This window comes from Pseudomonas putida NBRC 14164 (assembly GCF_000412675.1).
Classification (GTDB): Bacteria; Pseudomonadota; Gammaproteobacteria; order Pseudomonadales; family Pseudomonadaceae; genus Aquipseudomonas; species Aquipseudomonas putida.
In genome coordinates this window covers 4109822-4165957 of sequence record NC_021505.1, presented here as the reverse complement: position 1 = coordinate 4165957, position 56136 = coordinate 4109822, and the positions used below count along the sequence as shown (strand labels likewise).

Here is a 56136-nt window from a genome sequence, read left to right as displayed (position 1 = left end):
CTGATGGTATCGGTGGTCAGCTGGATCAGCTCGAAGGCTTGTTGCAGGGCCACGAACAGCTCGCGACCGGCCGGTGTCAGGCGGATCACATTGCCGGTACGCAGCAGCAGGGGGCAGCCCATGTCGCTCTCCAGTTGCGCAACCTGCTTGGACACTGCGGGGCGTGTGACATGCAGTTCTTGTGCGGCGCACGAAATGCTGTTGAGCCGGGCAACGGCCTCGAAGGCTCGTAGCGCGGTCAGGGACTGGTGCTTTCTCAAGGAGGTGGCTCCGTAACCTGAGGTGACGCAGGCAGAAATCTTGTCACTTGTCTGCATGGAAGCCCGACCCTAGCCTGACTGTCAATCTCAACACGCAAATCCGAGGCTCCATCATGCTCCTTCCGATCCGTTTTTCTTCCACTGGTCCCGCAGGCTGGCAACAATTGCCGAACCAAGCCCTTGAGCATGCCGAGCTCATCGAAGGCCGGCCGATGGGCCTTGACCATGCCTACTTCAGCCGTGGCGAACCGCCGGTGAAATCGGGTATCTGGCGCTGCGAGCCGTATACCGAGCGCTACGAAAGCTACCCGGCCGACGAGTTCATGGTGGTGCTGGAGGGCGAGGTCACGCTGGAGGCGGAAGGCTTCTGCGAAACCTATACCCAAGGTGACTCCTTCCTGGTGCCCAAGGGCTTTCGTGGCACCTGGCGCCAACCAGTGCCGATGCTCAAGTTCTACGTGATCGTCGGCTAGCCAGCCCAGGCCACGCCGCCACGCCTTCAACCCAACCCAGACCCCGAGCCTTGGGCCGGCATTGCCGCGCGAGGTGGGCGGGTCTGTCTCCAGCTATACGACGGTGGGGATCAGTACCATGTCGAATCCTGAGCAAACAGCGTTTTCCAGCCCGCACGACGAAGGGCGCTATGACTACATCATCGTGGGCGCCGGCGCCGCCGGCTGCGTGTTGGCCAATCGCCTTGGCGAAGACCCTGGTGTGCAGATACTGGTGATCGAAGCCGGTGGCAGTGACAACTCGGTCATCGTGTCGATGCCCGCCGCGCTATCGATCCCAATGAACACCAAGCGCTTCAACTGGGGCATGAAGACCGAGCCGGAGCCTGGCCTGGATGGCCGACAGGTGAACCTGCCCCGTGGCAAGGGGCTTGGCGGCTCCTCGTCGATCAACGGGATGTGCTGGGTGCGCGGCAACCCGATGGATTACGAACTGTGGGAAGCGCTGGGGGCCGAGGGCTGGCGCTGGTCGAACGTGCTTCCTTACTTCCAGCGCCTGGAAAACGTCGAGGGCGGTGGGCTGCTACGCGGGACCCAGGGGCCGATGCGCATCAGCCGGGGGCTTCAGACCAACCCGCTCTACCAGGCCTTCGTCGAAGCCGGCAACGAGGCGGGGTACGCCGTCAGCGACAACATGAACAGTCGCCAGCACGAGGGCTTCGGCCCGATGGAGATGAACGTCGGCGACGGACGTCGCATGAGCGCTGCGCGTGCCTATCTGCGGCCAGCCATCGCCCGCGGCAATGTGCGTGTGATCAAGGGCGGCCTGGTCGACCGGGTGATGTTCGTAGGCCAGCGCGCCAGTGGCGTGGTGTTCTCGGTGGCCGGCAAGCCCGCCAGGGCCATGGCCACGCGGGAGGTGATTCTGTCGGCGGGCGCCATCATGTCCCCGGTGATTCTCAAGCGGTCAGGCATCGGCCCGGCGCAAGAGCTGGCGCAGCATGGCATCGCGGTGATTCACGACGCGCCTGAAGTGGGTGAGAACCTGATGGACCACATGGAACTCTACCTGCAAATGGAGTGCACCCAACCGGTCAGCCTGTTCCCTACCCAGAGCCTGCTGGGCAAGGCCAGGATCGGGATCGAGTGGCTCGCCACCCGGCGCGGGCTCGGGGCGACCAACCACTTCGAGAGCGGCGGACATATTCGTAGCCGGGCGGGTATCGTTTATCCGGACATCCAGTTTCACTTCCTTCCGTTGGCCATCTCCTATGATGGGCAGACGCTTGCCAAAGGGCATGGTTTCCAGGTGCATGTGGGCACCAAGCGCTCCAAGAGCCGGGGTTGGGTCAGGCTGCGTGACGCCCTCCCGCAGAGCATGCCGCGGGTACGCTTCAATTACATGACCCATGCCGATGATTGGGCGGAGTTCAGGGCGTGCGTGCGCCTGACACGGGAGATCTTCGCCCAGCCGGCCTTCGCGCCCTATCGGGGCCGGGAACTGGCGCCAGGCGCGGCGGTGCAGGACGATGCCGCCATCGATGCGTTTCTCAAGCAGAAGCTCGAAAGCGCCTACCACCCTTGCGGTACCTGCCGCATGGGCAGCGACGCCGCCGCGGTGACCTTCCCGGATGGCCGGGTACGCGGGGTCGACGGGCTGCGTGTGGTGGACGCCTCGCTGATGCCGGCAGCCACCGCTGGCGACTTGCAGGCACCCACCCTGGTGCTGGCCGAGCGATTGTCCGACCTGATCCGAGGTCGTCACCTGCCCGAGGCGCAAGGGGCCGCGTTGTTGGCCGATCCGCAATGGGCCACCCGGCAGCGCGGGCCTGATATCTCCCGCGACTATGCCCGTGAACGCGACCGGTTGGCCGCCGCGCTGCTGGCCAATGCCAAGGGGCAACCGCTGCCGATGGGCGCCGGTTGACTCAAGGCACCTGGCCCATAACCGGCATCGATCTGTAAGGGAGACCAACGAGCGCTCGATAAATGCAGCATCAATGATGCACCCCTGATCAATCTCACCCAGGAAAACAAGAAAATGAGAATGACATCCAATGGGCAAAGTGCCTCGGTGAAACCCGCGATCGCGCGGGGCCGGTCCGACGGTGCGGAACGGCGCTCCGTAGATTTCGTGCCGGTGTCTGAGCGTCACGGCAGCGTGCGACATCTCGGTGCGGTGTGGATCGTTGCCAACATCAACCTGACCGCAATGGCGACCGGCGTCACGACACTGGCGCTGGGTGGGCCACTGTTCTGGACGTTGGTCGCGACCGTGTGCGGCTCGCTGTTCGGCACGCTTTTCATGGCGCTGCATTCCTCGCAGGGGCCGCACTTGGGCCTTCCGCAGCTGGTTCAGTCCCGAGCGCAGTTCGGCTTCTTCGGCGCCGCGATCACGGTATGGGTCTTCGCCCTCGTCAACTACTTCAACTACAACGTCGCCGACGCGATCCTGGCGGGGTCAAGCCTGCATTTTCTACTGGGGATTCCAACCGCCTGGGGGTTCCCGATCGCAGTACTGTTTGCCGGCACACTGGCGTTGTATGGCTACCGCTGGATCCACCGGGTCAACCGTTTCCTGGTCGTTCCGCTGGGTCTGACGATCGTGGTGCTGACCTTCGCCGCTGTGGCACGCAGCACGATTCCTGCGGGTGTGTTCGAGCCTGGCCCTGTCGAATGGCATGCCTTCGCCACCACCTTCGTCATCGTGGCGGGCTTCCAGCTTGGCTGGGCGCCCTACGTGTCCGACTACTCCCGCTACCTGGCCCCCAGCGTTTCCACGCGCTCGTCGTTCCTGTGGACCTACCTGCCGTCGGCGATCTCGGCGCTCTGGGTGATCGGCCTGGGCTCCTTGCTCGCGGCGGCCACGCCCGGCGCCACAGTCATCATGGCGATCGCGCACGGTGGCGATAGCCTGTTCCCAGGGGGCGGGCACCTTGCGGTCGCGCTGCTGTTCCTCGGCCTGCTGGTGGTGATGGCGCTCAATGCCTATGGCGGCAGCCTGACCCTGATCTCGATCGTCGACTGCTTCCGCCGGGTGCGGCCGTCGCTGGCCATGCGAGCCGTCACGATCGTTGCGATGACGCTGTCGGTCTGGGTTGTCGCGGCAATGGTCGGAGAGGACCGGTTCAACGTGTTCTATGGAAACGTCCTGGTATTCCTTGCCTACCTGTTCACACCCTGGACGGCCATCAACCTGGTGGACTTCTACCTCGTGCGCAAGGGGTGCTACTCGATCCGCGAACTGTTCAACCCCGCGGGGATTTATGGGCGATGGGGATGGCAAGGCAATGTCGCCTACCTCGGCGCGCTGGTGGTGATGGTCCCGTTCTTCGTCACGGCGCCCTATACCGGGTGGATCGCACGGCAAATGGGGGATATCGACCTCTCGATGTTTATAGGTCTGGTGGCTGCCAGCGCATTTTATCTTCTTACTTCTCGAACCCTTGATCTGGGCAACGAACGTCGCCTGGTGGAAAAGGAACAACAGGTCAGCGAGCGATGAACATGAAAACAACCGGCTGGATTTGGGACGAACGCTTTACCACTCACGATACCCGGGCCTGGAGCCTGCCTTGGCAGGAGCCGATCGACCATCCCGAGAAGGGCGATACCAAGCGCCGCTTCGCAAGTCTGGTCACGCGCAGCGGCCTTGAGCAGCAGCTTGTTTCGCTGCCCTTCAGCCCGGCGTCGCAGGCCGACCTGCTGCGGGTGCACACGCCGGCGTATGTCGATCGGATCCTGAATCCGACCGGCCCGGCCTGGAGCGATGCGGGCGATGGTGAGACGCCTGTGGGGCCTGGTTCGGCGGACGTCGCCAGGCTCGCGGCAGGTGCTGTGATCGCGGCGTGCGAAGCGGTCGTGACGGGTACCGTGAGCAATGCCTACGCACTCATTCGCCCGCCAGGGCACCATGCGGTTGCCGACCAGGGTATGGGTTATTGCATCTTCCACAACACCGCGGTCGGCATCCGCCATCTCCAGCACACTGGCGCGGTGGCACGTGTCGCGATCATCGATTGGGATGTTCATCATGGCAACGGGACCGAGACCCTCTTCTACGACGACCCGTCGGTGTTGACGATCTCCCTTCACCAGGACGGTCTCTACCCCATCGGGCGGGGGAAGGTTGACGACATCGGCGCAGGCGCAGGCATCGGCGCCAACCTCAACATCCCGCTTCCGGCAGGATCTGGGCGAGGAGCATACGTGGGTGCGTTCGAGCGTGTGGTCATCCCTGCGATCCGCCGCTTCGGGCCGGACCTCATCGTGATCGCGAGCGGCTTCGACTCGGCGGCAATGGACCCCTTCGGGCGCCAGCTGCTGCACTCTGAGGCCTATCGTGAGCTGACGACACTGGTGATGCGCCTGGCCGATGAGGTGTGCAAATCGCGGGTTGTGGCCGTACACGAGGGCGGCTACGACCCGCTCATGGGGCCGTTCTGCGGGCTTGCCGTGGTCGAGACTCTTGCCGGGCGACGCACGGCCGTCGAGGACCCTTGGATCGGCACGGTCGTGAACCTGCCGGAGCAAGCCTTGTTGCCCCACCATGACGCGGCAATACGCGCGTGCGAGCCCCTTCTGGCGGGAGTTCCGGCTGGTTGCGAACCTGCCCGATGAGACTGAGCGCAGGTGCCTGAAGTAGGACCAACGGATGTGTCATCACCCCTGCATGAGATCATGCAGGGGTGATGTTCCATAGCGAGGTTCCGCTCCCCAAAATCAAAATGACGCGGCGTGGCATCAGGCGTTGCAACGAGTTCGCCATCGACCCTGGCGAGCACGCCTGCGCCGATGATTTCGCTGACGCTCATGGCCGACCCTCGGGACATCGAGCCTGGCACTTGACGCGCGATGCTCAGTGCGAACGGATGGACGCCTGGGTACGTATGCTGCGCCTGATGGACAAGCCTGAAGAGATAGCGGCCCTTGCCCGCGTCTATGAGTGCGAGATTCTGTACCGCGTGTTGCAAGGCCCGCATGGCTGGATGCTGGGGGAGATAGCCGCGCCGGATACAGCCCTGGCGAGGGTAAGCCAGGCTATTCAGTTCATACGCCGTGACTTTGCGCAGGCGATCAGAGTTGAAGAGCTTGCGCAGCGGGCGGCCATGAGTGTTTCGGCGTTCCACCGGCACTTCAAAGCTGTCACCAACCTGAGCCCGTTACAAAAAGTGCGCTGTGACCGTCTGCTTTGGTCGGAAGCAGCCACACGTGGCTGCTTCCAATCCCGGTCAGTGCTGCGCGCTATCTACCGCGATGCTTTCGCCGGACACTTCCTGGTACCTGGCGCTGCGATTGGCAATGGCGTAATGAATCAACCCGCCCAAACCAGCCCCGAAGAACCAGGAGAACTGCGACAGCGTCTCGAACGCCGGCACCAGCGCCAGCACAATGGCGATCAGCGCAGCGGGGATAAACGCCGCGACGGCGCGCAGGTTGACCCCGCCGCTATAGTGGTAGGCGGCCTCCGGGCTTTCGCTATACAGCTGCGGCAGGTTCACCCGGCTGCGCCGTACCAGGTAGTAGTCGGTGACGATGATGCCGTACAGAGGGCCGAGCAGGGCGCCCAGGCCGCCGAGGAAATACACGATCACGGACGGGCTGTTGTACAAGTGCCAGGGCAGGATTACCACCGCGATCGCGGCGCTGAGCAAGCCTGCGCGGCGGAAGTTCAGCAGGTTCGGCGCCAGGTTGGCGAGCACGTAGGCCGGGGCGACGAAGTTGGCCATGATGTTCACTGCCACGGTGACGATCAGGAAGGCCAGGCAGGCCAGTACCAGGCCGGCGGTGTTGGGGATGGCGGCGACGATTTCGGTCGGGCCCTGCACCAGCTTGCCGTCGATGCTGAACTGCGCACCGGCCAGCACCACGGCGATCAGCGCGAAGCCGAGCATGTTCACCGGCAGGCCCCAGAAGTTGCCCACGCTGATGGTGCGCCGGTCCGGGCAGTTACGGGTAAAGTCGCAGAAATTGAGAATCATGGTGCCGTACAGCGAGACCCATAACGCGGCGGCGCCGAGCACTTTCAGCCACAGTGTGGAGCCGGTTGGCGCGTTGCCGCTCGACCAGGCAATCGACAGGCCGCTGCGCCAGTACATCCAGCCCGCCAGGCAGGCGAAAGCCACCAGGATGATCGGCCCGGTGATGGACTCGAAGCGGCGCACCATCTCCATGCCGTAGGCGAAGATCGCCACCTGCACGCACCAGATGCCGAGGAAGGTGAGCCAGCCCAGGGTCGACAGGCCGAGGATCGAGTTCTGGTCGTAGGCCTTGAGGTCTGGAGCGATGGCGGTCAGCAGCACGCGCAGGACAACCGAGGCGAGGTAGGTCTGGATGCCGAACCAGGCGATGGCGATCACCGCGCGGATCAGTGCCGGGATCTGCGCCCCATGAATACCGAAGCTGATCCGGCACAGGACAGGGTAGGGCAGGCCGGTCTTCTGGCCCATGTAACCGGACAGGTTCATCAGGCCGTAGATCACCAGTGCGCCGAGCGCGAAGGCGCAGAGGATCTGCGCGCCGCTCATGCCCAGGGCGAAGAGGCCGATGGCGAATGAATAGTTGGCGATGTTATGCACATCGTTGGTCCACAGCGCAAACAGGCTGTAGCGCCCCCACGTGCGATTCGCCGCGCGTGTCGGTGCAAGGTCGGCACTATACAGGCGCGGGCTCAACGCCAGCGGGCCGGGCCCAGCCGTATCGGCGGGGAGAGCATCGAGCTGGTCAACATCGGAACGTGAAATCGACGCCATCGGGACTCCGTGATGGTTGTGTACTTTTATTTTTGGATTTGTATACAAACAAGAATCATACCAACCCATGCGTATGGCCAGATCTAGGGTTCCAGCGCCTTCATCTGGCAAGTTCCATGGCGTGCGCTGCGCTTTTAAGTGGGAATTTTGTGCACATCTACTGTGCACAGTTGTTACCACCAGATCCCGGTCTGATCGCGTGGTATTCCGACAGCCTGGGCCGTTGCGTTGAACGTGTGGCTTTGCGGGTCAAGTTCCGACTAAGCTGGCGGCAGGGTTCTTTGGGGGCAATAGGATGTTGCATGTAACGCTCGGACTCGGTCTGTTACTCAGCGCTGCCTTGGTCGAAGCGGCTCCACTGCAGGTGCCCACCCCGGCCGCACTCAGGAGCCAGCTTGAAAGCCTCAAGCCTGGCCAGTTTCTCTGGTACCCGCAGGTCTCGCCCGTGGGGCCGGTGACCGTAGTGGTCAGCCTTACCGAGCAACGTGCTTACGTTTATCGCAATGGCATTGCCATTGGTGTCAGCACCGTGAGCAGCGGCAAGGCAGGGCGGGAAACCCCCACCGGGGTATTCAGCATTCTGCAGAAGAAGGTCGAGCATAAGTCCAGCCTCTACAACAGCGCACCGATGCCCTACATGGAGCGCCTGACGTGGGACGGCATTGCCCTGCACGCAGGCCATCTACCGGGGTACCCCGCCTCGCATGGTTGCGTGCGCCTGCCGATGGACTTTGCCAAGAAGCTGTACGAAGTCACCGGTTTCAGTTCGACCACCGTTATCGTTTCCGATACCAGCAGTGCCCCGGTGGAGGTCTACCACCCCGGCGTGCTGGCGCCCACGGTCAGCGATGGCAAGGCCCAAGGCCCGCTGATGCTGAGCAACCAGCAATTCTGGAACGACCCAGACCCCACGGCAGGGCCCCTGTCTATCCTGATCAGCCGCGCCGACTTGCGTGCCTACGTGTATCGCGGTGGCCAGTTGGTCGGCTCGGCGCCAGCACTTTCGCCTGAAGGCAGCCAGCATCGCAGTGGCATGGCCGTGTATTCCCTGCTGCAAAAACCATCCGCCCTGGCACTCGATGGCGCACTACCCTTACGGTGGTCGGTGGTGGGCCTGAGCAACCCGGAGTACGGGAATACCCCCTATGAACAACTGGGGCAACTGAACATCAACCCGGAGTTTCGCCGCCATTTACGCACGGCGATGGACGTCGGCACGATGCTGGTGATCACCGACTGGGCGTCGACCCGGGAAACCCGCACCGAAGGAAAATTCACGGTGATCAGCACCGAAGGCAGTGAAGAATCTAAACCATTGGTCAAGAAGTGATCGGCTTTCCTGAGGTAATCAAGCAAAGTAGCCGCTTTTGGCTGCAAACAAGGCAAGAAAAGACAGGTTTTCAACAGGGTATTCCATGTCGATGTTCGAACCATTGCGGGGAGCCTTTCGGCTCTCAGCGGCCAGTATTGGCCTGTTTTTCCTCAGCGCCTGGCATGCTGCCCACGCGCAACCCCTGCCTAGTGCTGCCGAGCTGCATCAGTTGGCGCCTAACGCCAGCCTTTCGACCCTGGCCCTGGCACTCACCGCCTACGCGTGCGCCAGTCACAGCGACGCGGACAAGTTGCTGACGGTGATCGATTACTCCAAGGCTTCGCGTGACAAACGCCTGTGGGTTTTCGACCTGCGCGCCCGGAAGCTGTTGTTCGAGGAGTGGGTCGCCCATGGCAAGAACAGCGGCGCTGATGTGCCGACCACGTTCTCCAACGCGCCGAACAGCTACCAGTCCTCCATCGGCCTGTATGAAACCGGTCAGACCTACAGCGGCAAGCACGGCCGCTCGCTGCGCCTGCAGGGGCTTGAGCCGGGGTTTAACGACAACAGCATGTCGCGGGCGATCGTGATGCATGCCGCTGCGTATGCCGACCCCAAGGTGGTGCCCGGCCTCGGTCGCCTGGGGCGCAGCCAGGGCTGCCCAGCCGTGCGACCAGCAATTGCCGGCAAGTTGATCGAAACGCTGCAACGCGGCAGCTACGTGTTTGCCTATTACCCGCAGCAAAACTGGCTGAAAACATCGCGTTTTCTTAACGCCCAGAGCTGCCCGCTGGCCAATCAGTCGGTCGCCAGTAAATAGGGCCTTTGCTGCGTGCCTCGGGTCAGGTCAGGTCGCGCTTTTGACCTGCTGGCCATCAAGCCGTCGCTAGCCATATTGGCTGGTTGTGAAGTCAGTGATGATATTATGCGTCGCGCAGCGGGACAGTGGCGGCTGGCTAGCCGGAAGGTTGTCATTGTGCTGGCGCAAGTCATTGGCCGTGGAGGGTATTGATGGAGGTCTGTTACGACGCGGAACGGATGACGCTGAGTTGTGCTCAGTTATCAACAACTTTAGGCAGTAACGAAAGCGATATGTTGCTTGCCCTGATAGCAGGCATTACTGATAAAGAGGCGATAATTTCCCAGGTATGGGGTGGCCGGGGCTTGGTTGTCTCTGACAGCAGTTATTACAAGACAGTGCATGCGCTTCGTTCGAAGCTTGTTGATGTTGGTGTGCCTCGAGACAGTTTGAAAACATTGCCTAAGCGCGGTTTGATACTTCTGTGTGAAATCACCATGGTTTCCGCGGACGCTGCAGTTGAACGGGGCATGCCATTGCACCTCGAGCAAGTCAGGCCTCCAGCATCAACAGGCGCCAGTGAGCAACCCTTTGGCAATGACAGCACGCAAACCGGCTCAAGTGAGGCTGCACCTGGCCAGGCGGAGCTCGCTGAAGAAAGGCAGACCTCTGTTATTGCCCCGCTTCCATTGCGTGACGGATGGACAAGAAGAAATAGCCACTTGTTTTTGCCGGCTCTCGCCTTTCTAGGTGCGTTGCTCCCTGTTATCTATGCTTACCTCATGTTTCACAAACCGCCGGACCTGGAGGCCTGGAAGCGTGTATGGGAAGGGCAAGGTGCAGCGCTGTACGTCGAGCAGAGTGAAAGTATGTCCAAGGATGATGTATTAACAGCGATGGCCGGGTTCGAGCCGGCGTTGGTATTGAAAGACAGCAATTATTATGTCCGCAAGCCCCTCAGTCAATTACTCATAAGCTGTGTAAAGCCTGAAAGCCACGGGGAGGCGTTGTGCGTAAATTATCTGCGCGTTGGCAAAAAGTGATTGGCCTTACGTCACTTCTCTCGGTATTGATCTTTGCAGGGTTGATAAGCAGGTATGTGGTATCGGTATACAGAGATATTCCTCGGGCCCCGTGCAGTGCCTCCATTGACTTTGTCCACGTGGAAGAGGGGGAGGGGCTTTGGCGTGGCGTTGGAGATATGACGATCGACCCCAATGAAGGTGCGATTTATGTCTATTACCATGTGATAACCCCGCACGGTGTGAAATATTTGTACGACAGACGCTTCGAGTTGTTGATGACGCACCTGGATACCTCGCGGTATCTCTTCAAGACACGTTCTGTTTCAACATTCGATGGCGATACGGCGGGAAGTAATATTCCATTCATGGCCCGTGGTTTTCAAGGGGGCATCATGACCTTCAATGCGTTCTCGGATTTTGAGTACTACTTTAATGTGAATAACTTGGTGGTGGGGGTGTGCCACGTGCCGCGGTAGTGAATGTCGCGCTGCTCGGGCAGGTCTCGGCCGATGCTCGAGGGCTACGGTTATCAGGGCAGGGTAGTCGGTGTACAGGCGTTTGGTAAGAAAAAGTAAGGGCCAGGCGCCTGTTGAGATGGATAAGTAAGGCCAAGTAAGGTTGAAGTAAAGCCGGTCGCGTCATCGCGAGGTACTGTGCTGCTCAGGTTGAGCATGGTGCTCGATGGTCTGTACGTTCAAGTACTGATGGCAGCGCAGGTCTTGTTGGCGTTGCTGTGCGATGTGGCAAATTTCAGGTTTACAAGGCTTTCAGGTATGCATGGGCGAAGTGTTGTTGGCAAGTATTTAGAAGGGTGTCCGTACAGGAAACACGCGCTGGGTATTCGTAGCGTGGGGGTAGCGCCTTTTTTATTGGGTGTATTCGCTGTGTTTGCAGTGTGTGACCTGTCTTTGGCCGAAGATAGAAAGAGCTGTGAACAGCGCAGGGACGAGATTGCTCACGAAAGGGAACAGGCAATACGGTATGGGAATATATACCAGCAGAGAGGGTTGGAAGCTGCGTTGTCCCGGGTTCAGCGTTACTGCCGTGATGATGAGCCGAGCCCAAAAGAAGAACAATTGTCTCGTGCACTGAAAGATGTTCACCGCAGGGAGGACCAGCTGGAAGCTGCGATAGAGTCCGGGTCTGCCAGAATGATTGAAAGATACAAAAGAAAACTGGAGCAAGCGCAGGAGCGACTGCGTAGCGTTTCAGGGGAAGAAAAGTAATTGCATTTTTTTAGTGAGCGATGATCACTGGGGCGTTTGATGAAGTCATTGATGTGTATGTGCCCGCTTTTATTTTACTTTCTTGTTTCCGGTTGTACCGCGAGTGATTGGATTGAGGTGGCGGGCGGTGTCATGCAAGGGCGTGACGATTACAGTAAATCTCAGCGTGCTGAGCGCTTGAAGCGTGCTAATAATGCTGCGATGCGTATGAAGGAGAGAAACGTTGTTGAGTAATGCAATTAAATGGCTCGCGGGTGAGTGTAGTGAAGCGAAGGGTTGACGACGCTAACACTACTTCGGGTATTTTTCATTCAGGTTTAGTAATGCGCTATATATTTTCCTTGTCCATCTGTTGTTTTTTGGTTTTTTCCAGTCCTGCGATGGCGATGAATGATTTCTGGGCCGAAACCCTCATCTCCAGCACGAGCACTGCAACCACCTACTTGACCTCGCGAGATAGAAAGCTGATAGCAGCAACCCGAGATGATGCCAGCAGCTTTGTTGCGAGCGATGGCAATATCAAGGGGGTTTACCTTGAAGCTGCGATGGATAAATTTCGACAATCCCATCCGGACATAGCTGTCAGTGACATGGCCTTGGCTCAATTCATACTGGCCTACGAGCAGGATTACCTTTGAAGAACACCCATGTTGCATGAACCGAAGGCCGCAGCAGCGCACACTGCGGCCACAGGCAATTACACGCTGCGCGTCAGGCCGCCGTCTACCTTGATGTTCTGCCCGGTGATGTAGGCAGCGCCTTCGCTGGCCAGAAACGCGATGGTCGCGGCGATTTCCTCGCTGGTGCCATAGCGTTTGAGCGGCACGCTGTCGCGGCGTTGTTCGGTGGCCGGCAGGCTGTCGATCCAGCCGGGGAGCACGTTATTGATGCGCACGTTATCCCCGGCAAAAGTGTCGGCGAAGATCTTGGTGAATGCGGCCAGGCCCGAGCGGAATACAGTGGATGTCGGGAACAGCTCATTCGGCTCGAACGCCCAGGCGGTGGAAATGTTGATGATGACGCCACCCTTCTGGCGTTGCATGTAAGGCGTTACCAGGCGAGTAGGGCGAATGACATTCAGTAGGTAGGTGTCCATGCCCTTGTGCCAGTCCTCGTCGCTGATCTCCAGGATCGGTGCGCGCGGACCATGGCCGGCGCTGTTGACCAACACGTCGACGCGGCCCCACTTTTCCACCACGGCGTCGACCAGGCGTTTCAGGTCATCAACTGACTGGTTGCTGCCGGTTACGCCAATGCCGCCAAGCTCGACAGCCAGTGCTTCGCCCTTGCCCGAAGAGGAAAGGATGCCAACCTTGAAGCCGTCAGCGGCCAGGCGCCGTGCTGCTGCCGCGCCCATACCACTACCACCGGCCGTGATAATCGCTACTTTTTCTACTGACATGCTGCCTCCAACGTTAACGGCTGATTGCTTAGGTGCAACCACCTTAGCAGCAGCCCCAGCGGTGAGGGAGGCAGCCAAACTTTACCGTGGCAGTAGATTAACTATTGTCAGCCTGTTGCTTGAGCCAGCGCTGCACAACGCCTAGCGACTCAGGCTGCTGCAGTTTGCGTGGCCACACCAGATAGAACGACTTATCGAGCCTGAGCTGCTGACCGAAGACCTGCACCAGCCTGCCCGCAACGATTTCATCGCTGACGAACGCCAGGCTGGCCAAAGCAATGCCTTGACCACTGATGGCCGCGTCGATGGCCAATGAAGTCTGATTGAACCGCAGGTTTTTCGCAGTCGGTTGGGTGTGTTGCGGGAACACTGCCGCAAGGTACTGAGGCCAGAAATTATGGGCATCGTGCAGCATGATGAATTCTTGAAGCTGCGCAAAGCTGGCGGGTGCATGAGTGCCTTCAAACAGCTTTGGGCTGGCCACGGCAACGATGCGCTGCTCCATCAGCAGTTCGCTGTTCAAACCCGCGCCGATTTCAGGCTTGCCATAGCGCACTGCGATATCCACGCCATCGGTGCTGAAGTGCGACAGCCGATCTGTGGCCAGCACACGCAGATCGATGTCTGGGTAGCTTTGCGCAAAGCTGCCCAGCCTCGGAATAAGCCATTTAGAGGCAAAGGTAGGGGTAACGCTGACCGTCAGGTGCGACGTCTGCGGTCTGAGCAGGCGGGTTGCCTCATCGATCATCGCCAAGGCGCTGCGAATGCTGGTGCTGTAACCCAGGCCCGCATCGGTCAGCGCCAGGCCCCGGGGCAGGCGCTCGAACAGGCGAAGGTTCAGGTTCGCCTCCAGCCCGCGTATCTGTTGCGCGACTGCCGCCTGGGTCACACCCAGTTCCTCGGCAGCCAGGCGAAAGTTCAGGTGGCGGGCAACCACTTCAAACACGCGTAACGCGTTAAGCGGGGGCAATTCTGGGAAACCGTTTGGCATGACGAGGGCAATGGCCGGGCTGGGAAGATTCACCGCCGAGGCTACTCCCTGAGCACCTTTAAAGAAACCCACGGCACCGTTGCCAATCCGGGTCCTTGCACCCCAAACCCTCTGTTCGCTGCTGCACAAATTCAGGGTCCGGCTTGACTCGTGAAAATTTTCATGTAATTTTTCATGAAAAATAACTCTAAAAATTTCACGGCAGCCCACTCGATGAAGATGCACGAAGAGGTTGAAGCCCTCGCGATCCTTATTCACGACCTGCGCAAATTCAAGAACCTGACCCTGGGCGAGCTGGCCGAGCGCATCAACCGCTCGGTCGGCTTCCTTTCTCAGGTCGAACGCGGTGTTTCGCGCCCTACCGTGGCGGACCTCACCGCCATCAGCGAAGCGCTCGGCGTATCCACCGCGTACTTCTACAACCTGAGCAAGCCCCGCAGCATTGGTTGGGTCACGCGCCCCCACGAGCGGCGCACGCTGTACCTGGAGTCGGGCATTACCGATGTGCTGGCTTCGCCCACCATCGCCGGTGCCTTCGCCATGCTCGACAGCCATCTGGAGCCAGGCGCCACCAGTGGCGAGGCGTACCTGAGTGACCGTTCCGAGCAGGGTTGTTTCGTGCTTGAGGGCGAACTCACGGTATGGCTGGACGACGGCGAGGCCGTGACCCTGCAGGCCAACGACTGCTTCCAGGTGCAACCCCACGCGCAGTTCCGTTACGCCAACCTGACGGCAAAACCCACCCGCGTGCTCTGGGTCTTCAATTGAATTCGTTCACCTCACAAGGATAAGAAGATGAGTGTCATCTTTGCGGATCTGCTGGCTGAAGTGCGCTCGTTCCGAGCGGAGCACCCAGAAATTCGTTATGTCGACCTGATTGCGCTGGATATCCCCGGGCACTTCTACGGCAAGCGCTACCCCATGGACATGCTGGAGAAAGTCGCAGCCGGCGCGCCGCTGAAGCTGCCGCAGAACTGCGTGTTGTTGGGTACCCAGGGTGGCCTTTACCCGATTGGCGATTACTGCTTTGCCGACGGCGATCCGGATGCTGCCCGGCGCCTGGTGCCGGGTACCCTGAAGCCGGTGCGCTGGGAAAAGGAAGTGATTGCCCAGATGCTCATCACCTCCGACGGCACTGCCAAGCCTATCGAGTTCGAGCCCCGTGAAGTGTTGGCCCGCGTGATTCAGCGCCTGGCCAAACGCGGCATACGCCCGGTGGTGGCTTTCGAGCTGGAGTTCTACCTGTTCGACCGCAAGCTCGACAACGGCCTGCCACAGTACCCGCGGGACACGGCGACCGGGGACGAGGACGACCAGCCGAACATGCACATCGAGCGGCTTTCACGCTTCTCGTCGGTGCTGCACGAGATGGTCGATGGCGCCAATGAGCAGGGCGTGCCGGCAAACGTCATCACCGCAGAACTGGGCCCTGGCCAGTTCGAGATCAACTTCTCCCACAGCGACGATGCCCTGAGCGCGGCGGATTGGTCGGCGCTGTTCTGCCGCAGTACCCGCGGTATCGCCATGAAGCACGGCTACCGTGCCAGCTTCATGAGCAAGCCGTACCTGGACGCGCCGGGCAGCGGCATGCATGTGCACGTCAGCCTGTATGACGCTGCCGGCAACAACATCCTGGCCGGCGCTGAACAGCGCAAGCTGCGCCATGCGGTGGCGGGGTGCCTGGAGCTGCTGCCGCACTGCATGCCGATCTTCGCCCCCAACCACAATGCTTACCGCCGCTACGGCGCCATGGTGAACGCGGCGAGCAAGGCCAGCTGGGGCTTCGAAGACCGTGATGCGTGCATTCGCATCCCCGAGTCCGACCCGCGCAACCTGCGCATCGAACACCGCATCGCCGGTGCCGATGCCAACCCGTACCTGGTGTTGGCGGCCATCCTGACCGGCATGGAGCATGGCCTGGACCGCGGCGTCGAGCCCATCGCCCCGCTGAACGAAAACCGTCAGAGCGGCATCGATTTCCCCAAGGATGCCCTCAGCGCCCTGGCCGCCATGCGTCACCACCCGGTGGTCAACGAAGGCCTGGGCAGTGAGTTCGTGATGGTCTATTGCGAAAACAAATACCAGGAGCAACTGGACTTCATGCGCCATATCGATGCCCGCGAATACCGCTGGTTCCTGTAGGTGCCGAAGGTCGAACAGCGACGCTGCACCCTCCCTTTCAACACAACGCGCAATATGGATTTGCCGGAGGAAGATATGCCACGTGTGCCCGTTATCGGCATTACCGCATGCACCAGCATGATCGAGCTGCATGCAACCCAGACCATCAGCGAGAAGTACGCACGCGCGGCAGCCAAGGCAGCGTGTGGGCTGCCCATCGTGATTCCCAGCCTCGGTGAACTGATGGACAGCGCCGATATTCTCGACGTGGTGGATGGGCTGATCTTCACAGGTTCGCCGTCCAACATCGAGCCGTTCCACTACAACGGCGCGGCCAGTGCAGCGGGCACTCATCACGACCCGCTGCGTGATGCCACCACGTTGCCGCTGATGCGTGCGGCCATCGCCGCCGGCGTGCCGGTGCTCGGCATTTGCCGTGGCTTCCAGGAAATGAACGTGGCACTTGGCGGCACCCTGCACCAGAAGGTCCACGAGACCGGTGTGTTCATGGACCACCGCGAAGGCAAGGGTGAGCCCATCGACAAGCAGTATGGGCCACGCCACACCATGCATGTAGAGCCCGGCGGCCTGCTCGACCGCATGGGCTTGCCGGCGGTCTTCGACGTCAACTCCATCCATGGCCAGGGCATCGATGTACTGGCCCCGGGGCTACGGGTGGAAGCGCTGGCACCCGATGGCCTGGTGGAAGCGATTTCGGTCGAGAACGGCAAGGGGTTTGCCCTGGCCGTGCAATGGCACCCCGAGTTCCAGGTCATGGACAACCCGCATTACCTGACCATCTTCCAGTCGTTTGGGAAGGCCTGCCGGCATCGCTCGGTATTGCGCCAGAGGCTGTTGCTGTCGGCCTGAACACCCACCGTTCCCAATTATCAAAGTACCCGCGCAGCCTGGCTGCGCAACTTGATGGAGTAGAAGTCAATGAGTGAAAAGAATTCGCAGACCCTTGCCTGGCAATCGATGAGCCGCGACCACCACCTGGCCCCGTTCAGCGATGTCAAACAACTGGCCGAGAAAGGCCCGCGCATCATCACCTCGGCCAAGGGCGTGTACCTGTGGGACAGCGAGGGCAACAAGATTCTTGATGGCATGGCGGGCCTGTGGTGCGTGGCGGTGGGCTACGGTCGCGATGAGCTGGCCGAGGTTGCCAGCCAGCAGATGAAGCAGCTGCCTTACTACAACCTGTTCTTCCAGACCGCGCACCCGCCTGCGCTGGAGCTGGCCAAGGCAATCGCCGATGTGGCGCCGCAAGGCATGAACCATGTGTTCTTCACCGGCTCCGGTTCCGAAGGCAACGACACCGTGCTGCGCATGGTGCGCCATTACTGGGCGCTGAAGGGCAAGAAGAACAAGAACGTCATCATTGGCCGCATCAACGGCTACCACGGCTCGACTGTGGCGGGGGCAGCATTGGGTGGCATGAGCGGCATGCACCAGCAGGGCGGGGTGATTCCGGATATCGTGCACATCCCGCAGCCATATTGGTTCGGCGAAGGCGGCGACATGACCGAGGCCGACTTCGGCGTGTGGGCGGCCGAGCAGTTGGAGAAGAAAATCCTCGAAGTTGGCGTGGACAACGTTGCCGCCTTCATCGCCGAGCCGATCCAGGGCGCCGGTGGTGTGATCATTCCACCGCAAACCTACTGGCCGAAGGTGAAGGAAATCCTGGCCAGGTACGACATCCTGTTCGTTGCCGACGAAGTGATTTGCGGTTTTGGCCGCACCGGTGAGTGGTTCGGTACCGACTACTACGACCTCAAGCCCGACCTGATGACCATTGCCAAGGGCCTGACCTCTGGTTACATCCCCATGGGCGGGGTGATCGTGCGTGACGAAGTGGCCAAGGTCATCAGCGAAGGCGGCGACTTCAACCACGGCTTCACCTATTCTGGCCACCCGGTGGCGGCTGCGGTGGGCCTGGAGAACCTGCGCATCCTGCGTGATGAGCAGATCATCCAGCAGGTGCACGATAAAACCGCGCCTTATCTGCAACAACGCCTGCGCGAACTGGCTGACCACCCGCTGGTAGGCGAAGTGCGCGGCCTGGGCATGCTCGGCGCAATCGAGCTGGTGAAAGACAAGGCCACCCGCGCCAGGTACGAAGGCAAAGGTGTCGGCATGATCTGCCGCCAGCACTGCTTCGACAACGGCCTGATCATGCGCGCCGTGGGCGACACCATGATCATCGCGCCGCCGCTGGTGATCAGCATCGAGGAGATCGACGAACTGGTTGAAAAAGCCCGCAAGTGCCTGGACCTGACCTACGAAGCTGTCCGCTGAAGACACCGGGGCTGCTGCGCAGCCCATCGCCGGCAAGCCAGCTCCCACAGGGGCCGCGCTGTTCTTGATACATGCGCTGTACCTGTGTGGGCTTTAGCCGTGAACACCGGGTTGGATTCTTCGCGGGTGAACCCGCTCCCACAGGGCCAGCGCAATGCTTGAGGTTGGCACCGTACTTGTGGGAGCCCGGCTTGCCGGCGATGGGCCGCAAGGCGGCCCCGGATTGCTTGCCTCACAGCCACAATTTGCTTTGTGAGATGAATCCTGTACTTTTCAAGGCATTATTTTCCCGTCTGAAAGTCGCGATTCAACTATGAAAGTGCACGAAGAAATCGAAGGCCTGGCAGTACTGATTCGCGACCTGCGCAAGTTCAAAGGCCTGACGCTGGGCGAGCTGGCTCAGCGTATTGGCCGTTCGGTGGGCTTTCTGTCCCAGGTCGAACGGGGCGTGTCGCGCCCGACCGTGGCCGACCTCACAGCCATCAGCGAAGAGCTCGGCGTCTCGACCGCCTACTTTTACAAACTGGACAAGCCCCGCGAGCTCGACTGGGTCACCCGCCCTCACGAGCGGCGCACGCTTCACCTGGCCGGTGGCATCACCGATGTGCTGGCATCCCCTACGATAACGGGCGCGTTCTCCATGCTCGATAGCCACCTGGAGCCAGGGGCGAGCAGTGGCGAGGAGTACCTGGACGACAGCTCGGAGCAGGGCTGCTTCGTGCTCGAAGGGGAGCTGACTGTGTGGCTGGGTGGCGGTGAGCCGGTCACGCTGAGGGCCAGTGACAGTTTTCAGCTGCAACCCCACGCCAGTTTTCGCTACGCCAACCTCACCGACAAGCCCACCCGCGTGCTCTGGGTGTTCAGCTGAGAGGCGTTTGGATGCAGTTCACATAAGGTAAGCTGTTGGCCCGCTCGACAAGAAACGACCCATCGCAGACTATCAGACGCTTCCACAAGGATGCCCAGGAACGAATGCCATGGATTGCCTGCCGACGCTGTATACCGATCGCCTTGTACTCACGCCCCTGCGGCTGGAGGATGCACCTGTAATCCAGAAATTGTTCCCGCAATGGGAAGTTGTCCGCTACCTCGATCGTCGCGTCCCATGGCCATATCCGGAAGACGGTGCGCTGGTCTATGTGCGGGATATCGCCCTGCCTGCCATGGCTGCGGGCCGTGAATGGCACTGGATGATCCGCCTGCGCAACGAGGCTGACTGCACCATTGGCAGCATCAGTTTGCATGAGCAGCCTGGAAACAACAGAGGCTTCTGGCTTGCGCCGCAGTGGTGGGGCATGGGCTACATGCGCGAAGCCTGCAGGGTCATCAACGCCTATTGGTTCGAGGCGTTGTCACGCCCGCTCATGCAGGTTCCCAAAGCCGTTGCCAACCATGCCTCGCGCAAGGTTTCAGAGCATGAAGGCATGCGTAGGGTGAGTACCCGTGATGGATATTTTGTTTCTGGGCCAATGCAGGTCGAGGTATGGGAGATGACACGCAGTGACTGGTTCGGCGGGTCGAAAACCGGGCACTAGCATGAGCATCCTGGTCACTCGACCAAGACAAGCCATGGCCAACGCTCCCGGTAGCTGGCGGCTTTCTCCCTGAACAAGCCTGGCCGTGGGTTCAGCTCGTTCATGTTCAGCAGATCGTGCTGCAGGTCATCCAGGCCATGGGTGCTGTACAACGTGCCCGTGCACACATCAACCCCAAGGCAGGTCGAGCGGATCAGGTAGCGGTCGATGCCATCCGTGACCTTGAGCAATGGCGAGTAAGCACCGCCGAATTTCCCCTGGTACCACAGGTGGACGCGGGCCTGGTTGCGCACTTCCACGTTGACGCCCAAGTGCGCGCAGGCCTGCTGCACCCTGGTGATAACCCGGTCCTCTGCCTCCCAGGACACGTCGGCGTCGAAATAGGCGATGTCATAGTCCTTGATACCCCAGCCGGCAGGCAGCCCTGCGCGGTGGTTCCAGAAGGTCTGGAACAGGGCGCCTGCCACCAGCATGCAGTGGGGGATCTCCAGCGTTGCCAGCAGCGCCAGAAGTGCCCGGTTTACCGGGTTCTCGCGGATGATCGCCAGTACCTGCTCGTCAGTCAGTGAATGCATGGGCACCGTCCTTGAGGGTTGCATTGCAGGGGCTGAGCTTACCTGAATGGCGCCAGGGCCATCACTGGGTGCCGTACAGTGCGCCGCTACACACGGGCGGGGTCAATACTTCCAGGTCACCGAAGCCGTCAGGTTGCGGGGCGCACCATAGCTGGCGGTTGTCGCGTTGTTGTACAGCGACAGGAGGTATTTGCGGTCGGTGACGTTGTTCAGGTTCAGCGACGTGCTCCAGTTGCTGTCAATGTCGTAGCTGGTCATCAGGTCAACCAGACCGTAGGCGTTCTGGTGGATGGCGCTGTTGGTGTCGTTCTCGACGCCGGTCTGCCAGCTGACACGGGCGCCAACCTTCATCTGTGGCAGGGTCGGCAAGCGGTAAGTGACCATGCCGCGCAAGCTGTGGGCCGGCACATATTTGCGCGCACGCTCGCCGTTGTCATCGTCAATACGTACATAGGTGTAGCCGGCGAGCAGGTCGAGGCCTGGCGCCACTTCGCCGGACGCCTGCAGCTCTACGCCGTGGCTCTTGAAGTCGCCCGGAGTGTAAACCTCCTGAACCCCGTCGAATCCGGCATCCACGGCCACGTTGCGCTGCTCGGTCTTGAACAGCGCAGCGGTCAGGTGCAGCCGCTGGTCCATCACGCTGCCTTTTACGCCCATTTCCATGCTCTTGCCTTCCAGTGGGTCGAGCAGCTTGCCGTCGGTACCGACCACGTTGTATTGCGGGTTGTAGATCTTGGTCCAGCTGCCGTAGATGCTCCATGCCTCGTTCAGGTCGTAGACCAGGCCGGTGTAGGGCGTGACTTTGCCGTGGGCGCGCGTGGAGTGTTCTGAACCGTAGCTCTCGCCCTTGCCGTCGGCGCTGAGCATGCGTGCACCGGCTATCCAGTGCAGGTTATCGGCCAGGCTGAAGCGCGCACCGGCGAATACGCTTTTTTGCGTGTCCTTGAAGTTCTGCGCCAGGTCGTCACTGGTGACGCCAAACGAGGGCATCGGCGTATTGCCCGCCAGGATGCCCGAGAACGACGTGTTGAAGAAACTGCCATGCTCCAGGTCTTCGTCATACTCCTGGCCTTTTCGATGCGTGCGCCCGTACGCGGCACCGAAGGTCAGCTGGTGCTCGCGACCGAACAGGCTGAACGGGCCTTGCACCTTGGCCTCGCCCAGCAACTGGTGGGCCTCGCTGCGGGTGTGGTTGGCATACGCGTCGGCAACATCACCGGAGACGCCACCGACATAGAGCATGTTGGTGTTCTGCTTTTCCTGCTGCCCGGTGGCCGTGAGCGTGGCGTTCCAGTCATTGCCGAAATCATGCTTAAGCTCGACGAAGGCCCGCTGGGTGTGCAGGTTCCAGTAGGTCCACGGCTGGCCGATGCTGTTGCTGCGCCCGCTGTAGTGGATGGCATTGCCGTCGTTGTCCACCAGTGGCAGGTTGCCCCAGGTGCTGCCGTTGGAATCACTGTTGTGCTGGGAGAAGCCCACAGTCACGGTGTCGGCGTCGGACACATCGAACGCCAGCAGGCCGGCAGCAACGTTGCGCTCGTGGCTGTAGCGGTCCATCCATGAGTTGCCCTTGTCGTGGGAGTAGATGAACCGGCCGCGCACATTGCCGCTGTCGGTCAGCGGGCCTGCAACATCGACGTCGATACGGCGGCTGTCCCACGAGCCGACGCTGGTGTCGACCTGCGCCTGGAAGGTATCTGTCGGGCGTTTACGCACGAAGTTGACCGTGGCCGACGGGTTGCCGGCACCACTCATCAAGCCATTGGCGCCGTGCAACACGTCGATCTGCTCGTACTCGGCCAGGTCCTGATCACCTACCAGCGTGCTGCTTACGAAGGGCATGCCCGTACCGTCGTATTCGAAGGTATTGATGTCGAAACCGCGCGAGGTGAATTCGGTACGGTCGGTTTCGGTTTGCTCGACGGTTACCGACGGTGCTGCGCGCAGTGCGTTCTTGATACCGGTGATCTTGAAATCGTCCAGCGCCTGGCGGGTGATGGTTGTCACGCCCTGCGGGGTCTGCTTGTCGGTCAGGCCCAGTTTGGTGGTGCTGGATGAGGCCCTGCCCTCGTAGCCCTGGCTCACGCCATCCACCACTTCGCTCGTGCTGTCGATCTGGGTCGCGGGCAGGGTGAGGTTGTCGGCGGCATGAACGACAGGCATGGCGCTGCATGCGCCGACCAGCAAGAGGCGGGCAGGGAGATGACGTTTCACGGGGAATTCCTGAGGCGGGGGACTGGTAAAAGGGTTACAGATTTCGTGCGAATGAGAAGCTACATCAAATGAGAAAATTTATTGATAAACAATGTTTCATGCTTCTTCACATCTCGCGAAACACGGCCTAGGTGGATGGCAGCAGCCAGCCGGTGCTCACGGAGGTTTCAAGCGGCTGCCGCGAGCAGCCTTGAAAGCGTTGGTTACATTGCCCTGCGCCGTCTTGCGGCTGGCAGGGCCATAGTTCATGCGTGTTCCGGGTCAACGCTCGAATCGGGTGGGAACCGCTGGTCGCTTTGGCTTCGCAAGCGCTAGATTTGATCCGGATTTTGTACGATGATTTTCGTAATTGCAGGGATGAGCTATGAAAACCGGTTTCAGGGAGGCCCAGCGCGCAGTGATAGCGGCGCTCGAATCAGGGGAGTACCAACACGTTTCGCGCGGGGATATCGATATAAAGAACCTGTTGGCTACAGGGGAGGTGTCAGCCCGAGCGGTTGTCGAAGTCGTGCGCTCATGCCGGGGCATTCACCACGCAAGCAGCCCTCACCACGCTGTCGCTGCCGTAGAGGTGCATCTGCTCAAACGGGATGGCTGGTACATCAAGTTCTTTTTTATCGAACCAGACACCTGGTTCATAAGCGTTCACCAGTGAGTACCCAGATCATGAAGATTCTGTTCGAAGGGGATAGCGGAAAAGCACTGTGCGAGCACTGCCAGGCAGTGGTGACCACTCGCTATGCCCGCCGGGATGTACCGTTCAGCGATGGCAAGGGTGTGGCCAGGGACATATTGGTGGGCGTGTGTACCCGTTGCGATGGCGTGGTCGCGCTTCCACCGCAATCCACACCAGCCATTCACGAGGCGCGCAACCAGCAGCTCAAGTCTATCGAGGCACGTTTACCAGCGGTCTACCTGGATGTGCTGGATGCGGCTATGCATGCGGTCAGTCGCGAGGCGGGCGCCAATCTGCGCAAGTTATTTCTTGCGTACTATTTTCAGCAACTGGCGCAGGTGCAGCAGGGTGGGCAATTGCAGGCTGCGCATCAAACATTCGTCCAGGCCCTGGATGAACAGCGAGAGCAGCGTGGGCTCGCGCGTTCCAGTGCTACTCGACGGTTGTCGATGAAGGTCAACCCGCACATGGCGCAGGACATGCTTGCGCTGCAACAACGAACAGGTGTGAACCAGACCGAGTTGTTGAAGGCTGTAATCGCTCTTATCCAGGCGGATGTACTGGAAGAGCGGGACGAGGAAGTGATTCTGGCCCTGCAGCGGCTGGCGCGGTTGGCTTTGTAGTCAGGGTTTGATTGCGATCAAGGCCCTGATGGATGACGCTCACATCGGCATGCGCAAAAAACCGCTGAGCTAGTCGCAAGCGGCGATGTTGCGCAGGCAACAGTGATCCGACAGCGTGTTTGATCACATGCAGTCAACATCGCCGACTAATTCCATTAACCCGTTGAAAGTAAAGCAATCCAGCCGTTGGCACGCTTGCTGCTCATGCCTCCTTGAACCCCAAGGATTCTCAAGGAGCTTCCCCATGAGCCACGCCCCACTCAAGTTCGCCTACTGGGTCCCCAACGTCAGCGGTGGCCTGGTGGTCAGCACCATCGAGCAACGCACCAGCTGGGACATCGACTACAACCGCAAGCTTGCGCAAATCGCTGAAAAAGCCGGCTTCGACTACGCCCTGTCGCAAATCCGCTTCACCGCCGGCTATGGTGCCGACAACCAGCATGAGTCGGTCACCATCAGCCACGCGCTGCTGGCTGCCACGGAAAAGCTCAAGGTCATCGCCGCCATCCTGCCAGGGCCGTGGAACCCGGCGCTGGCGGCCAAGCAGTTGGCCAGCATCGACCAGTTCACCAATGGCCGCATCGCCATCAACGTGGTCTCGGGCTGGTTCAAGGGCGAGTTCCACGCCATTGGTGAGCCGTGGCTGGACCACGACGAACGCTATCGCCGTTCCGAGGAGTTCATCCGCGCGCTCAAGGGCATCTGGACGCAAGACAACTTCACCTTCAACGGCGACTTCTATCGCTTCCGTAACTACAACCTCAAGCCCAAGCCGCTGCAGCAACCGCACCCCGAGATCTTCCAGGGCGGCAGTTCGCGTGCGGCGCGGGACATGGCCGCGCGGGTGTCGGACTGGTACTTCACCAACGGCAATAGCGTGGAAGGGATCAAGGCCCAGGTCGATGACATACGCGCCAAGGCCGCAGCCAACGGCCACTCGGTCAAGGTTGGGGTAAACGCCTTCATCATTGCCCGCGACACAGAGGAAGAGGCGCGGGCGGTGTTGCAGGAAATCATCGACAAGGCCAACCCCGAGGCGGTGCGGGCGTTCGGCCACGAGGTAAAGCATGCCGGGGCAGCCAGCCCGGAGGGCGAGGGCAACTGGGCGAAATCCAGCTTCGAGGACCTGGTGCAGTACAACGATGGCTTCAAGACCAACCTGATCGGCACGCCTGAGCAAATTGCCGAGCGCATCGTTGCGCTGAAGGCAGTCGGGGTGGACCTGATTCTGTCCGGCTTCCTGCATTTCCAGGAGGAAGTGGCGTACTTCGGCGAGCACGTATTACCGCTGGTCCGTGAGCTGGAAGCTGGGCGCAGCGTAAACAAGGCAGTGGCCTGAGGCCTGGAGGCAGGGTGGCTTGGCACCCTGCCAGTATTGTCGGATTGTCGTGCAGGGGTTAGGTTGCCGGGCTTACTTCAAGGAAGATACCCCTATGAAACGGACCTTACCGCTCCTGTTCGCCTGCGCGATGTTCCCCCTGCAAGCCTGGTCAGCACTTGAAATCGGCCAGTTCACCCTCGGCATGCCCAAGCGCCAGGTGCTGGCCATTCTGCAGCAGCAGTTTGGCGAGGTTGAGCATTTCACGGGCTATCACTATCAGGTACCGACCGAGTTCTACAAGGGCGCCGGCCCTAAGGGGGACCTCAACCTGGGCGGTATTCCCATCTCGCAGGTCCAGGCGGCGTTCAACGAGGCAGACCAGCTGCGCCAGGTTCAGGTGCGTTTGGACACCACCGATGAAGCGCGGGTGCAGCAACTGCTGCCAATGACCAGGGATGCGAAGCCTGTACCGGATACCGGTGGCCGGCTGGAAGCGTTTTCCGCAGATGGCGAACTGGTTTACTGGGTGTCCAGGAACTGGGACAGGACGGTGGTGACCATTGCCGACAAGGCCAGTTCGGAAGACAACATCAAGGCGCGGGCCAAAAGCGACGAGAAGTTTGCCCAGGTGAACCGCAAGTTCGACAAGTTGATCGAGACGGCCAAGGCGGTGGAGGGCAAGGGCGCGCCTTGATCGATGGCGAGGATCGGGTGGTCTGTGAAGGTGAGTTGCGTTTGCTGGGTGCCGATGGCTGCGACCTGTGCCACTGTTACCAGGATGGCGGGCTGGCCACTGCCCTGAAACCTCGCCTACCGTGCAGGGGGCGTGCACTTGGCGTCGGTTTCAGGATGCGCCTGGTCGTTCGCACGCAACCCCCTGGCGCCACAAGTGCCATGCTTGCAGGATGCCTTCGGACCAGCGTGCGCAGATGCGCGGCCGTGGGCAAGGAGGCCGTCAGCGCCGCGCAACCGTGACGTGGCCGACGCGCCGCAGCAGAACACGCCGGATACCTGCCCCCACAACAATTCAGGCGGGGTCCGTGATGCCGAGGTCCGCTGTATGCCTGATGAATTGCTCCACCTGCCCGTGATCCAGCGCATTCTGGCTCGCGACAAGGACGCCCCTGGTGCCTTGTTGCCTATCCTGCATGCCATCCAGCACGACATCGGTTTCATCCCCGATGCTGCTGTACCCGAAATTGCCCATGCCCTGAACCTCAGCCTGGCTGAAGTGCGCGGGGTGATCAGCTTCTACCACGACTTTCGTACATCGCCACCGGCGCGCCACACCTTGCGCCTGTGCCGCGCCGAGTCGTGCCAGAGCCGTGGCGCCGAGGCCCTGGCCGCGCAACTGCGCGATCAGCTGGCGCTGGACGACCATGGCACCAGCGCCGACGGTGCCATCAGCCTGCGCCCGGTGTACTGCCTGGGGGCCTGCGCCTGCTCGCCGGCCCTGGAACTGGACGGCCAGGTGCATGCGCGGCTTACCCCTGAGCGCCTGCGTGCATTGGTAAACGCTTGCCGGGAGGACGCCGCATGCTGAAGCTCTACATCCCGTGCGATTCGGTGGCCCGTGCCGTGGGGAGCGACCAGGTTGCCGAGGCCTTGCAGCGCGAGGCCGAGCGCCGCCAGTTGCCGCTGGATATCCAGCGCACCAGCTCTCGCGGGCTGTACTGGCTGGAGCCGCTGATCGAGTGCGAGAGTGCGCAAGGGCGCCTGGGCTTCGGCCCGGTTACCCCACAAGACGTGCCGGCATTGCTCGACGCCCTGGCCGGTGAGCCAGGTGGCCACTCGCTGGCGTTGGGGCTGGTCGAAGAAATCCCTTACCTGAAAACCCAGCAGCGGTTGCTATTCGCCCGCGCCGGCATTTCCCGCCCATTATCGCTGGACGACTATCGCGCCCATGGTGGCTTCGCCGGCCTTGAAGCGGCCGTGGCCCTGAACGGTGCCGAAGTGGTCGCGGCCGTGCTCGACTCCGGCCTGCGTGGCCGTGGCGGTGCGGCGTTCCCGGCCGGCATCAAGTGGCGCACCGTGCGCGACGCCGGGGCTGGGCAGAAGTACGTGGTGTGCAACGCCGACGAGGGCGACTCCGGCACCTTCGCCGACCGTATGCTGATGGAAGGCGACCCCTTCCTGCTGATCGAGGGCATGATCATTGCCGGCCTCGCCGTGGGGGCCGACAAGGGCTACATCTATGTGCGCTCGGAATACCCGGATGCCATTCGCGTGCTGGACCAGGCCTTCGCCATCGCCCGTGATGCCGGCTACCTCGGCACCGACGTAGCCGGCAGCGGCCAGGCGTTCGACCTGGAAGTACGGGTGGGTGCCGGCGCCTACATCTGCGGCGAAGAAACTGCGCTGCTCGAATCCATCGAGGGCAAGCGTGGCATTGTCCGTGCCAAGCCGCCACTGCCCGCGCTGCAAGGCCTGTTCGGCCTGCCCACACTGGTGCACAACGTGCTCACCCTGGCTTCAGTGCCCATCATCCTCGCCAAGGGGGCAGCGTTCTATCGCGATTTCGGCATGGGCCGGTCGCTGGGCACCATGCCTTTCCAGCTGGCTGGCAATATCCGCCAGGGCGGCCTGGTGGAGCGTGCGTTCGGCCTGACCCTGCGCGAGCTGGTGGAGGGCTACGGCGGCGGGACGGCCAGTGGCCGGCCGCTGAAGGCTGCGCAGGTCGGCGGCCCGCTCGGCGCCTGGGTACCCCCCAGCCACTTCGACACCCCGCTGGACTATGAAGCCTTCGCCGCCATGGGCGCGATGCTCGGCCACGGCGGTGTGGTGGTGGCCGACGATACCCTGAACATGGCCAGCATGGCGCGCTTCGCCCTGCAGTTCTGCGCCGAAGAATCCTGCGGCAAGTGCACCCCATGCCGCATCGGCTCCACCCGTGGCATGGAGGTGGTCGACCGGTTGATCGCAACGACTGATTTCACCGAACGCCACGACCAGGCCCTGTTGCTGCGCGACCTCTGCGACACCATGCAGTACGGCTCGCTGTGCGCCATGGGCGGCATGACTGCCTACCCGGTGGCCAGCGCCCTCAAGTACTTCCCCGCCGATTTTGGGCTGACCACCACGGAGGCTGCGCAGTGATCAATTTCTTCGACCCCGCTTCTGATAGAAGTAGCGACTTCGGCACCCCGGCCCGTGACAGCGAAGTGCAGGTCAGCCTGAGCATCGATGGCCGCCCGATCAGCGTACCTGCCGGCACCTCGGTAATGCGCGCTGCGGCCATGCTCGGCACCAGCATCCCCAAACTGTGTGCCACCGACAGCCTCGAAGCCTTCGGCTCATGCCGCATGTGCATGGTGGAAATCGACGGCATGCGCGGTTACCCGGCGTCCTGCACCACGCCGGTCAGCGAAGGCATGGTGGTGCGTACCGAAACGCCACGCCTGGCCGGCCTGCGCCGCAACGTGATGGAGTTGTACATTTCCGACCACCCGCTGGACTGCCTGACGTGCTCGGCCAACGGCAACTGCGAGCTGCAGACCGTGGCCGGCCAGGTGGGCCTGCGCGAGGTGCGCTACGGCTACGACGGCGCCAACCACCTGGCCGAGAAAAAGGACGTATCCAACCCGTATTTCGATTACGAGCCCAGCAAGTGCATCGTCTGCAGCCGCTGCGTGCGCGCCTGCGAAGACATCCAGGGCACCTTCGCCCTGACCATCACCGGCCGCGGTTTCGAGTCGCGGGTGGCGGCAGCGGGTGGCGATAACTTCCTCGCCTCCGAATGCGTGTCGTGCGGCGCCTGCGTACAGGCCTGCCCAACCGCGACGCTGACGGAAAAGAGCCTGGTGCAGCTTGGTCAGCCTGAGCGTTCGGTGATCACCACCTGCGCCTACTGCGGCGTCGGTTGTTCGTTCCGCGCCGAAATGAAAGGCGACCAGCTGGTGCGCATGGTCCCGGACAAGAACGGTGGCGCCAACCACGGCCACGCCTGCGTCAAGGGCCGCTTTGCCTGGGGCTATGCCACCCACCCGGATCGCATCACCAAGCCGATGATCCGCAAGCGCCTGGAAGACCCGTGGCAGGAAGTGAGCTGGGACGAAGCGGTAACCTACGCTGCTAGCGAGTTCCGCCGCATTCAGCTCAAGTACGGGCGCGATTCCATCGGTGGCATTACCTCCAGCCGCTGCACCAACGAAGAAGCCTATCTGGTGCAAAAACTGGTGCGTACGGCGTTTGGCAACAACAACGTCGATACCTGCGCGCGGGTGTGCCACTCGCCCACCGGCTATGGCCTCAAGCAGACCCTGGGTGAGTCGGCCGGCACGCAAAGCTTCGATTCGGTGATGCAGGCAGACGTGGTGCTGGTGATTGGCGCCAACCCCACCGACGCTCACCCGGTGTTCGGCTCGCAGCTCAAGCGCCGCCTGCGCCAGGGGGCGCGGCTGATCGTGATCGACCCACGGCGCATCGACCTGGTCGACTCGCCGCACGCCCGCGCCGAGTTTCACCTGCAACTGCGCCCGGGTACCAACGTGGCCATGCTCAATGCCTTGGCCCACGTGATCGTCACCGAGGGCCTGCTGGCCCAGCGTTTCATCGATGCCCGCTGCGAAACCGAAGACTTTGCCCGCTGGCGCGACTTCGTCAGCCAGGCAGACAACGCCCCCGAGGTGCTGGGCCCGGTGTGTGGCGTACCCGCCGAGCAGATCCGCGCCGCGGCGCGCCTGTATGCCACCGGTGGCAACGCGGCCGTCTACTACGGCCTGGGCGTGACGGAGCACAGCCAGGGCAGCACTGCGGTGATGGGGATCGCCAACCTGGCCATGGCCACCGGCAATATCGGCCGTGAAGGGGTAGGGGTGAACCCGCTGCGTGGGCAGAACAACGTGCAGGGTTCGTGCGACATGGGCTCGTTCCCCCACGAGCTGCCCGGCTATCGGCATATTTCCAACGAGGGCGTGCGCGCCGAGTTCGAGCGCGCCTGGGGCGTGACCTTGCAGCCCGACCCGGGCCTGCGCATCCCCAACATGTTCGAGGCAGCGCTGGACGGCAGCTTCAAGGCCCTTTACTGCCAGGGCGAGGATATCGCCCAGAGCGACCCCAACACGCAGCACGTCACGGCGGCCTTGCGCGCCATGGAATGTGTGGTGGTGCAGGACATCTTCCTCAACGAAACGGCCAAATTCGCCCATGTGTTCCTGCCGGGCAGCTCGTTCCTGGAAAAGGACGGCACCTTCACCAACGCCGAGCGGCGCATTTCGCGGGTGCGCAAGGTGATGGAGCCGCTGGCCGGCAAGGCTGACTGGGAAGGGACCGTAGCCTTGGCCAACGCCTTGGGCTACCCGATGAACTACCGCCACCCGTCCGAGATCATGGACGAGATTGCCCGCCTGACGCCGACCTTCCGCCGCGTCAGCTACGCCGAAATCGACCGCCATGGCAGCCTGCAGTGGCCGTGCAACGACGCGGCGCCGGATGGCACGCCGACCATGCATATCGACCAGTTCGTGCGTGGCAAGGGCCGCTTCATGCTCACCGGCTATGTGCCCACCGACGAAAAGGTCAACAACCGCTACCCGTTGCTGCTCACCACCGGGCGCATCCTCAGCCAGTACAACGTCGGCGCCCAGACCCGGCGTACCGGCAACGTCGCCTGGCATGACGCCGACCGCCTGGAAATCCACCCGGCCGACGCCGAAAGCCGCGGCATCCAGGACGGTGACTGGGTGGGCATCGGCAGCCGCGCGGGGCAGACCGTGCTGCGTGCCAAGGTCAGTGCGCGGGTAGCGCCGGGGGTGGTGTACACCACGTTCCACTTCCCCGAGTCGGGGGCTAACGTGATCACCACGGACAACTCCGACTGGGCCACCAACTGCCCCGAATACAAGGTGACGGCAGTGGAAGTGGTGAAAGTGTTCCAGCCATCGGAGTGGCAAAAGCGCTATCAGGATTTCAGTGACGAACAGCGGCGCCTGCTGAAGGAACGCCGTACATCGGAGAAAGCCGAGGTGCGCCGATGAGCAGCGATAACCTGGTCAAGATGGCCAACCAGATTGCCCATTACTTCGACAGCGAGCCAAACCGTGCGCTGGCGGTGCAAGGGGTGCGCCAGCATTTGCAAAGCTTCTGGACGCCGGCCATGCGCCAGCAGCTGGCAGAATGGATCGAGGCCAATGCAGGAGAGGGGCTGGACCCGAAGGTGCTGGAGGCTATGCCGTAGCGGATTTGCGCGGTCCTTGTAGGAGCGGCCTTGTGTCGCGAAGGGCCGCGAAGCGGCCCCAGATATGAGCTGTGATGCACAAATTGCTGGGGCCGCTTTGCGGCCCTTTCGCGGCACAAGGCCGCTCCTACAGGGACCGCGACAATTGTGGAACTTGCATCAGCCGCGGGCTAATTCGGCTTGGTGGGCGATGGCTTCCTCGCTCTTGAGCACCAGCACATCCCCCTCAAGCGCATCCAGCACCACCTCCGAAGTATTGCCAATCAACGCCCCGGAAATCCCCGTGCGGCACACGGTGCCGATCACCGTCACCACCGCATCAAGCTTCTTCTCGGTAAAGGGGATCAGCACATCCGCCGGCCCTTCAGCCACATGCAGGCAATCGTCGCTGATGCCGTATTCAGCCTGGAACGCCTTGCACGCTTCGCGGTAGCGGTTTTCTATCGTCTCGCTCAGCTGGTACGTCGGGTCAGAGGCCGACAGCATTGGCGACGGGTGCGCACTGATGACATGCAGTTCGCCCTTGGCCAGCCCGGCGATGGCGTAGCCATGGTCGATGATGCTCGCATGCAGGCGGCGGTGGTCGTCGTCCTGGTTGCCCACGTCCACCGCAGCCAGAATCTTGCCACCGGTCCACGGCCGTTCGCTCTTGACCATCAGCACGGCACACGGGCATTGACGCAGCAGCTTCCAGTCGCTGGGGGTGAGCAGGGCCTTCTTCAGCGGGTTGTCCGGGCGGTGTTCCTTGATCACCAGCTCGCAGCCCTCGGCCTGCTGTACGTAGATGATGGTGTCGTGCAGGTTGTCGCGCCAGGCCTCCTCGTGGGTGACGTTGTCGTACCCGTCATCGTGCAACTGGCTACTCAGCAGGCTAAGCAGTGCAGTGTGGTCATGCTTTTTGTCGCACATCAGCAGGTGCAGGCGTGCGCCAGTGACGCCGGCAATCAGCTTGGCCCGGGTCAGCGCCCGGCTGTGGGCGTGCTCGGGGTCGAGGACGACAAGGATGCTGCGGACGGCTTGCATGGGTGTTAGCTCCCTTCAAAGGTGGCGACCAATGCCTGACTATAGACGGCGCGTCCCCCGCTGGCGCTTGATGTACATCAACAAGCATAGTCACTGGCGCCGCCCGTCGCCGCCGGTATAATCGGCGGCCCTGCCTGTCCTGTGTGGTTGCACGCTTATGTCCCTGATCCCCGAAATCGATGCCTTTCTTGGCTGCCCGACGCCAGACGCCTGGATCGAAGCGGCGCTCGCCGACCAGGAAACCCTGCTGATCGACCACAAGAACTGCGAATTCAAGGCCGCGAGCACTGCCTTGAGCCTGATGGCCAAGTACAACACCCACCTCGACCTGATCAACATGATGTCGCGCCTTGCCCGCGAGGAGCTGGTGCACCACGAACAGGTGCTGCGCCTGATGAAGCGCCGTGGCGTGCCACTGCGGCCGGTGTCGGCGGGCCGCTATGCCTCGGGGCTGCGCCGCCTGGTGCGCGCCCACGAGCCGGTCAAGCTGGTAGATACGCTGGTGGTGGGGGCGTTCATCGAGGCACGCAGTTGCGAGCGGTTTGCTGCGCTGGTGCCGCACCTGGACGAAGAATTGGGCCGCTTCTATCACGGCCTGCTGAAAAGCGAAGCGCGCCATTACCAGGGCTACCTGAAACTGGCGCACAACTACGGTGATGAGGCGGACATCGCCCGCCGGATTGAACTGGTACGCGCTGCAGAAATGGAACTGATCCAGTCCCCGGACCAGGAACTGCGCTTCCACAGCGGTATCCCGCAAGCGCTGGCCGCCTGATTTGCACCAGGCGGCCCAGGCTTCAGTTGCGCCGCCCCAGCAGCAGACCCACCACCAGCCCCAGGCCGGCGGAAATGGCGACGGTCTGCCAAGGGTGGCCGCCGATGTAGTCCTGGGTGGCGTCCACCACCGGTTGCGCTTTGTCGCGCATAGTGCCAGCGGCCTGGCGTGCCTGTTTCAGTTTCAGGCTGACCTGCGCTCGCAGGGTTTCTGCTTCTTCGCCGACCAGGGCGGCGCTGTCGTTCAGCAGCTTTTCCGATTCTTCGATCAGCGATTGCAGTTCGCTGAATACCTGGTCCTTGATCTGATCGCTGTCCGCCAGTGTGGCGTTTTTACGGGCCATGAACTCGTCCTCGTTGATGGGGTGGTGTGAACAATGGATGCCGCTGCGTCGGGAAAGTTGCGGTGGCTTTCCGATGTTGCGTTGCCTGGGTGTAAGATAGCGGCCATTTTCAAACTTGCAGGTACCTTCATGAGTTTCAATCTGGCCAACATGAGCTTCGAGGAACGGGCGCAGATCGAGGCAGAGAAGGCGCGGCTGTTCGAGATGTGGCAGAGCAGCCTGGGCAAGGCCAAGGGCGATGCGGCCCGGCTGATCGCCGAAAAGCCCCGGCGCAAGGGTAAATGGGCCGAGTGGGTGCGCGCCGAACTGGAGAGCATGTCGCCGCCCGAATACGCCAGCATGGTGCGCAGCGAAGTCAACAAGCTGATGGCCGCCGCCAGCGCCAGCCGCTGAATACCCCTGGCGGGTGCTTACCAGGTCGCGCCTTTTGGCAGGTCCAGCTTGCCCTCGTCAGTAAAGCGCACGGTCCCCAGCAATCCGCCCGCCAGCTTGCCGCGCAGCTTGTAGGGCAAACCCTTCAGTGAGTCCACCGTGCCCAGCCCATAGGCCTGGCGCAGGAAGGAAAACGCCGTGATGCTCACCGGCACCACGATCACCGCTTCGTCATAGCGGCCAATGTGCCCCTGCTGGTCGCTGACCCCGGCGGCCAGCGGCTGGCCGTTCACTTCCAGGTTCAGGGCAATGCCGTTGTAGTCGATCGGCGACTCGTTAGGGTTTTGCACGCGCATTTTCACCGCCATGCGCAGTTCCAGTTCTTGGCCGGGCAGCGGCTCGATGCCGATCACGCTGATGTTGACCGGGTCGCGTGGCTGGAACAGTGCGCAGGCACCCAGGCCATACGCCATCAGCAGGACGAGAAACAGGCGGCTACAGCGGTGCAGGCGGGCAGTCATTGCGGGCGACCTTGCCAGAGTGAGCGAACCGTCAGTGTGGCAAATGCGCGTCGGCGTTGAAAGTCTCCTTGCAGATGAAAGATACTGTTTCTCATTAACGCCCGATAACTCATCCTGCTGGCAGTGCCCAAACCCATGCTGACGTCACCCGTGTCGGGCCTGCTGGCGACTTTCCAGGAGCACTACGACGACCTGTTGCAGTTCCTGACGCGGCGCATGAGCGACCGCCAGCGCGCAGCCGACGTGGCGCAGGAAACCTACCTGAAGCTGGTGAAAGTCGATGAACAGGCGGTGCCGGTGCTGCACGCCCGCAGCTTCATCTTCCGCGTGGCCGGTAACCTGGCAATTGATGCCTTGCGCCGTGAGCAGCGCCTGGCTGCCAGCCATGACGACTGTGACGGGACCGGTGAACTGACCTGCCCGGCGCCAGCGCCCGAGGCGACGTTGCTGGCCCGTGAGCGCCTGCAAATCCTTGACGATGCGCTGCTGAAACTGCCCGACAATGCCCGCCAGGCGTTGTTGCTGAACCGCGTCGAAGGCCTGACCCAGGCGCAGATTGCACAGCGGCTGGGGGTTTCCGAGAGCATGGTGGCCAAATATATCGGCCAGGCCCTGCGTCATTGTCGCGACTGGCTCAAGCAGGCCGGTGTGGCGGCCTCCGTGGTGTTGCTGGTTGCCGCTGTGGCGGGTTGGCAGCAGGCACCGGTGTTGTTGGCGGACTACCACACCGCTGTGGGTGAACGGCAGGTGATTACCCTGGCGGACGGCACGCGGGTGACGCTGAACAGCGCCAGTGCGCTGAGTGTGGTGTTCAGTGAGCACGAACGCCGTGTGGTGCTGGCTGCCGGTGAGGCCTTGTTCGAGGCCACGGGTGATCCGCGGCCGTTTGTGGTCGATACGGCAGGCGAGCGGGTGCAGGGTGGTGCCGCCACCTTCAGCGTGCGTCGCGATGGCCGCGTGGTGTTGGCACGCGGTGAAGCCAAGGTCGGCGAACATGAACTGGCGGTGGCGGCCGATGCCGGTGCGCAGATGGCCTGGCAGCGCGGCAAGCTGATCTTCAACGGCAAGCCGCTGGGCCAGGTGCTGATGGAGCTTGAGCGTTACCGGCATGGGCGCATCGTGCTGTCCGACAGCAAGCTGGCGGCGATGGAGGTGAGCGGGGTGTTTGACCTGGACGAGCCTGAAGCACTGCTGCGCACGCTTGAGCAGCGGTATGGGCTGAAGGTTACCTACCTGCCGTGGTTGGCTGTGGTTCATTGATCAGCAGGCATGTGCGATTCCTGTAGGAGCAGCCTTGTGCTGCGAAGAGGCCGGCACAGAAATAAAAATATTTTCCATTTGGCACTGCAAGTTCCTGCAAGCCAGATCGTCGTAGTGGGACTGATCAGCAACCCATTCTCATTTACGACTTGTCAGGAAGCTCATTCGTGCCTCTGATGCTCAAGCCCTTGCACCGCAGTCGCGGTCCTCTTCACCATGCCCTGATGTCTTGTGGCGCCCTGGCCATACTGGTCGGCCCGTTGCATGCGTCGGCCGCGACCACTGCGAAACAAACCCAGATGCAGGCTCGCCAGGTTCAGCTCGACCTGCCAGCGCAGCCGCTGGACCAGGCCCTGACCACCTTTGCCGACCAGGCCGGCCTGCACTTGCTGTACACCACAGGGGATGCAGCAGGCTTTGCCAGCCCGGCCATGCACGGCAGCTACAGCGTCGAGCAGGCCCTGCAGCAGTTGCTGGCCGGCAGCGGCATGAGCTGGCACTTCAGTGACGCGCGCACCGTGACCCTGCGCAAGGCCCAGGCAGCGCCACAGGCGGTCAACCTCAAGCCGATCGAAGTCAGCGTGGCCTCGCGTACCAGCACCGCAATCAGCGAAATCCCCGGCACTGTGTGGGTAGTTGACCAGCAGCAGCTGCGCGAGCAGATCGACAGCGGCGTCAGCCTGAAAGAAGCCATCGGCAAGCTGGTACCCGGCCTCGACCTGGCGCCGGAAGGGCGTACCAACTATGGCCAGAACATGCGCGGGCGCAACGTGCTGGTGATGATCGACGGGGTCAGCCAGAACAGCTCGCGCGGCCTGTCGCGCCAGTTCGACAGCATTTCACCGTTCAACGTCGAGCGTGTCGAAGTGCTGTCTGGCGCCAGCGCCATCTACGGCGGTGGTGCTACTGGCGGCATCATCAACATCGTCACCAAGAAGGGCGAACCCGGCCCGGCGCGCTTCGAGACCCAGCTTGGCGCCAGCAGCGGGTTCAACAACAGCGATGACCTGGCCACCCGCTTCGCCCAGTCGATCAGCGGCGGCAACGAGCGGGTCAATGCCCGGCTGGGTATTTCGGGCGAGCAGAACGAAGCCTTCTACGACGGTGCCGGTGACCAGATCTTCATCGACAACACCCAGACCGACCTGCAATACAACCGCACAATCGACGTGCTCGGCACCCTGGGCTTGCAGTTGAACGACCAGCAGAGCCTCGACCTGCTGGCCCAGTACTACGATTCGGGCAACCACGGCAGCACGGGGATCTACTTTCCCAACCTCAACTACAATGCGCCATCCGACCTGGAAGACGCTGAGCTGCGCAGCGGCTATTCGTCCGACCTGGAGCCGCGTACTCGGCGCTTGTTGCTGAACGCCAATTACCACCACAGCGATGTGCTGGGCCAGGATTTCTACCTGCAGGCCTCGTACCGCAAGGAAGACGACAACTTCTACCCGTTCCCGTACTACAACCGCGCCACGCCCACCGGCTCGCGCGGGGTGTACTTTGCTGCCTCGCAGCAGAACTTCGAGGTCACCAGCCTCAAGGGCCTGTTCGCCAAACAGTGGGACACGTTGAAGCTGACCTATGGCCTCGACCTGGATCGCGAGCGCTTCAATGCCGAGCAGACCACCTTCAACGCCCTGACCTCGTCCGAGTCGGGCGGCCTGGAGATGGAAAAGGACAGCAAGGCCGCGCGCTACCCCAGCTACCGGGTCGATGGTGTGTCGGTGTACGCCCAGCTGGACTGGCATGCCACCGACAACCTGACGTTCTCCGGCGGTGCCCGTCGCCAGCAGATGGACGTCGACGTCAGCGACTTCAAGGGCGTGCCGGGTGGCAGCAACGATTACCAGGTCAACCTGTTCAACGTAGGCGCCATCTACGACTTCAAGAACGGCCACCAGGTATGGAGCAACTATGGCGAAGGTTTCGACCTGCCAGACCCTGCCAAGTATTACGGCAAGCCGGGCCTGAGCGTGGCCGACAACCCGCTGGCCGGCATCAAAAGCCGCCAGGTGGAACTGGGCTGGCGCTATGCCGACCTGGACTGGGATGCCCAGGCGGCGCTGTACTACATCTGGTCGGACAAGATCATCAACGTCGATTCGCAAACGCTGACGATCAACGTGGAAGAGCAGAAGAGCCGCGACTTCGGCTTTGAAGGTGCGCTGACCCGGCACTTCCAGACGGGCTGGGAAGCGGGCGGTACCCTGCACCTGACCCGCTCCGAGGAAGAGGCTGCCGACGGCGGCTGGAACAAGCGTGATGCCCGCTATGCATCCTTGTCCAAGGCCACGGCATTTGTTGGCTGGAAGGGCGATGGCCGCAGTGCGCGGCTGCAAGCCAACCATGCGTTCAGCCTGAAGGACGATGCCGACCACGAGATCGACGGTTACACCACCTTCGACCTGCTGGGTAGCCAGGACACCGGCTTCGGCACCTTCAGTGCCGGCATCCAGAACCTGCTGGACAAGCAGTACAGCACGGTCTGGGGCCAACGCGCGACGCTGTTCTATTCGCCGACCTACGGCCCGGCGTACCTGTATGACTACCAAGGGCGCGGGCGCACCTACACCCTGACCTGGAGCATGGCTTACTAACCCTTCTCCAAGGCGTGCCCGGCCCTTGTAGGAGCGCATCAGGCGAACGCTGCGAGCAAATCCTCGGCAAACGCCTGTTGCGCTTCACCCGTCACCTGCGCCCGATGCCTGGCCAGGGTAAACGGCACCACAAAATCCAGCCCTGGGTTCAGCGCCCACAACAACCCCTCCGCCTCCCAGGCGTGGGCGCAATGGCAGGGCAGGTAGCCAATATGCCGCCCTGACAGAATGAACGTCAGCACGCTCTCGATCTGCTCCGCCACAGCCATGCTGTGCCGGCTCTGGAACGGCTCACCGCCTTTGAGAAACCGGTACGGATGGCGCACCTGGTCCATCTCCAGCAACCGCTCAAGTTCAACACCCGATTCGCCGAACAGCACATGCCCCTTGCCGCAATACAGCCGTTGCGGTTCCTCGAACAATGGCTGGTAATCAAAGGCCGCCTGGTTGCCGGAGAAGTAGCTGATGGCGTTATCCAGTCGCTGCTCCAGCAACAACCGCTCCAGCTCCGCCGGCGGTGCACTGATCAGCTCCAGCTGCACTGATTCCTCTCGTGTGCGGAATGCGGCAATGGCCGCCGCCAGTTTCAGGCTCACGGTTTTGTCCTGGTTTTCTGCCATGCCGATACGCACGGTCCCCAGCAACCGCCCGGCAACGCCGGTGGCCTGCTGGCGAAACTGTTCGATGTTCAGCAGCAGCCCGCGCGCTGCATCCAACAGCAACGCGCCTTTCTCCGTCAGGTGAAAGCCACCCTTGCCTCGACTGCACAGGCGGTAGCCAAGGCGTGTTTCCAGCTGCGCCATGCGCTGGCTGATGGTGGGCTGGCTCAGGCCCAGCACGCCTTGCGCGGCGCTGAAGCCCCCGGCCTCGACTACAGTGACGAACAGCCGCAGCAGGTGCAGGTCGGGATCGTGCACTTGTCCGAGCATTACATTGCTCCTGATGAATGTCAGCTTTGCAAACTTGCCATTCCTACAATGTAACCCGGCTGGCATGCTCGCGGCATCCACCCATTTGCCGAGGTGTCCGTCATGCGTCGATCGTTGTGCCTGTTGTCCCTGGTTCTGGCCCTGCCGCTGCAGGCCGAAGAAAAGGTCGTCAACCTCTACAGCTGGGCCGACTACGTCGCCCCGCAAACCCTTCAGCGTTTCGAACAGGAAACCGGCTACAAGGTGCGGTATGACACCTTCGACACCACCGAAGTGCTGGAGACCAAGTTACTCACCGGTGGCAGTGGTTACGATGTGGTGGTGCCATCCTCGACCGTGCTGGCCCGGGCGCTGAAGGCCAATGCCCTGCAAGCGCTCGACCCCCAGGCCATGCCCGGCTACAGCAACCTCGACAAGGACCTGCTGGCCAAGCTCGCCGAGGCCGACCCCGGCAACCGCCATGCCGTGCCGTACACCTGGGGTACGCTGGGCCTTGGGGTGAATGTGGAGGCGGTGCGCCAGCGCCTGGGCGACGTGCCGCTGGACAGCCTCGACCTGCTGTTCAAGCCCGAATACGCCAGCCGGTTGAAGGACTGTGGCATCGCCATGCCCGATTCGCCGCAGGAAGTGATTGGCGTGGCCCTGAACTACCTCGGCAAGGACCCTTACAGCCAGGACAAGGATGACCTGGCCGCCGCGCAGCAGTTGCTGAGCCAGCTGCAACCCTCGATCAGCTACGTCGCCAATGGCCGGCAGATCAGCGACCTGGCCAACGGTAGCGTGTGCCTGGCGCTGACCTACAACGGCGATGCCGCGATGGCGGCCGACCAGGCCCGCCGCGCCGGCAAGCCGTTCGAGCTGATCTACCGCATCCCGCGTGAAGGCACGCTGGTGTGGCAGGACAACCTGGTCATCCCCAAGGACGCGCCGCACCCCGAGGCCGCGCGGGCGTTTATCGCATTCATGCTCAAGCCCGAGTCGGTGGCTGCGCTGACCAACACACTGTTCTTTGCCAACGCCAACCAGGCTGCCACGCCGTTGGTGGACGAGGCGGTGCGCAATGACCCGGACATCTACCCGCCTGCCGAAGTGCGCCAGCGCCTGTTCGCCGACCGCAGCATGGCCCTGGCCGACCTGCGTCAGCGCAACCGCCTATGGACGGCCTTCCGCAGCCGTCAGTGACTGATAACAACCAAGGAGCCCGACCGTGGAGCAAGCAGCAAGCAACGACCAGGCGATGACCCGCGACAGCCTGTATGGCACTGCCGCAGAAAGTACCTACGCCGGCATTACCAGTTTCTCCCGCCGACGCTACAGCCGCGATTTGCGTGGTGTGGATGTGGTGGTCAGCGGAGTGCCGTTCGACACTGCCACCAGCAACCGCCCAGGTGCGCGTTTCGGTCCGCGGGCGATCCGCGCCGCCTCGGTGCAGCAGGCCTGGGCCCGGCACTGGCCGTGGGCGTTCGACCCGTTCGACCACCTGGCCGTGATCGACTATGGCGACTGCGCCTTCGACAGTGGCACACCGCAGTCGGTGCCGGACAGCATCGAGGCCCATGCCACCCATATTCTGGAAGCGGGCTGCGCCATGCTTACCCTCGGTGGCGACCACTTCATCAGCTACCCGCTGCTCAAGGCCCACGCCCGCCGCCATGGCCCGCTGGCGCTGATCCACTTCGATGCCCACAGCGACACCTGGCCGGACGAGGAGGGCAAGCGTATCGACCATGGCACCATGTTCTGGCATGCCGCCCGTGAGGGCCTGGTTGACCCTGCCTGTTCGGTGCAGATCGGCCTGCGCACCACCAATGACGACAGCCAGGGCTTTGCCATCCTCGACGCCCGCCAGGTGCACCGTCAGGGCACCGAGGCGGTGATTGCGGCAATTCGCCAGCGTGTAGGTGACCGGCCGGTGTACCTGACCTTCGACATCGACTGCCTCGACCCGGCCTATGCGCCTGGCACAGGTACGCCGGTGTGTGGTGGGTTGAGCACGGTGCAGGCGCTGGAGATTCTGGGCGGGCTGCGCGGTATCAACCTGGTGGGCATGGACCTGGTGGAGGTGGCGCCGGCTTATGACCACGCCGATATCACTGCGCTGGCGGGGGCGACTTTGGCGATGGAGATGTTGTGCCTGTATGCGGCGCGGCACAAGGTAGACAAGGGTCAGTGATCCGGGGCCGCTTTGCGGCCCCATTCGCAGCACAAGGCTGCTCCTACAGGGCCTTGCGTCGCAATGGACAGCAAAGCAGCCCCGCGAGCACATACTGAAACATCAGGAATCATCTCCGCCCAAATTCACACTTTTGTCTCGAACCCCTCGCGCCTTAGGCTATCAAACCCACCAGGCGCGGCATTTTCGTACAGGAGGTGAAGCATGACCCCGACATTGCCTATCCTGGCCCTCGGCCTGGCTTTGTGCCTGCCCGCGCACGCGGCCCCGCAGCAGCCTTTGCAGCTTGCGGCCGGCAACAACAACCCCTACAACAGCCCGATCCAGCGCGCCAACCCCAACAGCCGCCAGGGCAGTATGCCGGCCACACCCCCCGTGCGCGGCCCGTCCACCGACCCGTACCAGCGCACGCCCAGCCTGGACAACCGCGGCATTGGCAACGGCGACAACCTGCGTCGGCAGCAACAAACCCCAAACCTGGAACCGAGCCGGCCGCCCCGCGACAGCACGCGTGCGCCGTGAGCCCATACGGAAGGAATCCTGCATGCCCAGAGCAACCTGGCTAGCTACCCTGACTGCCGCTGCACTCATGCCCCTGCTGGCACAGGCGGCGGCAGAGCAACAGTTTCGCAGCGAAGAAGGCACGTTAACCGTCAGCACCCTGGCCGACGGCCTGCGCAACCCTTGGGCGCTGGCATTTCTGCCGGGCGGCAAGGACATGCTGGTAACCGAGCGCGCTGGCAACCTGCGGGTGGTCAACGCTGAAGGCAAGGTCGGCCCGCCGATCAGCGGCGTGCCCAAGGTGTGGGCCGAGGGCCAGGGCGGCCTGCTGGATGTCGTGCTGTCGCCGGAGTTCGACAAGGACCGTACCGTGTACCTGTCCTACGCCGAGGAGGGCAGTGACGGCAAGGCCGGTACCGCCGTCGGTCGTGGCCAGCTGTCCGAAGACCGCGCGCGGCTGGATAACTTCAGCGTGATCTTCCGCCAGCAGCCCAAGCTGTCGGTGGGCAACCACTTCGGCTCGCGCCTGGTGTTCGACCGCGACGGCTATCTGTTCATCGCGTTGGGCGAGAACAACCAGCGCCCCACCGCCCAGGACCTGGACAAGTTGCAAGGCAAGATCGTGCGCATTTTGCCGGATGGCGAAGTGCCCAAGGACAACCCCTTCGTCGGCAAGGACAACGTGCGGCCGGAGATCTGGTCGTTCGGCCACCGCAACCAACAAGGTGCCGCGCTCAACCCCTGGACCGGCAAGCTGTGGACCCACGAGCACGGCCCGCGCGGTGGCGACGAAATCAACATCCCCGAGCCCGGCAAGAACTATGGCTGGCCGATTGCGACCCATGGCATCAACTACTCGCTGCTGCCGATTCCCGAGGCCAAGGGCAAGCATGTGGACGGCATGGTCGACCCACACCATGTGTGGGAGAAGTCACCGGGTATCAGCGGCATGGCGTTCTACGACAGCCCGACATTCAAGGCCTGGGACCACAACCTGTTCATTGGTGCACTGGCGACACAGGAGCTGATCCGTTTGCAGCTGAAGGGCGACAAGGTGGTGCATGAGGAGCGTTTGCTCGGTGACTTGAAGGCGCGTATCCGCGATGTGCGGGTTGGGCCGGATGGCTACATCTATGTGCTGACCGATGACAAGGACGGCGCATTGCTGAAGGTAGGCCTGGCCGACTGACGCGGTCCCTGTAGGAGCGGCCTTGTGCCGCGATGGGCCGCAGAGCGGCCCCAACAATCTATGCTGCAATGCCGAAGTCCTGGGGCCGCTGCGCGGCCCATCGCGGCACAAGGCCGCTCCTACAGGGACCTGTGTAGAATGCGGCCATGGCCATCACTCCCCAATCCCTTTACCAGCAAGCCCTGAGCACTCAGGGCTACGCTGACGACCCTGCCCAGGCCCGCGCCGTCGAGGCCTTGCAGGCCTGCTTCGTGGCTGTCGAGCAGGGCTGCCCCACCCAGGGCATCTACCTCTGGGGCCCGGTCGGCCGGGGCAAGACTTGGCTAATGGACCAGTTCCACCGCTGCTTGTGCGTGTCCAGCCGGCGCCAGCATTTTCATCACTTCATGGCCTGGGTCCACCAGCGCCTGTTCCAGCTCAATGGCACCGCTGACCCGCTGCTGGCGTTGGCCCGGGAGTTGGCAGGGCAGATCCGCGTGTTGTGCTTCGACGAACTGTTCGTCAACGACATTGGCGACGCGATCATCCTCGGCCGCTTGTTCCAGGTACTGTTCGACCAGGGCGTGGTGATCGTCGCCACCTCCAACCAGCCACCCGATCATCTCTACCGCGACGGTTTCAACCGCGAGCGGTTCCTGCCGGCCATCGCCGCCATTGAGCGGCACATGCAGGTACTGCCGGTGGCGGGCGAGCAGGACCACCGCCTGCACCCCGGTGCAGAGCGGCAGCGCTACTGGGTGGCAGCGACAGGGCAGGCCAGCCCGCTGGGCGAGGTGTTCTGCCAGCTCAGCCCGGATCACACGGGTACTGATCAGCCCTTGGTTATCGGCTCCAGGCAGGTGCGGGTCGTGCGGCGCAGCGAGCAGGCTATCTGGTGCCGCTTCACCGACCTGTGCGAACAACCGCTGGCGGCCATGGAATTCATGGCACTTTGCGACCGTTTTCCGGCCATCCTGGTGTCGGGTATTCCGGCGCTGGGCGGTAAGCAGCAGGCCGGTCGCATTGCGCGTGGCACTGAAGATGGTGCGGCGCGGGTGGTGGCAGGCGACCGTGAGCTGCCGGCGCTGTCGCCCAAGGACGATGCGGTACGCCGCTTCATCGCCCTGGTCGATGAGTGCTACGACCGCCGTGTGGCACTGTACCTCGAGGCCGAGGTGCCGCTGCAAGAGCTGTATACGCAAGGGTATCTGGCATTCCCGTACCAGCGGACCTTGAGCCGGTTGCGGGAGATGCAACTACAGCGGTTTGGCTGAAGAGTGCCGGGGGCCGCAAAGCGGCCCCCGTTTCACTTGGCCAGCCACTCGACCAGGGTACGGTTGAACCGCACGGGTTCTTCGATCTGCGGCGCATGCCCCATGCCTTCGAAAGTGATCAGTTCACCTTTGGGGATCAGCTTGGCCACCTGTGGCCCCAGCACGGCATACTTGCCCAGCTTCGCCTTCACTTCCGGCGGTGCGATATCGCTGCCAATGGCCGTGGTGTCCTTGTCGCCGATCAGCAGCAAGGTCGGCATCTGCAAGTCCTTGAACTCGTGGTACACCGGCTGAGTGAAGATCATGTCGTAGATCAGCGCCGAGTTCCACGCCACCGCTTCATGCCCCGGCCCCTTGTTCAGGCCCGCCAGCATCTGTACCCAGCGCTCGTACTCCGGCTTCCAGCGCCCGGCGTAGTAAGTCTTGCGCTCATACTCGCGCACGCCCTCGGCATCCAGCTTGAGCTCGCGCGCATACCACTGGTCCACCGTACGGTAGGGCACGCCCAGGGCTTTCCAGTCTTCCAGGCCAATCGGGTTGACCATGGCCAGGCGTTCCACCTGCTGCGGGTACATCAGCGCATAGCGGGTGGCGAGCATGCCGCCCGTGGAATGCCCGAGCACGATGGTTTGCCTGATACCCAGCTGTTCGAGCAAGGCATGGGTGTTGTCGGCCAACTGCTGGAAGCTGTACTGGTAATGCGCGGGCTTGCTGGAAGTGCAGAAGCCGACCTGATCGGGGGCGATGACCCGGTAACCGGCCTTGCTCAGCGCGTCGATGGTGGTTTCCCAGGTGGCGGCGCAGAAGTTCTTGCCGTGCATCAGCACCACGCTGTGGCCGTTGGCCTGGCCTTGTGCGGCGACGTCCATGTAGCCCATCTGCAGGGACTGGCCCTGGGACTTGAAGTCAAAGTGCTTGAGCGGGTGGGGGTAGCTGAAGCCCTCGAGCTGGGGGCCGTAGGTAGGCGTTTCGGCGGCGATGGCCGGGCTGCCGACAAGGCAGGCCAGGGCCAGGGCGGTTGCGCGCAGCATGGGGCACTCCGTGTAGGGCCATATAGGAGAGGGCGACTTTAGCAGCCAGGCGCGCGCCGGGAACGTGAAAGGTGTTACCAGGCGTGAAACCAGCCCAGGGTAATCATCGCCAGCACCGCATAACGGCCAGCCTTGGCCAGGGTCACCAGCAGCAGGAAGCGCCAGAAGGGTTCCCGCATGATCCCGGCGATCAAGGTCAGCGGGTCGCCGATCACCGGCATCCAGCTGAGCAGCAACGACCACTGCCCCCAGCGCTGGTAACGCCGCTGCGCGCGCTGCAGTTGGGCAGCGCTGAACGGGAACCAGCGTTTGTCGCGCAGGTGCTCGACGGCGCGGCCCAGCAGCCAATTGACGACCGAACCCAGCACATTGCCCAGGGTGGCCACCAGCAGCAGGGTTGCCCAGGCCTCGGGCTGGCGGAGCAACAGGCCGACCAGCACGGCTTCCGATTGCAGCGGCAGCAGGGTGGCGGCGCCGAAGGCGCTGAGAAATAGCGCCCACAAGCTGAGCATCAGTAGTTGGCTACAACGGTGTCCTGGCCATCCTGGGTTACGCCGATGACCTGGTAGGCATCCTTGTGGTCACCCATTTCCATGCCGGGCGAGCCCATGGGCATGCCCGGTACGGCCAGGCCCTTGAGGTCGCTACGCTTTGCCAGCAGGCGCACCTGCTCGGCCGGCACATGGCCTTCGACGAACTTGCCGTCGATCACCCCGGTGTGGCACGACGCCAGGCGCGGCGCCACGCCCAGGCGCTGCTTGACCGCGCTCATGTTCGGCTCGACGTGGTCGTTGACGGTGAAACCATTGTCACGCAGGTGGCTGATCCAGGCCTTGCAGCAGCCGCAGTTGGGGTCGCGGTAGACGTCGATGGTCTCGGCGGCCTGGGCCAGACCGGTGATGGCCAGCAGGCCCAGGGGCAGCAGGTGTTTGCGCAGCATGGTGAGGCACTCCTTTAGAAACGCAGGCGGATACCGGCAACCAGGCGGGTCTGGCCCAGGTCTTCGCCGTCTTCGCGGGCCTGGTCGGCACGCGTGCCGTACAGGCGATTGAAACTGACCCCGATGTAGGGCGCGAAACCGCGCGTGATCTCGTAGCGCAGCCGCAGGCCCACCTCGCTGTCGGCCAGCCCGGCGCCTTGCTCGCGCCTGGCGTCGTTGCGGCCGTAGAGGTTGGCTTCCAGGTTCGGTTCCAGTATCCAGCGGTTGGTCAGCAGCATAGCGTAAGCGGCCTCCAGGCGCAGCGCGGTCTGTTGCCGCTCGCCGGCGTAGGCGGTGGCTTGCAGCTCCAGGCCATACAGCGGCGTGCCTTGAATGCCGAAGCCGGCCCAGGTCTGGCCGCTGGCGGGCTTGAAGTCCTGGCGCACGCCGGCCACCAGCTCCCACCACGGGCTCACGGCATGGCCCCACAGCGCCTGCACTTCGGCCTTGTGTGTCTTGCCTTGCTCGCGTTCGCCTTCCGTGCGCAGCCACAGGCGGTCGATATCGCCGCCGACCCAGGCCGTGGCGTTCCAGTTCAGGGCACTGCTGCTCTCGAAGTTCTGGTATTCAAGCTTGTCGACGATCACCGCCCAGTTCAGCGCCCGGTCGTGTACCTGGTGCCCAGGCAGTGGCGGGAAGGCGGCGCGGCGGTCGGCGTCGGTGATTGCAGGCAGGGGCGTGCGCGGCGGGCTGGGCGTAGCCGGGCCATGGCCCATGCTTTCATGGTTCATCTGGCCATGGTTCATGTGCGCCATACCAGCGGCCAGCGCACGTTCGCTGGCGAACAGGGTCAGCAGGGCCACGCCGGCCACGACGCTGCGGTTGCGGGTGTCATTCATCGACGCGTACCTCGCGGAACATGCCGGTCTCCATGTGGTAGAGCAGGTGGCAGTGGTAGGCCCAGCGGCCAAGGGCGTCGGCAGTCACCCGGTAGGAACGTCGGCTGCCGGGCGGGATGTCGACGGTGTGTTTGCGCACCAGAAACTGGCCGTGCTCGTCTTCCAGGTCGCTCCACATGCCATGCAGGTGGATGGGGTGGGTCATCATGGTGTCGTTGACGAGGGTGATGCGCACCCGCTCGCCGTAGGCCAAACGCAACGGCTCGGCATCGCTGAACTTGACGCCGTCGAACGACCAGGCGAAGCGCTCCATGTGGCCGGTCAGGTGCAGCTCGATGTCGCGCGATGGCGTGCGGCCGTCCGGGTCGGGGTAGGGGCTGCGCAGGTCGGCGTAGGTCAGCACGCGGCGGCCATTGTTGCGCAGGCCTATGCCAGGGTCGGCCAGGTTGGCGCGCGGGGCCATGGTCTGCATGTCCACCAACGGGTTGCCGGTTTCACTGGCCGGGTGTTGTTGCATCGCTGACATGGCCGTGTGGTCCATGCCGGCCATGTTGCTGTGATCCATGCCCGCCATGGCGCCCATGCCGCCGTGGCCCATGTCGTCCATGCTCAGCACCGGGCGCGGGTCGGGGGTAGGCACGGGGGCCTGCAGCCCGGTAGCGCGGGCCAGGGTGCCGCGGGCGAAGCCGGTACGGTCCATGCTCTGGGCGAACAGGGTGTAGGCAGGTTGCTCGCCCACGGTCACCAGCACGTCATAGGTTTCGGCCACGGCAATGCGCAGCTCATCCACGCTCACCGGCTTCACCGGCAAGCCGTCGGCGGCGATCACCGTCAGCTTCAGCCCGGGGATACGGAAATCGAAATAGGTCATGGCCGAGGCGTTTATCAGCCGCAGGCGCACGGTTTCGCCCGGTTGGCACAGGCAAGTAAAGTTGCCGTCCGGCGGCTGGCCGTTGAGCAGGTAGGTGTAGGTGGTGGCGCTGATATCGGCGAGGTCGGTAGGGCTCATGCGCATGCGCGCCCATGCCGTGCGCTCGGCGACGGTGGGGCTCCAGCCCTTGTCGGCCACGTCATCGATGAAATCGCCGACCGTGCGCTTGTGATAGTTGTACGCGTCGGACTGTTTCTTCAGGGTGGCCATCAGCTGTTCCGGCGCCTGGTCCGACCAGTCGCTGAACAGCAGCACGTGGTCGCGCTGGTAGTGGTGCGGTTCGGGCTCGCGCGGCTCGATCACGATGGCCCCGTATACCCCGGCCTGTTCCTGCAGCCCCGAATGGCTGTGGTACCAGTAAGTTCCACTTTGGCGCAAGGTGAACCGGTACAGGTAGTCCCCGCCGGGTTCAATGCCGGCGAAGCTCAGGCCAGGTACGCCGTCCATGTTGGCGGGCAGGATGATGCCGTGCCAGTGGATCGAGGTGTCCTGTGCCAGCCGGTTACGCACGCGCAGGGTCACGGTGTCGCCTTCGCGCCACCGCAGCAGCGGGCCGGGCAGGCTGTTGTTGATGGTCAGTGCGGTGCGCGGGCGGCCGGTGATGTTGACCGGGGTTTGGCCGATGAACAGCTCGAAGTGCTGGCCGGCCAGGTCCTGGCCTTCGGCGGCCTGGGCCAGCGGGCGCCACAGCCCCAGGCCCGCCAGTGTAGTGGCGGCGCCCAGGCCTTTGACGAAGGTGCGGCGGGTGGGGGTGCGCAACATGGCGTGGCCTCATGCGGGGGAGCCACGATGTTCGCTGCAGGCGCCTGTCAGGCAGCTGAGGCGCACATTACAGCATTGTCAGCTTGCCACCTCGTCGGCGCGCAGGTCGCGCATCAGCAGGGCGTAGTCAAGTGCGACCTGCTCCGGAATGGGCAGGTACACCACATGGCCGTCGCCTGGTGCCACGCCGATGGCCTGCTGTTGGCGGTTGCACAGGCGGTGCAGGTCGAAGTGGTAATTGCCACGCGGGGTCATCAGCTCCAGGTGGTCACCTACGGCAAAGCGGTTCTTCACCTTGACCTCGGCCAAGCCTTCGACACGCACGCCGGTCAGTTCACCGACGAACTGCTGGCGCTCCGAGACCGAGTTGCCGCGTTGGTAGTTCTGGTATTCATCGTGCACGTGGCGGCGCAGGAAGCCTTCGGTGTAGCCGCGTTGCGCGAGGGATTCGAGGTTGCCCATCAAGGCGCGGTCAAACGGCCGCCCGGCCACGGCGTCGTCGATCGCCTGGCGGTACGACTGTACGGCACGGGCACAGTAGAAGTGCGACTTGGTGCGGCCTTCGATCTTCAGCGAATGCACGCCCATGCCGGCCAGGCGCTCGACGTGCTGGATGGCGCGCAGGTCCTTGGCGTTCATGATGTAGGTGCCGTGTTCATCTTCGAACGCCGGCATTTCGGTGCCGGGGCGGTTGCTTTCCTGCAGCAGGAAAACCTGCTCGGTAGGGGCGCCCAGGCCAAGGGTGGGCTGCACTTCGCGCACGATGTCGCCGGTGGCGTTCTCGGTGGCCGGCGTGGCGTCGTACTTCCAGCGGCAGGCGTTGGTGCAGGTGCCCTGGTTGGCATCACGCTTGTTGAGGTAGCCCGACAGCAGGCAACGGCCGGAATAGGCCATGCACAGCGCGCCGTGGACGAACACCTCCAGCTCCATGCCCGGCACCTGCTGGCGGATTTCCTCGATCTCTTCCAGGGACAGCTCGCGTGACAGGATCACCCGGCTGAGGCCCATTTGCTGCCAGAACTGCACACTCGCCCAGTTGACGGTGTTGGCCTGCACCGACAAGTGCACCGGCATCTGCGGGAAGTGCTGGCGCACCAGCATGATCAAGCCGGGGTCGGACATGATCAGCGCGTCCGGCGCCATGTCGATGACCGGTGCCAGGTCCTTCAGAAATGTCTTGAGCTTGGCGTTGTGCGGGGCGATGTTGACCACTACGTAGAAGCGCTTGCCCAGGGCATGCGCCTCCTGGATACCCAGCGCCAGGTTGGCGTGGTCGAATTCGTTGTTGCGCACCCGCAAGCTGTAGCGCGGCTGGCCGGCGTAGACTGCGTCGGCGCCGTAGGCAAAGGCGTAGCGCATGGTCTTGAGGGTGCCGGCGGGGGCCAGCAGTTCGGGCTTGGCGGTAGGGTTCATGTGCGCACCGGGGCAAAAAGGCCGGGATGCTAGGGGCGATGGACAAGGCGCGTATTGATTTGCGTCAAGTGAGCGCGGCACTTTTGCCCGAGTGCCATGCACTAATCTCTCACAAGCCATGAGAGGAACTGCAATGAACGAAACCGCGCTACAGAACAAAGCCCTGGCAGTACTCCTGGCGCTGGTGACCATTGCCTTCTTCTGGATCCTGTTGCCGTACTATGGCGCAATCTTCTGGGCGGTGATCCTCGGCATCCTGTTCGCCCCGCTGCAGCGCCACCTGCTGATCCGCTTCGGGCGGCGACGCAACCTGGCCGCGGCCACGACCACGCTGGTGTGCCTGCTGGTGGCGATCCTGCCGGTGATCATCACCAGCGCGCTGTTGGTCCAGGAGGGCGCCACGCTGTACCAGCGCATCGAAAGCGGGCAACTGGACATCGCCGGTTACGTCGAGCACGGCAAGGACCTGCTCCCGGCATTCGCCCAGCATGGCCTGGACAACATGGGCATGGGCAACCTCGACGGGTTGCGTGACAAGATCACCAAGTGGGCAACCCAAGGTAGCCAGGTATTGGCCAGCCAGGCATTCAGCTTTGGTCAAGGCACGTTCGAGTTCGTGGTCAGCTTTGGCATCATGATGTACCTGCTGTTCTTCTTTTTGCGCGACGGCCCGGAAGTGGCTCGCCGGGTGAGGCAGGCCGTGCCGCTGCCCGAGCACCAGAAACGCCGTTTGCAGCTGAAGTTCAACCGTGTGGTGCGGGCGACGGTGAAAGGCAACGTATTGGTGGCCATTACCCAAGGGGCGCTGGGCGGGTTCATTTTCTGGGTGCTGGATATCCCCAGCGCACTGGTGTGGGCGGTGCTGATGGCGTTCCTGTCGCTGCTGCCGGCGGTGGGTGCGGGGATCGTCTGGGCGCCGGTGGCCGCGTATTTCCTGCTGACCGGGGCAATACTGCCGGGCATTATCCTGACCGCGTTCGGGGTGCTGGTGATTGGCCTGGTGGATAACGTGCTGCGGCCGATTCTGGTAGGCAAGGATACGCGCATGCCGGACTACCTGATTCTGGTGTCGACGCTGGGTGGGCTGGCAGTATTCGGGCTCAACGGCTTCGTGATCGGGCCATTGATCGCGGCGCTGTTCGTGTCCAGCTGGGCGATATTTGCCGCGACCAAGCCGCAGGTGCAATTGCCACAGTAGGGGTTTACCAATGCGCCAGGGTTGGGTTCAATGCCGTCACAGTCGCCGCCATGGACAACAGCCAGATCGACAAGCCCAGCTACACCTACCAGGCGGTCTACCGCTACTTGCTCGACAGGATCGAGGCAGCGCCCTGCGATGTGGAGCAGCGCTTGCCGTCGCTGCGCGAGTTGGCCCGGCGCCTGAGCGTTTCGGTATCCAGTACCAAGTACGCCTATGCGCTGCTGGAAGACGAAGGGCGGGTGTATGCGCGACCCAAGCAGGGCTACTTCATCCGAACCCGCGCGCCCGCCATGCGTGGCCATCACTCACCGAGCCTGCTCGACACTGTGTTCGCCAGTGCCCGTCAGCCGGGTATGCTGGCCCTGGGCAGTGATGCGCCGGCCATGATGCTGTCGCTGCAACAGCCGCTAATGATGATCGAGCGCGAACTGGCGCGCCAATACCCGCACTCGTTGGCACCGTTGTTCCAGCCGTTCGGTGAGCCTGAGTTGCGCAGCGTGCTGGCCGACCGCTACACCCGCTCGGCGCAGCATTACTGGAGCGCCGATCAGGTGTTCATCGGCGCGGACCTGCGCAGCATCCTCGAATTGTCGTTACGCGCCCTCGACCTGGAGGGCCAGGTGGCGCTGGTGGAGTCGCCCTGCAACTGGGCGGTGCTGAGGCAGTTGCAGGCTGCACGCATGACCATCATCGAAGTGCCATTGGGTGATGACGGGCGTTTCGACCTGCAGCAGTTTCACCGGCTGCTGTGCGATCAGCCTGTGCGCCTGGCAGTGCTGTCGTCAGCGGCCAACGTGCCGCAAGGTGGCCTGATGCCGGCGGCGGACAAGCAGCAGATCTGCCGCTGGCTAACCGAGCACGCAGTGTGGCTGTTTGAAAACGATGGCTACGGCGAGTTGTGTTTCCACGCGTCAGCGCCGCGCTACCGGGACTTCGCCGACCCTGACCGGCTGCTGGTGTTTTCGACCTTGGACAAGCTGATCGGCGCAGAGGCGCCCTTTGGCTACCTGCTTTGCCGGCAGCATAACGAGCGGTTGCAGCAGCTGTTTCTCGAACGTGCTTTTCGCTTGTCACCGATTCGCCAAAAGGCCATCGCCAGGCTGTTCACCTCGCGTCGGGTCGAGCTGCATGTCAAGCGCTTGCGGCCCATGCTGCGCCAACGCCTGCAGCAGCTGAAGGCGCTACTGGACGTCTACGGCCAGGGATGCCTGCGCATCACTGAGCCCCAAGGCGGGGCCAGCCTGTGGTTGCAGGCGACCCGGCCGGTGGATATGCGCCGGGTCTTCGAGCGGTTGCTGGCGCAGCGCATCGTCATCGCCCCCGGGGAGCTGTTCAGCCAGTGTGGCCTATGGCGCAGCCACCTGCGGCTGTGCTGCACAGTGGACTGGAGCAAGAATATTGCCTTCGCGCTGCAATGCCTTGTCGAGGCGATTCAGGCCGAAGCTCAAACCCCGTAGCAGTGGTGCAAGGCAGGGAACGCCCCGTCGCGCACTTCGTCTGCATAGCGGGTGCAGGCCTCGCGGATCACCTGGCCGACGTCGGCATACTGCTTGACGAAGCGTGGCACGTGGTCGCCCCCCAGCCCCAGCAGGTCTTCGGTGACCAGCACCTGGCCATCGCAGGCGGGTGAGGCGCCAATGCCAATGGTCGGTTTATCGCTGGCCTGGGTGATGGCGTGGGCCACGGGCTCCGCCACGCCTTCGAGCAGCAGGCTGAAAGCACCCGCATGCAGGTTCGCCTGCGCATCGGCGCGCAGGGCTGCAGCGCTGCCAGGGGTCAGCCCCTGAGCCTTGTAGCCGCCCATGGCATTGACGAACTGCGGCATCAAGCCGATGTGCGCCATGATCGGGATACCCCGTGCGACCAGGAATTCGACGGTGCTCGCCAACGCCTGGTTGGCCTCCAGCTTGAGCGCATCGCAGCCGGTGCGGGCCAATACCTGGGCGCAGTTGCGAAAGGCTTGTTCGCGGGATTCCTGGTAGCTGCCAAACGGCATGTCGGCGACCACGCAGGCCAGGCGGGTGCTGTCGACCACAGCGCGGGTGTGGGCGATGGTCTCGTCCAGGCGCATGCCCAGGGTGGACGGGCGGCCGTAGCCGACCATGGCCGTGGAATCGCCGACCAGGATGAAGTCGACCAGCGGGTCGATCACCCGGGCAATGGAGCTTGAGTAGGCGGTGAGCGAAACGATCTTCTGCCGGCCTTTCATGGCTACCAGTTGCGGGACGGTAAGGCGGCTGGTGCGGGGGTGTGTGCTCATTGGGGGCTGGGCATCTCAGGACAGGGATGGCCCATTTTTGGGAACTTGCAGCGGCAACTCAATGTACAGATCCAGGCTGAAAAGCGACCCAGATTGCCTGCTTGATTTGGCCGGCTGGCGCGGTCCTTTGCAGGAGCGGCCTTGTGTCACGATCGGGCCGCAGAGCGGCCCCTCGGATTCAGCAAAAAGGGCTGGATTGCTGGGGCTGCTGCGCAGCCCGATCACGACACGAGGCCGCTCCTGCAGGCCTTGCGCACGGCTTCAGAAGGCTTGTGGCATCTCGCCTTTGGCCAGGCGCCGGTTGATGTCGGCGATCACTTCAGGCAGTTCGTTGATGGTGTCGATCAGGTAGTGCGGACGCGAGCTGGCAAACAGTGCGTGGATGCGCGTGCGCTCGCTTTCCAGCTTCTCGGCGCTCAGCGCCCGGAAGCCATCCCAGGTCAGCCCCAGGGCGTTGCCCGAGCACACCAGTGCCACGGTCCACATGCCGGCACGGCGGCCTTCGAGAATGCCTGGCACGGTGTCGTCGACCTTCACGCAGGCCGCCACATCGTCAATACCCAGTGCAATCACGTTGGCCAGGGCCTGGGCTGGCCATGGTCGGCCGTTAGGGGTTTCGTCGGTGGCCACCACGTGGTCGGCCACGTAGCCGTTCTGCGCCGCCAGTTCCACCACCTTGTCCATCACTACCTTCGGATAGCCCGAGCACGAGCCGATCTTCAGGCCATCCTGGCGAAGCCCGGTAAGGGTGTCCAGCGCACCGGGGATCAGCGCCGAGTGCACGGCGATCTTTTCTATCTGCAGCGGCATGAAGCGGTTGTAGATGGCGGTGACGTCGTCGTCGGTCGGCGTGCGGCCGAACACCTTGCGGTAGCGTTCGGCAATTTCCGGCACGTTGCACAGGGTGCGGATGTGGTCCCATTTGCCCATGCCCATCGGGCCACGGGCTTCCTCGATGGACACTTGCACGTCGAACTCGGCAAAGGCCTCGACAAAGATCTGGGTGGGGGCGAAAGAGCCGAAGTCGACCACGGTGCCGGCCCAGTCGAGGATGGCGGCTTGCAGCTGGGTGGGGTTGCTGTAGTTCATGTGCGCTAATTCCTGAATTCGGGTGGGCAAAGGGTCAGATGTCCAGCACTTCCATTTCCCGCAGCACTTCGGCCACGGCATTCACGGCGGCCTGCATGCCATCGGCACCGACCACGCCAATGCAGCCGACGCGGAAGGTTTCGACCTGGGTCAGCTTGCCCGGGTAGAGGATGAAGCCCTTGGCCTTGACCCGCTCGTAGAAGTCCTTGAACTGGTAGCGGGGATCGTTTGGTGCGTGGAAGGTGACGATGATCGGCGCCTGGATGTCAGCTGGCAGGAAGCTGCGCAGCCCGATGGCGGCCATGCCGTCGAGCAGGGTCTTGCAGTTGTCGGCATAGCGTTGGTGGCGCGCAGGCAGCCCGCCTTCCTCGTTGTATTGCTGCAGTGCTTCGTGCAGGGCCGCGACCACATGGGTGGGCGGGGTGAAGCGCCACTGGCCGGTCTTGGCCATGTAGGCGTGCTGGTCGTACAGGTCCATGGCCAGCGAGTGGGCATTGCCCTCGGCGGCGGCCAGGGCGGTTTTTTCGGCGAAGACGAAGCCCATGCCGGGCACGCCTTCCAGGCACTTGCCGGAGGCGGCGATCAGCGCTTCGAAGGGGATTTCGCGGGCATCGATCGGCAGCGCGCCGAACGAGCTCATGGCATCGATGATCAGGCGCTTGCCGTGGCGTTTGATCACCTGGGCGATTTCGGGCAGCGGGTTGAGGATGCCGGTGCTGGTTTCGCAGTGGATCAGTGCCACGTGGGTCACGGCCGGGTCGGCAGCCAGCAGCCTGTCGACATCAGCGGCAGTGGTGGGCTGGTCTTCGGCGGTTTCGAAGGTGCTGTAGGTGCGGTCCAGCACTTTGCAGATCTTTGCCAGGCGCTGGCCATAAGCGCCATTGATCAGCACCAGGACCTTGCCGTCGCGTGGCACCAGGGTGCCGATGGCG

The 56136-nt window shown here is 62.8% G+C and carries 54 protein-coding genes and 1 pseudogene (2 of these 55 only partly in view); 35 read left to right on the top strand and 20 right to left on the bottom strand.

Annotation, left to right across the window (positions count from 1 at the left end; genetic code table 11):
* Positions 1–260 carry the 5' end (the start) of a LysR family transcriptional regulator gene (locus PP4_RS18415; protein ID WP_016500691.1) on the bottom strand. It extends 709 nt beyond the left edge of the window, so 260 of the gene's 969 nt are visible here — the first part of the coding sequence; its start codon is at positions 258–260; its stop codon lies beyond the left edge, outside the window.
* A 113-nt stretch (positions 261–373) separates the two neighbouring features.
* Here PP4_RS18415 and PP4_RS18410 point away from each other — a divergent pair, with 113 nt between their 5' ends.
* From PP4_RS18410 to PP4_RS28125, 5 genes and pseudogenes are all read left to right on the top strand, one after another.
* Positions 374–733 carry a cupin domain-containing protein gene (locus PP4_RS18410; RefSeq protein ID WP_041167805.1) on the top strand — a complete coding sequence of 120 codons (360 nt, stop codon included), beginning with the start codon at positions 374–376 and terminating at the stop codon, positions 731–733.
* A 118-nt stretch (positions 734–851) separates the two neighbouring features.
* Positions 852–2639 (top strand): choline dehydrogenase, encoded by a 1788-nt coding sequence (locus PP4_RS18405; RefSeq protein ID WP_016500689.1) that lies wholly within the window; start codon positions 852–854, stop codon positions 2637–2639.
* 114 nt (positions 2640–2753) lie between these two features.
* Positions 2754–4217 carry a purine-cytosine permease family protein gene (locus PP4_RS18400; RefSeq protein WP_049824900.1) on the top strand — a complete coding sequence of 488 codons (1464 nt, stop codon included), beginning with the start codon at positions 2754–2756 and terminating at the stop codon, positions 4215–4217.
* A complete protein-coding gene (locus tag PP4_RS18395) occupies positions 4214–5332 on the top strand; it encodes a class II histone deacetylase (protein ID WP_016500687.1) in 1119 nt (372 codons plus the stop codon). Before PP4_RS18400 ends, PP4_RS18395 begins: the two co-directional genes overlap by 4 nt.
* A 245-nt stretch (positions 5333–5577) precedes the next feature.
* A pseudogene (locus PP4_RS28125) lies at positions 5578–5964 on the top strand (AraC family transcriptional regulator N-terminal domain-containing protein); the annotation flags it as partial.
* On the opposite strand, the gene PP4_RS18390 reads toward PP4_RS28125, so the two are convergent.
* Entirely contained in the window at positions 5944–7533 is a 1590-nt protein-coding gene (locus PP4_RS18390) for an NCS1 family nucleobase:cation symporter-1 (protein ID WP_370453620.1), read from the bottom strand. The pseudogene PP4_RS28125 and the gene PP4_RS18390 overlap by 21 nt on opposite strands.
* A 226-nt stretch (positions 7534–7759) precedes the next feature.
* On the opposite strand from PP4_RS18390, the gene PP4_RS18385 reads away from it, so the two are divergent.
* The 6 genes from PP4_RS18385 to PP4_RS18360 all read left to right on the top strand — a co-directional run bounded on the left by PP4_RS18385 (position 7760) and on the right by PP4_RS18360 (position 12464).
* Complete coding sequence (locus tag PP4_RS18385; protein WP_016500685.1) at positions 7760–8794, top strand: L,D-transpeptidase; 1035 nt, start codon at positions 7760–7762, stop codon at positions 8792–8794.
* A 91-nt stretch (positions 8795–8885) separates the two neighbouring features.
* A complete protein-coding gene (locus tag PP4_RS18380; RefSeq protein WP_370453634.1) occupies positions 8886–9596 on the top strand; it encodes a murein L,D-transpeptidase catalytic domain family protein in 711 nt (236 codons plus the stop codon).
* A gap of 191 nt (positions 9597–9787) precedes the next feature.
* The gene (locus PP4_RS18375) at positions 9788–10618 is read left to right on the top strand and encodes a winged helix-turn-helix domain-containing protein (protein WP_016500683.1); all 831 of its coding nucleotides are present in this window, start codon (positions 9788–9790) and stop codon (positions 10616–10618) included.
* A gap of 158 nt (positions 10619–10776) precedes the next feature.
* Positions 10777–11076, top strand: a complete 300-nt coding sequence (locus tag PP4_RS29605) for a hypothetical protein (protein ID WP_231859007.1) — start codon at positions 10777–10779, stop codon at positions 11074–11076.
* Positions 11077–11274: 198 nt separating this feature from the next.
* Positions 11275–11826, top strand: coding sequence for a DUF1090 family protein (locus tag PP4_RS28120; RefSeq protein ID WP_158491000.1), 552 nt, complete (start codon positions 11275–11277; stop codon positions 11824–11826).
* Between the two features lie 323 nt (positions 11827–12149).
* Positions 12150–12464, top strand: a complete 315-nt coding sequence (locus tag PP4_RS18360; RefSeq protein ID WP_041167802.1) for a DUF2388 domain-containing protein — start codon at positions 12150–12152, stop codon at positions 12462–12464.
* Between the two features lie 59 nt (positions 12465–12523).
* On the opposite strand, the gene PP4_RS18355 is transcribed toward PP4_RS18360, so the two are convergent.
* Together PP4_RS18355 and PP4_RS18350 are read right to left on the bottom strand one after the other, a co-directional pair.
* Complete coding sequence (locus PP4_RS18355) at positions 12524–13228, bottom strand: SDR family oxidoreductase (RefSeq protein WP_016500680.1); 705 nt, start codon at positions 13226–13228, stop codon at positions 12524–12526.
* A 97-nt stretch (positions 13229–13325) separates the two neighbouring features.
* Complete coding sequence (locus PP4_RS18350; RefSeq protein WP_041167801.1) at positions 13326–14219, bottom strand: LysR substrate-binding domain-containing protein; 894 nt, start codon at positions 14217–14219, stop codon at positions 13326–13328.
* Positions 14220–14432: 213 nt separating this feature from the next.
* On the opposite strand from PP4_RS18350, the gene PP4_RS18345 reads away from it, so the two are divergent.
* The 6 genes from PP4_RS18345 to PP4_RS18320 all read left to right on the top strand — a co-directional run bounded on the left by PP4_RS18345 (position 14433) and on the right by PP4_RS18320 (position 20173).
* Positions 14433–14987, top strand: coding sequence for a helix-turn-helix domain-containing protein (locus PP4_RS18345; protein ID WP_016500678.1), 555 nt, complete (start codon positions 14433–14435; stop codon positions 14985–14987).
* 27 nt (positions 14988–15014) lie between these two features.
* Positions 15015–16361 carry a glutamine synthetase family protein gene (locus PP4_RS18340; RefSeq protein WP_016500677.1) on the top strand — a complete coding sequence of 449 codons (1347 nt, stop codon included), beginning with the start codon at positions 15015–15017 and terminating at the stop codon, positions 16359–16361.
* A 75-nt stretch (positions 16362–16436) separates the two neighbouring features.
* Complete coding sequence (locus tag PP4_RS18335; protein ID WP_016500676.1) at positions 16437–17210, top strand: gamma-glutamyl-gamma-aminobutyrate hydrolase family protein; 774 nt, start codon at positions 16437–16439, stop codon at positions 17208–17210.
* A 69-nt stretch (positions 17211–17279) separates the two neighbouring features.
* Positions 17280–18638, top strand: a complete 1359-nt coding sequence (locus PP4_RS18330) for an aspartate aminotransferase family protein (protein ID WP_016500675.1) — start codon at positions 17280–17282, stop codon at positions 18636–18638.
* Positions 18639–18951: 313 nt separating this feature from the next.
* Entirely contained in the window at positions 18952–19506 is a 555-nt protein-coding gene (locus PP4_RS18325; RefSeq protein ID WP_016485777.1) for a helix-turn-helix domain-containing protein, read from the top strand.
* A gap of 109 nt (positions 19507–19615) precedes the next feature.
* Positions 19616–20173 carry a GNAT family N-acetyltransferase gene (locus PP4_RS18320; protein ID WP_016500674.1) on the top strand — a complete coding sequence of 186 codons (558 nt, stop codon included), beginning with the start codon at positions 19616–19618 and terminating at the stop codon, positions 20171–20173.
* A gap of 14 nt (positions 20174–20187) precedes the next feature.
* On the opposite strand, the gene PP4_RS18315 is transcribed toward PP4_RS18320, so the two are convergent.
* The 3 genes from PP4_RS18315 to PP4_RS29690 all read right to left on the bottom strand — a co-directional run bounded on the left by PP4_RS18315 (position 20188) and on the right by PP4_RS29690 (position 23611).
* Positions 20188–20748: a nucleotidyltransferase family protein gene (locus PP4_RS18315; protein WP_016500673.1), complete on the bottom strand. Its 561-nt coding sequence runs from the start codon at positions 20746–20748 to the stop codon at positions 20188–20190.
* A 102-nt stretch (positions 20749–20850) separates the two neighbouring features.
* The gene (locus PP4_RS18310; protein ID WP_016500672.1) at positions 20851–22911 is read right to left on the bottom strand and encodes a TonB-dependent siderophore receptor; all 2061 of its coding nucleotides are present in this window, start codon (positions 22909–22911) and stop codon (positions 20851–20853) included.
* 565 nt (positions 22912–23476) lie between these two features.
* Positions 23477–23611, bottom strand: coding sequence for a hypothetical protein (locus PP4_RS29690; RefSeq protein ID WP_256352856.1), 135 nt, complete (start codon positions 23609–23611; stop codon positions 23477–23479).
* A 17-nt stretch (positions 23612–23628) separates the two neighbouring features.
* Here PP4_RS29690 and PP4_RS18300 point away from each other — a divergent pair, with 17 nt between their 5' ends.
* The 7 genes from PP4_RS18300 to PP4_RS18270 all read left to right on the top strand — a co-directional run bounded on the left by PP4_RS18300 (position 23629) and on the right by PP4_RS18270 (position 31757).
* On the top strand, positions 23629–24261 hold the full coding sequence (locus tag PP4_RS18300) for a hypothetical protein (RefSeq protein ID WP_016500670.1): 633 nt from the start codon (positions 23629–23631) through the stop codon (positions 24259–24261).
* Between the two features lie 244 nt (positions 24262–24505).
* Positions 24506–25600, top strand: a complete 1095-nt coding sequence (gene sfnG / locus PP4_RS18295) for a dimethylsulfone monooxygenase SfnG (protein WP_016500669.1) — start codon at positions 24506–24508, stop codon at positions 25598–25600.
* A gap of 94 nt (positions 25601–25694) precedes the next feature.
* Entirely contained in the window at positions 25695–26276 is a 582-nt protein-coding gene (locus PP4_RS18290) for a hypothetical protein (protein ID WP_016500668.1), read from the top strand.
* Positions 26277–26642: 366 nt separating this feature from the next.
* The gene (locus PP4_RS18285; RefSeq protein ID WP_016500667.1) at positions 26643–27125 is read left to right on the top strand and encodes a formate dehydrogenase subunit gamma; all 483 of its coding nucleotides are present in this window, start codon (positions 26643–26645) and stop codon (positions 27123–27125) included.
* Complete coding sequence (locus tag PP4_RS18280; protein WP_016500666.1) at positions 27119–28678, top strand: formate dehydrogenase beta subunit; 1560 nt, start codon at positions 27119–27121, stop codon at positions 28676–28678. The genes PP4_RS18285 and PP4_RS18280 overlap by 7 nt, the downstream gene beginning before the upstream one ends.
* On the top strand, positions 28675–31557 hold the full coding sequence (gene fdhF, locus PP4_RS18275) for a formate dehydrogenase subunit alpha (RefSeq protein ID WP_016500665.1): 2883 nt from the start codon (positions 28675–28677) through the stop codon (positions 31555–31557). Before PP4_RS18280 ends, fdhF begins: the two co-directional genes overlap by 4 nt.
* On the top strand, positions 31554–31757 hold the full coding sequence (locus tag PP4_RS18270) for a formate dehydrogenase subunit delta (protein ID WP_016500664.1): 204 nt from the start codon (positions 31554–31556) through the stop codon (positions 31755–31757). The genes fdhF and PP4_RS18270 overlap by 4 nt, the downstream gene beginning before the upstream one ends.
* 159 nt (positions 31758–31916) lie before the next feature.
* Here the strand turns inward: PP4_RS18270 and PP4_RS18265 are convergent, their stop codons facing one another.
* Entirely contained in the window at positions 31917–32780 is an 864-nt protein-coding gene (locus PP4_RS18265) for a universal stress protein (RefSeq protein WP_016500663.1), read from the bottom strand.
* 157 nt (positions 32781–32937) lie between these two features.
* Here PP4_RS18265 and miaE point away from each other — a divergent pair, with 157 nt between their 5' ends.
* A complete protein-coding gene (gene miaE, locus PP4_RS18260) occupies positions 32938–33555 on the top strand; it encodes a tRNA-(ms[2]io[6]A)-hydroxylase (protein WP_016500662.1) in 618 nt (205 codons plus the stop codon).
* A 22-nt stretch (positions 33556–33577) separates the two neighbouring features.
* Here miaE and PP4_RS18255 read toward each other — a convergent pair whose 3' ends face one another.
* On the bottom strand, positions 33578–33898 hold the full coding sequence (locus PP4_RS18255; RefSeq protein WP_016500661.1) for a DUF883 family protein: 321 nt from the start codon (positions 33896–33898) through the stop codon (positions 33578–33580).
* A 129-nt stretch (positions 33899–34027) separates the two neighbouring features.
* Here PP4_RS18255 and PP4_RS18250 point away from each other — a divergent pair, with 129 nt between their 5' ends.
* The gene (locus PP4_RS18250) at positions 34028–34291 is read left to right on the top strand and encodes a hypothetical protein (RefSeq protein WP_016500660.1); all 264 of its coding nucleotides are present in this window, start codon (positions 34028–34030) and stop codon (positions 34289–34291) included.
* Positions 34292–34308: 17 nt separating this feature from the next.
* Here the strand turns inward: PP4_RS18250 and PP4_RS18245 are convergent, their stop codons facing one another.
* Positions 34309–34791, bottom strand: a complete 483-nt coding sequence (locus PP4_RS18245) for an LEA type 2 family protein (protein WP_016500659.1) — start codon at positions 34789–34791, stop codon at positions 34309–34311.
* A gap of 135 nt (positions 34792–34926) precedes the next feature.
* Here PP4_RS18245 and PP4_RS18240 point away from each other — a divergent pair, with 135 nt between their 5' ends.
* Both PP4_RS18240 and PP4_RS18235 read left to right on the top strand, forming a co-directional pair.
* The gene (locus PP4_RS18240) at positions 34927–36051 is read left to right on the top strand and encodes a sigma-70 family RNA polymerase sigma factor (protein WP_016500658.1); all 1125 of its coding nucleotides are present in this window, start codon (positions 34927–34929) and stop codon (positions 36049–36051) included.
* A 176-nt stretch (positions 36052–36227) separates the two neighbouring features.
* The gene (locus PP4_RS18235; protein ID WP_041167799.1) at positions 36228–38654 is read left to right on the top strand and encodes a TonB-dependent receptor; all 2427 of its coding nucleotides are present in this window, start codon (positions 36228–36230) and stop codon (positions 38652–38654) included.
* A 38-nt stretch (positions 38655–38692) separates the two neighbouring features.
* On the opposite strand, the gene PP4_RS18230 is transcribed toward PP4_RS18235, so the two are convergent.
* A complete protein-coding gene (locus PP4_RS18230; RefSeq protein ID WP_016500656.1) occupies positions 38693–39583 on the bottom strand; it encodes a LysR family transcriptional regulator in 891 nt (296 codons plus the stop codon).
* A gap of 102 nt (positions 39584–39685) precedes the next feature.
* Here PP4_RS18230 and PP4_RS18225 point away from each other — a divergent pair, with 102 nt between their 5' ends.
* From PP4_RS18225 to zapE, 5 genes are all read left to right on the top strand, one after another.
* Positions 39686–40765 carry a polyamine ABC transporter substrate-binding protein gene (locus PP4_RS18225; RefSeq protein ID WP_016500655.1) on the top strand — a complete coding sequence of 360 codons (1080 nt, stop codon included), beginning with the start codon at positions 39686–39688 and terminating at the stop codon, positions 40763–40765.
* Between the two features lie 25 nt (positions 40766–40790).
* Entirely contained in the window at positions 40791–41756 is a 966-nt protein-coding gene (gene speB / locus PP4_RS18220) for an agmatinase (protein WP_016500654.1), read from the top strand.
* A gap of 204 nt (positions 41757–41960) precedes the next feature.
* Positions 41961–42278 carry a hypothetical protein gene (locus tag PP4_RS18215; protein WP_016500653.1) on the top strand — a complete coding sequence of 106 codons (318 nt, stop codon included), beginning with the start codon at positions 41961–41963 and terminating at the stop codon, positions 42276–42278.
* Positions 42279–42300: 22 nt separating this feature from the next.
* The gene (locus PP4_RS18210; RefSeq protein WP_016500652.1) at positions 42301–43446 is read left to right on the top strand and encodes a PQQ-dependent sugar dehydrogenase; all 1146 of its coding nucleotides are present in this window, start codon (positions 42301–42303) and stop codon (positions 43444–43446) included.
* Between the two features lie 146 nt (positions 43447–43592).
* Positions 43593–44699, top strand: a complete 1107-nt coding sequence (zapE, locus tag PP4_RS18205) for a cell division protein ZapE (protein WP_016500651.1) — start codon at positions 43593–43595, stop codon at positions 44697–44699.
* A gap of 32 nt (positions 44700–44731) precedes the next feature.
* Here the strand turns inward: zapE and PP4_RS18200 are convergent, their stop codons facing one another.
* The 6 genes from PP4_RS18200 to trhP form a co-directional block, all read right to left on the bottom strand.
* Positions 44732–45730: an alpha/beta fold hydrolase gene (locus tag PP4_RS18200; protein WP_016500650.1), complete on the bottom strand. Its 999-nt coding sequence runs from the start codon at positions 45728–45730 to the stop codon at positions 44732–44734.
* Between the two features lie 74 nt (positions 45731–45804).
* Positions 45805–46242 (bottom strand): YqaA family protein, encoded by a 438-nt coding sequence (locus PP4_RS18195; protein ID WP_016500649.1) that lies wholly within the window; start codon positions 46240–46242, stop codon positions 45805–45807.
* Entirely contained in the window at positions 46242–46670 is a 429-nt protein-coding gene (locus PP4_RS18190; protein ID WP_016500648.1) for a DUF411 domain-containing protein, read from the bottom strand. Before PP4_RS18190 ends, PP4_RS18195 begins: the two co-directional genes overlap by 1 nt.
* Before the next feature lie 14 nt (positions 46671–46684).
* A complete protein-coding gene (locus PP4_RS18185) occupies positions 46685–47548 on the bottom strand; it encodes a copper resistance protein B (protein WP_016500647.1) in 864 nt (287 codons plus the stop codon).
* Positions 47541–49238 (bottom strand): copper resistance system multicopper oxidase, encoded by a 1698-nt coding sequence (locus PP4_RS18180; protein WP_370529841.1) that lies wholly within the window; start codon positions 49236–49238, stop codon positions 47541–47543. The genes PP4_RS18185 and PP4_RS18180 overlap by 8 nt, the downstream gene beginning before the upstream one ends.
* Before the next feature lie 81 nt (positions 49239–49319).
* A complete protein-coding gene (trhP, locus tag PP4_RS18175) occupies positions 49320–50654 on the bottom strand; it encodes a prephenate-dependent tRNA uridine(34) hydroxylase TrhP (protein WP_016500645.1) in 1335 nt (444 codons plus the stop codon).
* Between the two features lie 133 nt (positions 50655–50787).
* Between trhP and PP4_RS18170 the strand changes: the two genes are divergently transcribed.
* Positions 50788–51852, top strand: coding sequence for an AI-2E family transporter (locus PP4_RS18170; RefSeq protein ID WP_016500644.1), 1065 nt, complete (start codon positions 50788–50790; stop codon positions 51850–51852).
* Positions 51853–51902: 50 nt separating this feature from the next.
* Positions 51903–53312, top strand: coding sequence for an aminotransferase-like domain-containing protein (locus PP4_RS18165; protein ID WP_016500643.1), 1410 nt, complete (start codon positions 51903–51905; stop codon positions 53310–53312).
* On the opposite strand, the gene panB is transcribed toward PP4_RS18165, so the two are convergent.
* The 3 genes from panB to PP4_RS18150 form a co-directional block, all read right to left on the bottom strand.
* The gene (gene panB / locus PP4_RS18160) at positions 53300–54115 is read right to left on the bottom strand and encodes a 3-methyl-2-oxobutanoate hydroxymethyltransferase (protein WP_016500642.1); all 816 of its coding nucleotides are present in this window, start codon (positions 54113–54115) and stop codon (positions 53300–53302) included. The two genes, PP4_RS18165 and panB, sit on opposite strands and share 13 nt — an antisense overlap.
* A gap of 261 nt (positions 54116–54376) precedes the next feature.
* Positions 54377–55204 carry a phosphonoacetaldehyde hydrolase gene (gene phnX / locus PP4_RS18155; RefSeq protein ID WP_016500641.1) on the bottom strand — a complete coding sequence of 276 codons (828 nt, stop codon included), beginning with the start codon at positions 55202–55204 and terminating at the stop codon, positions 54377–54379.
* Positions 55205–55238: 34 nt separating this feature from the next.
* Positions 55239–56136, bottom strand: the 3' portion of a protein-coding gene (locus tag PP4_RS18150; RefSeq protein ID WP_016500640.1) for a 2-aminoethylphosphonate--pyruvate transaminase. 209 nt of this gene lie beyond the right edge of the window; only the last 898 of its 1107 coding nucleotides appear in the window; its start codon lies off the right edge, out of view; the stop codon is at positions 55239–55241.

Excerpts from the sequence above, each read along its gene's own strand:
- PP4_RS18410 (WP_041167805.1), top strand. The coding sequence starts at position 374 with ATGCTCCTTCCGATCCGTTTTTCTTCCACTGGTCCCGCAGGCTGGCAA.
- PP4_RS18405 (WP_016500689.1), top strand. The coding sequence starts at position 852 with ATGTCGAATCCTGAGCAAACAGCGTTTTCCAGCCCGCACGACGAAGGG.
- PP4_RS18400 (WP_049824900.1), top strand. The coding sequence starts at position 2,754 with ATGAGAATGACATCCAATGGGCAAAGTGCCTCGGTGAAACCCGCGATC.
- PP4_RS18395 (WP_016500687.1), top strand. The coding sequence starts at position 4,214 with ATGAACATGAAAACAACCGGCTGGATTTGGGACGAACGCTTTACCACT.
- PP4_RS18390 (WP_370453620.1), bottom strand. The coding sequence starts at position 7,533 with ATGGGTTGGTATGATTCTTGTTTGTATACAAATCCAAAAATAAAAGTA.
- PP4_RS18385 (WP_016500685.1), top strand. The coding sequence starts at position 7,760 with ATGTTGCATGTAACGCTCGGACTCGGTCTGTTACTCAGCGCTGCCTTG.
- PP4_RS18380 (WP_370453634.1), top strand. The coding sequence starts at position 8,886 with ATGTTCGAACCATTGCGGGGAGCCTTTCGGCTCTCAGCGGCCAGTATT.
- PP4_RS18375 (WP_016500683.1), top strand. The coding sequence starts at position 9,788 with ATGGAGGTCTGTTACGACGCGGAACGGATGACGCTGAGTTGTGCTCAG.
- PP4_RS29605 (WP_231859007.1), top strand. The coding sequence starts at position 10,777 with ATGACGATCGACCCCAATGAAGGTGCGATTTATGTCTATTACCATGTG.
- PP4_RS18360 (WP_041167802.1), top strand. The coding sequence starts at position 12,150 with ATGCGCTATATATTTTCCTTGTCCATCTGTTGTTTTTTGGTTTTTTCC.
- PP4_RS18355 (WP_016500680.1), bottom strand. The coding sequence starts at position 13,228 with ATGTCAGTAGAAAAAGTAGCGATTATCACGGCCGGTGGTAGTGGTATG.
- PP4_RS18350 (WP_041167801.1), bottom strand. The coding sequence starts at position 14,219 with ATGCCAAACGGTTTCCCAGAATTGCCCCCGCTTAACGCGTTACGCGTG.
- PP4_RS18345 (WP_016500678.1), top strand. The coding sequence starts at position 14,433 with ATGAAGATGCACGAAGAGGTTGAAGCCCTCGCGATCCTTATTCACGAC.
- PP4_RS18340 (WP_016500677.1), top strand. The coding sequence starts at position 15,015 with ATGAGTGTCATCTTTGCGGATCTGCTGGCTGAAGTGCGCTCGTTCCGA.
- PP4_RS18335 (WP_016500676.1), top strand. The coding sequence starts at position 16,437 with ATGCCACGTGTGCCCGTTATCGGCATTACCGCATGCACCAGCATGATC.
- PP4_RS18330 (WP_016500675.1), top strand. The coding sequence starts at position 17,280 with ATGAGTGAAAAGAATTCGCAGACCCTTGCCTGGCAATCGATGAGCCGC.
- PP4_RS18325 (WP_016485777.1), top strand. The coding sequence starts at position 18,952 with ATGAAAGTGCACGAAGAAATCGAAGGCCTGGCAGTACTGATTCGCGAC.
- PP4_RS18320 (WP_016500674.1), top strand. The coding sequence starts at position 19,616 with ATGGATTGCCTGCCGACGCTGTATACCGATCGCCTTGTACTCACGCCC.
- PP4_RS18315 (WP_016500673.1), bottom strand. The coding sequence starts at position 20,748 with ATGCATTCACTGACTGACGAGCAGGTACTGGCGATCATCCGCGAGAAC.
- PP4_RS18310 (WP_016500672.1), bottom strand. The coding sequence starts at position 22,911 with ATGCCTGTCGTTCATGCCGCCGACAACCTCACCCTGCCCGCGACCCAG.
- PP4_RS18300 (WP_016500670.1), top strand. The coding sequence starts at position 23,629 with ATGAAGATTCTGTTCGAAGGGGATAGCGGAAAAGCACTGTGCGAGCAC.
- sfnG (WP_016500669.1), top strand. The coding sequence starts at position 24,506 with ATGAGCCACGCCCCACTCAAGTTCGCCTACTGGGTCCCCAACGTCAGC.
- PP4_RS18290 (WP_016500668.1), top strand. The coding sequence starts at position 25,695 with ATGAAACGGACCTTACCGCTCCTGTTCGCCTGCGCGATGTTCCCCCTG.
- PP4_RS18285 (WP_016500667.1), top strand. The coding sequence starts at position 26,643 with ATGCCTGATGAATTGCTCCACCTGCCCGTGATCCAGCGCATTCTGGCT.
- PP4_RS18280 (WP_016500666.1), top strand. The coding sequence starts at position 27,119 with ATGCTGAAGCTCTACATCCCGTGCGATTCGGTGGCCCGTGCCGTGGGG.
- PP4_RS18270 (WP_016500664.1), top strand. The coding sequence starts at position 31,554 with ATGAGCAGCGATAACCTGGTCAAGATGGCCAACCAGATTGCCCATTAC.
- PP4_RS18265 (WP_016500663.1), bottom strand. The coding sequence starts at position 32,780 with ATGCAAGCCGTCCGCAGCATCCTTGTCGTCCTCGACCCCGAGCACGCC.
- miaE (WP_016500662.1), top strand. The coding sequence starts at position 32,938 with ATGTCCCTGATCCCCGAAATCGATGCCTTTCTTGGCTGCCCGACGCCA.
- PP4_RS18255 (WP_016500661.1), bottom strand. The coding sequence starts at position 33,898 with ATGGCCCGTAAAAACGCCACACTGGCGGACAGCGATCAGATCAAGGAC.
- PP4_RS18250 (WP_016500660.1), top strand. The coding sequence starts at position 34,028 with ATGAGTTTCAATCTGGCCAACATGAGCTTCGAGGAACGGGCGCAGATC.
- PP4_RS18245 (WP_016500659.1), bottom strand. The coding sequence starts at position 34,791 with ATGACTGCCCGCCTGCACCGCTGTAGCCGCCTGTTTCTCGTCCTGCTG.
- PP4_RS18240 (WP_016500658.1), top strand. The coding sequence starts at position 34,927 with ATGCTGACGTCACCCGTGTCGGGCCTGCTGGCGACTTTCCAGGAGCAC.
- PP4_RS18235 (WP_041167799.1), top strand. The coding sequence starts at position 36,228 with ATGCTCAAGCCCTTGCACCGCAGTCGCGGTCCTCTTCACCATGCCCTG.
- PP4_RS18230 (WP_016500656.1), bottom strand. The coding sequence starts at position 39,583 with ATGCTCGGACAAGTGCACGATCCCGACCTGCACCTGCTGCGGCTGTTC.
- PP4_RS18225 (WP_016500655.1), top strand. The coding sequence starts at position 39,686 with ATGCGTCGATCGTTGTGCCTGTTGTCCCTGGTTCTGGCCCTGCCGCTG.
- PP4_RS18215 (WP_016500653.1), top strand. The coding sequence starts at position 41,961 with ATGACCCCGACATTGCCTATCCTGGCCCTCGGCCTGGCTTTGTGCCTG.
- PP4_RS18210 (WP_016500652.1), top strand. The coding sequence starts at position 42,301 with ATGCCCAGAGCAACCTGGCTAGCTACCCTGACTGCCGCTGCACTCATG.
- zapE (WP_016500651.1), top strand. The coding sequence starts at position 43,593 with ATGGCCATCACTCCCCAATCCCTTTACCAGCAAGCCCTGAGCACTCAG.
- PP4_RS18200 (WP_016500650.1), bottom strand. The coding sequence starts at position 45,730 with ATGCTGCGCGCAACCGCCCTGGCCCTGGCCTGCCTTGTCGGCAGCCCG.
- PP4_RS18195 (WP_016500649.1), bottom strand. The coding sequence starts at position 46,242 with ATGCTCAGCTTGTGGGCGCTATTTCTCAGCGCCTTCGGCGCCGCCACC.
- PP4_RS18190 (WP_016500648.1), bottom strand. The coding sequence starts at position 46,670 with ATGCTGCGCAAACACCTGCTGCCCCTGGGCCTGCTGGCCATCACCGGT.
- PP4_RS18185 (WP_016500647.1), bottom strand. The coding sequence starts at position 47,548 with ATGAATGACACCCGCAACCGCAGCGTCGTGGCCGGCGTGGCCCTGCTG.
- trhP (WP_016500645.1), bottom strand. The coding sequence starts at position 50,654 with ATGAACCCTACCGCCAAGCCCGAACTGCTGGCCCCCGCCGGCACCCTC.
- PP4_RS18170 (WP_016500644.1), top strand. The coding sequence starts at position 50,788 with ATGAACGAAACCGCGCTACAGAACAAAGCCCTGGCAGTACTCCTGGCG.
- PP4_RS18165 (WP_016500643.1), top strand. The coding sequence starts at position 51,903 with ATGGACAACAGCCAGATCGACAAGCCCAGCTACACCTACCAGGCGGTC.
- panB (WP_016500642.1), bottom strand. The coding sequence starts at position 54,115 with ATGAGCACACACCCCCGCACCAGCCGCCTTACCGTCCCGCAACTGGTA.
- phnX (WP_016500641.1), bottom strand. The coding sequence starts at position 55,204 with ATGAACTACAGCAACCCCACCCAGCTGCAAGCCGCCATCCTCGACTGG.